Origin of the sequence: Achromobacter sp. ACRQX (genome assembly GCF_022346505.1) — a bacterium.
In the GTDB taxonomy this organism is placed as follows: domain Bacteria; phylum Pseudomonadota; class Gammaproteobacteria; order Burkholderiales; family Burkholderiaceae_B; genus Achromobacter; species Achromobacter animicus.
Window position 1 is genome coordinate 1 of the sequence record NZ_JAKRML010000017.1, and the last position, 57,671, is coordinate 57,671.

Here is a 57,671-nt window from a genome sequence, read left to right on the forward strand (position 1 = left end):
ATGGCACTTTCAGCGTCACCGTGCCTGCTGGCACGACGGGCGGCATCGTCGTCACGGTCCCGACCACCGATGACTCGGTCTTCGAAGGCCGTGAACAACTGACGCTGGACGCCACGCTGACGGGCAACTCCGCCAGCGGCGTCGCCTTGCCTGGCAACATTACCGACTTCGGCAGCGCCACGATCGTCGATACCGAAAGCACCGATCCGTCCAACCCGAACCCGGGCGCCGATGTGCCTGCGCTCACCGTCTCGGATGCCGGCGACGTCAACGAAGGCAGCAATGCCGTCTTCAATGTCGCGCTGACCAAGGCCGTCGACGCTGACACCACGCTCACCTTCAAGCTGGGTGGCGAAATCGAAACCGGCGATGTGGGTGCGCCCACCGTCATGATCGGCGGCAAGCCCGCCACGGTCACGGCCAACGCCGATGGCACTTTCAGCGTCACCGTGCCTGCTGGCACGACGGGCGGCATCGTCGTCACGGTCCCGACCACCGATGACTCGGTCTTCGAAGGCCGTGAACAACTGACGCTGGACGCCACGCTGACCGGCAATACCGCCAGCGGTGTCGCCCTGCCGGGGAACATCACCGATTCCGGCAGCGCGACGATTGTCGATACCGAAAGCACCGATCCGTCCAACCCGAACCCGGGCGCCGATGTCCCGGCCCTGACTGTCTCGGACGCAGGCGACGTCAATGAAGGCAGCAACGCCGTCTTCAACGTGGCCCTGACCAAGGCCGTCGATGCCGACACTACGCTCACCTTCAAGCTCGGTGGTCAGATCGAAGCCGGCGACGTGGGTGTTCCCACCGTCATGATCGGCGGCAAACCTGCCACCGTCACGGCCAATACCGATGGCTCCTTCAGCATCACGGTGCCTGCTGGCACGACCGGCGGCATCGTTGTCACCGTCCCGACCACCGACGACTCGGTGTTCGAAGGCCGTGAACAGCTGACGCTGGACGCCACGCTCTCGGGCAATTCCGCCAGCGGTGTCGCCCTGCCTGGCAACATCACTGACTCCGGCAGCGCCGTCATTGTGGATGACCGCGGTCCGGGCGCCGACGTGCCCGCCCTCACCGTTTCTGATGCGGGCGATGTCAACGAAGGCAGCAGCGCCGTCTTCAATGTCGCGCTGACCAAGCCGGTCGATGCCAATACCACCCTGACGTTCACGCTGGGCGGTCAGATCGAAGCCGGCGACGTGGGCATTCCCACGGTCATGATCGGCGGCAAGGCCGTCACCGTCACGGCCAACGCCGATGGCTCCTTCAGCGTCACCGTGCCGGCTGGCACGACCGGTGGCATCGTAGTTACCGTTCCGACCACCGACGACGCCGTCTTCGAAGGCCGTGAACAACTGACGCTGGACGCCACGCTCTCGGGCAACTCCGCCAGCGGCGTCGCGCTGCCGGGCAATATCACCGATTCGGGCAGCGCCACGATTGTCGATACCAACAGCACCGATCCGTCCAACCCGAACCCGGGCGCCGATGTGCCGGCCCTGACCGTCTCGGATGCGGGCGAGGTGAATGAGGGCGGCAACGCCGTCTTCAATGTCGCGCTGTCCAAGGCGGTTGACGCCGACACCAAGCTGACCTTCAAGCTGGGTGGCGAGATCGAAACCGGTGACATCGGCACGCCCACCGTCACGATCGGCGGCAAGACTGCCACCGTCACGGCCAACGCCGATGGCACCTTCAGCATCACCGTGCCGGCTGGCACCACGGGCGGCATCGTCGTCACGGTTCCGACCACCGACGACTCGGTGTTCGAAGGCCGTGAACAGCTGACGCTGGACGCCACGCTCTCGGGCAACACCGCCAGCGGCGTCGCGCTGCCGGGCAACATCACCGACTCCGGCAGCGCCGTCATCGTTGACGACCGCGGTCCGGGTGCCGATATCCCGGCCCTGACCGTCTCGGATCCCGGCAACGTCAACGAAGGCAGCAACGCCGTCTTCAACGTGGCCCTGACCAAGGCCGTCGATGCCGACACCAAGCTCACCTTCAAGCTCGGTGGCGAGATCGAAAGCGGCGACATCGGCACGCCCACCGTCACCATCAGTGGCAAGACCGTCGCGGTCACGACCAACGCTGATGGCTCCTACAGCATCACCGTGCCGGCTGGCACGACCGGCGGCATCGTCGTCACGGTTCCGACCACCGACGACTCGGTCTTCGAAGGCCGCGAACAGCTAACGCTGGACGCCACGCTCTCGGGCAACACCGCCAGCGGTGTCGCCCTGCCGGGCAACATCACCGACTCGGGCAGCGCCGTCATCGTTGACGACCGCGGTCCGGGCGCCGACGTGCCGTCGCTCAATGTCTCCGACGCGGGCAATGTGACGGAAGGCAATACGGCGAGCTTCAACGTCGCCCTGAGCAAGCCGGTCGATGCCGAAACCACCCTAACCTTCACGTTGGGAGGCCAGGTCACCGCAGCCGACTACGGCAAGCCCGTCGTGACGATCGGCGGCGTGTCCGTGGCGGTAACGGCCAACGCGGACGGTTCGTACAGCGTCAAGGTTCCGTCCGGCACCACTGGTGGCATTGTGGTCAAAGTGCCCACGACCGCCGACGGCGTCTACGAAGGCACCGAGAGCATGGTTCTGAACGCCACGCTCTCCGGTCAGACCGCAAGCGGCACGGCCCTGCCGGCCGGCATCTCGGACAGCGGCAACGCTGCCATCGTGGATATCAACAAGCCGCCTGTCGTTGGCAACGCATCCGTCGCGGTGTCCGAGGAAGGCTTGACCGGTGGCATCAAGGACGGCAATGGCACGTCCGACACGACCGACTCGGCGAAGGCCAATGGCCAGTTGAGCATCTCCGACGACAACAGCGGAGCTGCCTACACAATCACGCTGGTGGCGCCGGCCAATGGCAGCCTCGTCTCCGACGGCGTACCCATTGTTTGGACCCTGTCCGACAATGGTCATACCCTGACCGGCCGCGCCGGCTCCACCGACGCGATCATCATCAAGATCGACAACGCTGGCGCCTACACGGTGCAGATGTTGGCACCGGTGGACCATCCTGACACGACGCGGGAAGACACGGTCAGCCTGTCCGTGACCGTCAAGGTTGCTGACGGCGTCAATGCACCGGTCACTACCAACCTGAACGTGACGATCGAAGACGATTCGCCTGTCGTGCAGCAGAACGCGCCCGTCAACGTCGAATCCGCCGGCATTCCGGACGTCTACACCGGCAAGGTGTCGTTTGCGGGCAGCTCCAGCAGCGACAGCCAATGGAAGTTCACGTTCGGCAACGGCGCGGTGGAAGTCTCGGCCAAGGGATTCACCTCGAGCAACGACCTGACGCTCATCGACGCCAAGGTCAACCAGAGCACCGCTGGGCTGGGTGTGGCGAGCACGGGTTCCCCGTATCACAACATTGCGAACGAGGTGGACTACCGCGAACTGAACGGCAAAGGCGCGTCGGAAGAACTGACGATCCGCCTCACCGGCGGAAAGATCGCCTACGGCGCAACCATCGACTTTGCCGCCATGTACGGTGGCGAAGTGGAAAGCGGCGTTGCACGTTTCTATCGCGATGGCGTGTTGATCGCCGAACGCACTTTCACCTCCGACAAGAGCGGCGGCGACTACGCGGCGAACTTCCGGGTCGAGGAAGGCGGTTTCGACACGATTGTGGTGTCCGCCACGGACAACCACAAGAATTCGTCCAGCGACAACAGCGACTTCACGGTCACGGGCGTGACGTTCCTGGGCAGCCAGGACGTCCATGCCATTGCCTACGCCGACGGCAACCTGCAGTTTGCGTACGGCGCTGACGGCCCCGGCACGCTGAAGCTGACGGGCGTGGAAAGCGGCCTGACGACGCGTGATGGCGGCGCAATCAAGACCAATGTGGCTTCGAACGGCAACTTGATCCAGGGTCTGGATGCATCGGGCAATCTGGTGTTCGAGATCCGTCTGACACCGGCCACCGGCAAGTGGGAGTTCTATCAGTACCAGCCCATGAACGGCACGGCCAACAAGCTGATCGACTTCACGTACCAGGTGACGGACGCGGACGGCGACTATGCCAACGGCCAATTCCAGGTCGGTGGTGTCGAGCCGACGGGACCGACCCTGACGATCGAAGACACCAACGCCGGCGCCCCTGGCGTCCTGAGCGTGTCCGAAGCGCAGGCCACCGGTAGCGGGTCCTTCGTGATCACGGCGGCAGCCGGACTGAAGTCGATCTCGATCGACGGCACGGGCAACGCCGATGCCACGCTGACGTTGGACCGCCTGGCGGGCCTGTCGAGCAACCCGCTCACGCTGACCACCAGCAAGGGCACGCTGACGCTCACCGGCTACGACGCGGCCACCGGCAAGGTGACCTACACGTACCAGACCAGCGGCGCGCAGCAACACACCGGCGACGACACCAACGTCCAGGACCACTTCACCGTCACGGTCGAAGACAAGTTCGGCGGCAAGGCCACGGGCGACCTGGGCGTGTTGGTCACCGACACGGCGCCGACGCTGGTTCCGATCGCCGACGGCGCCGCGCTGTCGTCACGCGGCACCAACATCATGCTGACGCTGGATACGTCCGGCAGCATGAACTTCGGCAGCGGCGTCTACAGCGGCAAACGCGAGCTCTCGCGTCTGGAGGTGCTGAAGTCCTCGGTCGGCAAGCTGCTCGACCAATATGGCGAATCCGGCGACGTGCGCGTCCTGATTGTGGAGTTCAGCTCCAGCGCAAGCCAGAAGGGAGGCGGCTGGATGTCGCTGGCCGAGGCCAAGGCGCTCGTCAACGGCTTGGGCTACGACGGTGGCACCAACTACCAGGCAGCACTGAACACCGCGATGGCCGCGTGGAACAATTCGGGCACGGGCAAGCTGGAAGGCGCCAATGTTCAGAACATTTCCTACTTCTTCACCGATGGAGATCCGGTGAACGGTGCCGTGGGCAGTTCGCAGCAAGCGACTTGGGAAAAGTTCCTCACGGACAACCAGATCAATTCGTACGGCATCGGCCTGGGCACCAGCGCCACCGGCACGTACATCGATCCGGTGTCCTACAACCCCAGCAAGCCGCAGGACAGCAACACGATCATCGTGAAGGACCTGAACGGTCTGGATACGGCGATTTCGGACACCATCGCGCCGCCGATCGTCGGCGACATCGCGGCGGGCGGCACGCTGGGCGCCGACCTGGCCGGTGCGCGCATCACGCAACTGGTGATCGACGGCAAGACGTACAACTACGACGTTGCGACCAACAAGGTTACGGCCAGCGCCGGCGCGACCTTCACCTTCGATTCGGCCAAGTCCGAACTGACGGTGACGACGTCGCACGGCAAGTTCACGATCGATCTGGCAGGTGAAAACCTGGGCGATTACCGCTACCAGCCGCAAACCGCCGGCACCGACACCGTCCAGTACACGGTCAGGGATGGCGACGGCGATACGGCAAGCGCCAGCCTCACGCTGACGGTCACGGCGCCGGTCCATCAAAACCCGGATGCCGTGAACGACACGGTGATCACCAACATCCTGAGCTCGCAATTGACGGTTCAGGCCGGATCGCTGCTTGCCAACGACGTGCGCGGCACGGGCGCATTGACGGTGGGACCGCTGACGGTGAATACGGGCTGGAAGGAAAAGGGAGCTGACTTTGCTGCCTCGTCGGTCAAGACGCTTGGGTTTGACGGCACCAGCAGCACCAACAACGCGAACAAGTTCCTGACGGTCAACCGCGCCGAACTGGCCCAGGTTGGTCAGAATCGTGCTCAGATCAAGGTGGACGGTTATCTCGCTAGCGTCGGCGCCGCCCGCAGCAATGACCAGGATTTGATCACCTTTGCCCTTTTGGCCGGAGAGGTTCTGACGCTGAATCACAACCTGCAACCCAATTGGGTCCGGATGGGATATCGCTTGGCAGGGAGCTCGGATGACTACACCGAGCTCAGTAGCGGCGATTCCATCGCTCCCACGACGGGCGGCACCTACGAAATCCGTATGCTCAACATCGACGACAACGGATGGTTGCCGGGCGGCACGGGAGAAGAACACTACATGCTCACGATGACGGTCGACTACACCCGCGCGTCTGCCGTTACGGATAATGTGGCCAACTCTTCCTACACCATCCACACGGCCGACGGCCTTAGCGATAGCGCCAATGTATCGGTGGCGTATCAATCGGGCAGCAGTCTGCTGGGCACCGACAAGAGCGAGATCCTGCTTGCGGGCGATGGCAACGATACGCTCAACGGCGGCAAAGGCAACGACGTGCTGGTCGGCGGCAAGGGCAACGACACCCTGATCGGTGGCGACGGTTCGGATACGTTCCGCTGGGAGTTCAACGATCAGGGCACGACGTCCAACCCTGCCGTGGACCGGATCAAGGACTTCTCCCTGGCCAAACCCGCGGACGGCGGCGATGTGCTGGACCTGAAGGACCTGCTCGTGGGCGAGAAGGACGGCAACCTGTCCAACTATCTCAACTTCAAGCAGGATCCGGCCAACGCCAACAATACGATTCTCGAGATCAACACCAAGGGCCAGATCGGCCAGGGTGCCGATCAGAAGATCGTGCTGGAGGGTGTCGATCTCACCCATGACGCCCACGGTCAGGCCGTCAGCAACCAGGCCATCATCAACGACCTGCTGCAGAAGGGGAAGCTGAACGTCGATCATCATTGATCATCGACCTGACGGGAGGGCCGGCTCCGGCCCTCCGTTCCCGAACGACGCATTTTTTCAAGGGCCCGTCTAAGAGGCCCGAAAAAATGTGAAAATCCGTTTCATGCCCTTAACCCGCCGTTACCGTAGCGCGCTGACTCTGTGCCGTGTGGCGCTGCTATGCCTGGCTTGCGGGTGGAGCGGCAGCTCGGCGCTGGAGATCAACACCGACAGGCTGCAAAGCCTGTCGGCTAGCCGCTATGGCGCCAAGGGCGCAAAGTCCGTATCGAACTGGCTGCAACTGCTGCGTAGCCCTGCCCCCGCAATCGACCGCGACCGTCTCACCGTCGCCAACGACTTCTGGAACCGCGCCCTGCTCTCCGGCGAGGATTCCATCATCTGGAAGCAAGCCGATTACTGGGCCACGCCGCTGGAGTCGCTAGGCAAAGGCGCCGGCGATTGCGAAGACTACGTCATCGGCAAGTATTTCACCCTGCTCTCGATGGGCGTGCCGGCCAACAAGCTGCGCTTCATCTATGTACGCGCCCGCATCGGCGGCGCGGCCAGCAGCAGCCAGGTGGCCCACATGGTGCTGGGCTATTACGAAACCCCGAATGCCGTCCCGCTGGTGCTGGACAGCCTGATCTCAACCATCCTGCCGGCCACGCAGCGGCGCGACCTGACGCCGGTTTTCAGTTTCAACGCCGACGGCGTCTACGTGGACGGCAAGGCGGCCGCGCCCGTCGACCGCCTTAGCCGCTGGCGCGACCTACTTCAACGCATGGAACGGGAAGGCATCCGCCCCTGATGTCCGGAAACAAGACTATGTCCATACTTCGTCAGCTACTGCTCAGTGTGACCCTCGCCATCAGCGTGATTTTGCTGGGAACGCTGGCGCTCAGCGTCAATTCGGCGCGTGAATATCTGTCGGGCCAGCTTCAGGTGCAAAGCACCGACGCGGCCGTCTCCCTGGCCCTGTCCCTGTCGCAACCGGCGAACAATGATCCGGTCGTGCAGGAACTGCTGGTCTCGGCGCTTTACGACGGCGGGCACTTCTCGCTGGTGCGCCTGACGGATCCCGACGGCAAGGTCCTGATCGAACGCAAGTCGACCGCCACCGCCGCGTCCGTGCCGGCATGGTTTCAGGCGCTGGCGCCGCTGGACAGCCAGGCGGCCAGCCACGCGGTCAGCGACGGCTGGCGGCAGATCGGCGAAGTCACCCTGATCGCCAACGACGCCTACGCCTGGGAAGCCTTGTGGCGCAGCAGCCTGAAGATGATCGCGCTGGTCGTGGGCGCGGGCATCCTGTGGGCCATGTTCGCCTTCGTGCTGGTCGGGTGGATCAAGAACCGTCTGCTGCGCGAGATCAGCGACCACGTCCGCGGCATCGGCCGCGACGCGCCGGGCGAACAGGTCGAGGCGCGCGTGCCGGAGTTGTCCGGGGTGGTGCAGGCGCTGAACCAGACGCGCGAACGCATCCATGCCAGCGTCGAGGAACAGAACGCAAAGATCGAGTCGCTGGAACTGGAGCTGAACCAGGACCCGGTCACCGGCCTGCCCAACCGCAAATACTTCGTCAACGAGTTCCGCCGTGCGCTGGAAACCCGGCCCGCGGCGGGAACGTCGCGGATCGACGGCGGGCACGTGCTGGTGTTCCGCCAGCGCGATCTGGCCGACCTGAACCGCCACATGCCGCGCGAATTCATCGACCAGTGGCTGCGCACCGCGTGCGAACGCATCCAGGGCACGCTCAAACGCATGCACGTCGCCGCCCCCATGCTGGCGCGGCTGAATGGGTCGGACTTTGCGCTGCTGCTGCCCGGCTGCGCGGCGCCGCAGGCCATGATGGTGGCCGAGCAGGTGCGCGCGGATCTGCATGCCTCGCGCATTCCGGTTGGTGAGGGCCATCTTTGCCGGTGGGCGCAGGCCATGACCGATTACGGCCACGGCAGCCAGGCCGGCGCCGTGCTGGCCCGCCTGGACTTTGGCCTGATGCGCGCCGAAAGCGCGGGCAACGACCAGGTCGTGATCGCGGGCGCCACCGACATGCAGTCGCCGTCGGAAGCAGGCGAACGCGCCTGGAAGGACGCCATTCAGACGGCGTTGGAGAACCGGCAGTTCGAACTGTCCACCGAACCCTTGCTGGCGCTGGATGGGCGCACCGTGCGCACCGAAGCCATGCTGATGCTGCGCACCGCGCCCGACCAGGAACCGATCCCCGCCACGCTCTTCATCCCGCCGGCCGTGCGGCTGGACTTGGTGGCGGAATGCGATCTGGAATCCGTGCGGCTTGGCCTGGAATGGCTGGCCAGCCATTCGGGCGAACTTGCCGTGCGCGTGGCGCTGCCCTCTTTGCGCGGCCAGAAGTTCCTGCGCCAGCTTGCACTGCTGCTGACCGAAAACCGTCCGCTGGCGCGCCGTCTGTACGTGGAAATCGACGCGCACGGGCTGGTGGAATGCCACGAGCAGATCACCGCCTTTGCGCGGGTCGCAGCGGAATTTGGCGCACACATCGGCGTGCGACGCCTGGCGCAGCAATTTGGCGCGGTGGCGCAACTGCACACGCTGCCGTTGTCCTACGTGAAATTGGGCGGGGGGTTCGTGGGCGGAATGTCGCAAAGCCCGGGTAGCCAGCAGTTGACGGCATCGGTGCTGGAAACGGCCCGTTCGCTGGGAATTGCGGTTTACGCGGAAGACGTGCCGGACGCGGAGACGCAGCGCATTCTGCACGGCCTGGGCATCGAGATCATGCGCGGCCAGGGCGTCAAGACGGCGAGCGCCTTGTAAGTCGAAGGAATACCGCAAGGACCTGCGGTTGGGGGATCAGACAGGCCCCACCGCCAGGCAAGGACCATGCAAAACGGCCCGCGCAGGCATTGCCGCGCGGGCCGCGTCGTCAGCGTAACGCCTTGCCGTCTTAACGCGCGGCCTGACCCTTGGACTGTTCGTAAAGCGGCATCACTTTCTGCGAAGCCGATTGCAGATCACTGATGCGCGAGGCGGCCGACGGGTGGGTCGACAAGATCTCGGGCGGGGCACTGCCTTGGCTGGCCGCGCCCATCTTCTGCCACAGCGTCACGGCAGCACGCGGGTCGTAGCCCGCCCTGGCCGCCAGTTCCACGCCCATCCGGTCCGCCTCGGTCTCGTGCGTGCGGCTGTTGGGCAAAGTGAACATCACGCTGGTCAACTCACCGCCCAGGTCCGACGCCGCCTTGGATCCCGTGGCAATGGACAACACCTGCAAGCCCAGATTGGTCGCCATCTGCTGGGACACGCGCTCGCGCGCATGTTCGCGCAGCGCGTGGGCGATTTCGTGGCCCAGCACCGCGGCCAGCTCATCGTCGGTCGGTTTGATCTGCGAAATCAGGCCGGTGTAGACGGCGATCTTGCCGCCGGGCATGCACCAGGCGTTGACCTCGTCACTGGACAGCACGTGGACTTCCCATTTCCAGTTGGCTGCATCGGGACGGAAAACGCCGGCCTGCGCGATCAGGCGCTGCGAGATCTCGCGCACGCGCGCCACTTGCTTGGCGTCGCGATCCAGCAGGCCCTTGGACTTGGCCTCCTGCAGGATGTCGGCGTACTGCTGGTTTGCTTCCTGTTCCAGCGCCTGCGCCGGCACCATCGTGGACATGTATTGCTTGCGGTCAACGCCCACGGCGCCTGACTGCGTGGTGTTCATGCTGGTGCAACCGGCCAGCACGGCCAGCGACAGCACGGCCCCGGCATTGCGCAGAAAATGACGCTTCTGTTTCATGTCGGCCTCCAAGCCAATTCAACTACGGGAAAACGTATCAGACCGGCGCCGCGCCGCACTGACCGCGATGGCGCAATGCGTGATCGATCAGCACGAGCGCCAGCATGGCCTCGGCGATGGGCGTGGCGCGGATGCCCACGCACGGGTCGTGGCGGCCCAATGTTTGCACCATCACCGGCTCGTTGGCGCGGTTGACCGAGCGGCGCTCGACGCGGATGCTCGACGTGGGTTTGATCGCGAGCGACACGGTAATGGGCTGGCCGGTCGAAATGCCGCCCAGCACGCCGCCGGCGTGGTTGCTCAGGAAGCCGTCCGGCGTGATCTCGTCGCCATGTTCCGAGCCGCGCTGTGTGATGCAGTCGAAGCCCGCACCAATGGAAACGCCCTTGACCGCATTCAGGCCCATCATGACGTGGGCGATGTCGGCGTCCAGGCGGTCGTAGATGGGTTCGCCCCAGCCTGCCGGCAGGTTCTCTGCCACGACTTCGATGCGCGCGCCGATGGAATCGCCGTCCCGGCGCAACTGGTCCATATAGGCTTCCAGTTCGGGGACGACGTCGGCGTTGGGGGCATAGAAGGGATTGTTGGGCACTTCGTCCCACGAAACGAACGGGATGGCGACAGGCCCCAGCTGGCTCATGTAGCCGCGCACCTTGACGCCGTATTGCTCGGCCAGCCACTTCTTGGCGATGGCGCCGGCCGCCACGGTGGGCGCCGTCAGCCGGGCCGAGGAACGTCCGCCGCCGCGCGGGTCGCGCACGCCAAATTTGCGCCAGTAGGCGAAGTCGGCGTGGCCCGGACGGAAGGTGTCCTCGATGTTGGAGTAGTCCTTGCTGCGCGCGTCAGTATTGCGGATCAGCAGTCCGATGGGCGTGCCGGTGGTGACCCCGTTATAGACGCCGGACAGGATCTCGACCTGGTCGGCTTCCTGGCGCTGCGTCACGTGGCGCGAGGTGCCCGGGCGGCGGCGATCCAGTTCGTACTGGATATCGGATGCGTCCAGGGCCAGTCCCGGAGGACAGCCGTCCACGACGCAACCGATGGCCGGCCCGTGGGATTCGCCGAAATTCGTGACGGTAAAAAGAGTACCTAGGGTATTGCCGGGCATAAGGAGTCAACAGGTCGGGTTTGCAAGCAACCCCGATTATGACACCGCCGCGGCCAAAGCCTGGATTTCAGCGGCGGGAGCCGGCCGCCCCAGCAGAAAGCCCTGCATCACGCGGCATCCCAACGACTTCAGGATTTCGCGCTGCCCTTCGGTTTCGACGCCTTCGGCCACGACCGGCAGGTGCATGGCCTGGCACAAGCCGAACAGCGCAGAGACCACCTCGCGGCTGCCGGCGTCCGATTCCAGGGCTGAAATGAAGCTGCGGTCAATCTTGACCCAGTCGATGGGCAGATGGCGCAGATGGTTCAGGCTGGAATAGCCGCAACCAAAGTCATCCAGCGCTACCCCGATGCCCATGTCGCGCAGCGTGTTCAGGATCTTCACGTGCCGCTCGTAGTGCAGGATGAAGATGGATTCGGTGATCTCCAGCACCAGCTTGCGCGGCGACAGCCGGGCGGCCGCCAGCACGTCCGATACAAGCTGGACCAACCCGTCTTCGTTCATCTGCTTGACCGACAGGTTCACGTGGACGCGCCACGCCGACGGCCAGAGCGCCGCCTGCGTGCAGGCGCGCTCCAGGATCCAGGCGCCCAGCGGCACGATCAGTCCGCTGCGCTCGGCCAATTCGATTGTCACGGCGGGCGACACGCTGCCCAGCACGGGGTGATGCCAGCGCAGCAGCGCCTCGCACCCCTGCACCACGCCGGTCGCGCTGTCGCAGACCGGCTGGTAATAGAGTTCAAACTGCTCCATGGCCGGTGTCGTCAGCGCCAGCCTCAGGTCATTTTCCAGGCCCTGCTGATCCCGCTGCCGCGCCAGCAGCCGGAAATCGAAGAGATTCCAGCCCTCGCCGCCGCGGTCCTTGAGGGGCACCATCGCCACCTGCACGCAGCGTTGCAACTCCTCGACACTGCGGCCGTGGGCGGGATACAGCGCCGCGCCAATCCGGAAGACGGCAATCAGGGGACGGGCGCCCAGTTCATAAGGCGCGCTCAGGTCGGCCAGCAGCTTGGCGGACACCTGGGCAGCCCCCTCCTCGTCCACGCCGGGGACACAGACCGTGAACGAATCGGCCCCGGAGCGCGCGGCCATCCCACCGAGCGCGCGTGCGACCAGGCTGATGCGATCGGCCACCTGCACCAGCAATGCCTGGTCTTCGCCGGCGCGCAGCATGGCGCTGATCTGCGCGTAGTGTTCGAAACTGACGAGAAAAAAGGCGCCGCGGCGCGTCGTACCCTGGGGTTGGCCCAGCCAGGTACGCACGCGACGATGCAACTCCTGTTGGCTGAGGAGGCCGGTCAGTTCATCCCGCGTCAGGCGGCGGCGCAGCGCGCGGTCCCGGCGGAAGAACAGCAGACTGATCGCTGCAAGTGCGCCCGCGAGCGTCAGGCACAGTGCGAGCAGGTAACTCTCACGCACGGAGCCCCCCTATCCAAACGCCCCCGGCGTTGCGGCCCGATCACGGGCCCGGGGGCTGTAACATATTTTAAATTATGCATTGTTTTCGCAAAAAAACGCCACATTTCGGAGGCAACGCGCCTCCTTCTCCTGACTTTCTTCGGATCCTATGTTGCTCGCAGCGGTCATGGCGGGGTCCCGGATTGGCGATCTTTGGCCGGTCCTTTCGCCACGCCTCGACTCATCTACGACACCGCAACCCCAAAAATTAATACGCAGTGTCTCAATAGTTCTCAAAGGGCCAATTCTCACGAGCGAAATAATTGCACACCTTGTCGGATACGACCGAGCATTTCGTAATATTCTGTGCGTTCTGTGACAGGTCCCAGTACCGTGACACCGCTGCTGGCTGTTGTTTCGTAACGTGTGTCACGTTTGATATCCAGGTTTTTATCCCGCACAGGCCCAGGAAGGGATTCGCCAATACATGCCCACACTACGCCGGCTGCTTTTATGCTCCGCCCTTCTGGTCGGCTTTATCCTGCTGGGCGCCCAGGCCCTCGGGATGCTGGCGGCGCACCGCTATCTGAATACGCAGCTCGCCCAGCAAAGCGAATCGGGCGCCAATGCACTCGCGTGGGCCTTGTCGCACAGTTCCGGCAGCCATAGCGAGCAGGTCGCCCTTGCCGATGAATTGTTCGGGCAGGGCCTGTATTCGCTGGTCAATATCACGAACGAAGGGAACGCGCTGCGTGTGGAGCGCCGGTCGGGACCGGCTGCCGCAGGCCGGGAGCGCGATTGGCGCGCCGGCTGGCTGAACATGGAAGCACCGGCCATTTCCCGGCCGTTCGTCATCCCTGGCGGACAAGGCAAAGGCACCCTCACCGTGCAGGCCGATGCTCGCCTGGCTCGCGACACGCTGTGGCAAGGCGGCATCCGCGTTCTGGGTCTGGTGCTGGCCGCGGCCGCGTTCTGGGCGCTGTTCGCCACCAATCTCGTGCGCTGGATCGAAGCCCGCACGTCGCGCGACATCTGCGAACGCGTGCGCGCGCTGGCGCCCGGCGCCGATGCGCGACTGAGCGGTTCGTGCGAAGTGCCCGGTGTGGACCAGGCGCTGGTCGATGCGCAGCGCCGTGTCGCCGCCACGGTCGAGGAGCAGAATGCGCGCATCGAATCGCTGCAAAGCGAAATCTACCGGGACCCCATCTCGCGCCTGTCGAACCGCAAGCATTTTGTCGACCAGTTCCGGCTTGCGCTGGCAGATAAATCCGACGAGGCCGGCGGCCATCTGCTGATGTTCCGCCAACGCGACCTCGCACAGATCAACCGGCACCTGTCGCGCGCCTTCACTGACCAGTGGCTGCGCTCATCGTCGGACCGCCTGCGCAAGCTGGTGCAGGAATTCGGCGGTCCGGGCACGCTGATCGCCCGGATCAGCGGATCGGATTTTGCCCTGCTGCTGCCGCGCACCTCGGCGCCGCAGGCCAGCGTGCTGGCCGAACGCGTGCGGCGCGAGCTGCGGTCGCTGCGCGTGCCGATGGACAAATACGGATGGTGCCGGTGGGCGCTGGCCATGGCAGCCTTCGCGCCGGGCGACAACATGAGCGACATCCTCGCGCGTCTGGATCATGCGCTGATGTGCGCCGAAAGCGCGGACGACGACCAGATCACGCCGGCAAGCCAGGCCGCCGACAGCACCCGCATCGGTGAATACAGTTGGCACGACGCGCTGGTGACGGCGCTGGAGCAGCATCGGTTCTCACTGACGGCACAGCCGTTGCATGACCTGTCGGGCGCCCTGCTGCACCACGAGGCCTGCCTGACGCTGCACGATGCTTCCGGCACCGATCCCGTGCCGGCTTCGATCTTCATGCCGCCAGCCGTGCGCCTGGGCCTGTCCGCCGAATGCGATATCCAGGCGATCCGTCTGGGTCTCGATTGGCTGTTCACTCATGACGGCGCACTTACGGTGCCGGTATCGCTTGCCACCCTTGCCCAAGGATCCTTTTTCGCGCGTCTTGAACGCATGCTCGACGACCGGCCCACGCTGTCAGCGCGGCTGATCCTGGAAGTCGACGCCGCGGGACTCGTCGAACAAGGCGCCGATGTGCGCCAGCTCTGCGATATCGTCATGGGCGCCGGCGGACGGGTCGGGGTAGCGCGGCTGTCGCAGCAATTCGGCGCCATGGAGCACCTGCATGAATTTCCCGTCTCGTACGTGACGCTGAGCGGCAGTTTCATCGGCGGTCTCCTGCAAAGTCCCGGCAGCCAGCACCTGGCCGCCACCGTGGTCGCGACCGCGATGACGCTCGGCATGTCGGTCTATGCGGCTGACGTGCCGGACACGGCGACGCAGCTCGTGCTGGAAGGAATCGGCGTCCGCGCGATAAGCGGAGCTGTCGTAAACTCCGCCCACGCGCAAGACCTCGCGCATGATCACCAATGGGTTCCTAGTTGACGGAAGGATTGTTTCTTCGCACCCGCTGGCGTTTTCGCCACCTTCGCGCAAGCCAGCCCGGCTTCTTCCGGACAACCATCTGGTCGGGAGTTGGTCTGCTGCTGTGCGCCTGCTTCTGGCCGGCCTACGCGCTCGCTTATGGGTTGAATGCCGACGGGGGACATGCCGGCTACGAGAACCTGCACTCAGGCTTGACCGCCGGCGTCGCCATCGCCTGCGCGATAGTGTGCGGCGTGGCCTGGGCGCACACGCGCAACGCGCTGTATGCAGCAGGCATGGCCTTCGCGCTGGTCGAAGGGTTGTTCCGTTCGCTGCCCGATCTGATGCCGCCGGGCGCGCTGCAAGCTGCCTCTTATGCCGCCCTGCTCGCCCTGACCGCGCCCCTGCTGCAGGGATCGCGCATTGCAACCGGACTGGGCGTTGCGTGCCGGTGGATCAGCATTGCGCTGTCCGGCGTGGCGGCGCTGGCGCTGATCTTCGTGTATGAAACGGAATCGGGAGTGCTTCCTGCGGCCATTGCCTGCGTGTGCGCTGCGCTGAGCGTGCCGCTGGCGCTGTGGTTCCTGGCCAGCGCGGTGCGGCAGCGGTCTGGCCGCCCGGCCAACCTTGCGCTGATGCTCGCGTTTGGCGCATCAGCCTGGATTCTCGGACACGACGCGTGGCACGCAAGCGGCGCAGACGCCGCGGATGCGAGCTTCGAAATGCTGAGGCTGATGCTGGTGTCAGGCACGCTGGTCTGGCTGGCGCTGGATGCCTCCAACAGTGCCGCGCCCGCGCGCAACAATGGCGCCGGCTCGGACGCCGAACACCTGGCGCAAGGCGAACTGCGGCTGGCCGAACTGGCCGGTGCGCTGGACACGCAGCGGCAGATGAACGCGCTGATCTCGCACGAGCTGCGCGCGCCCTTGGCCACCATCAGCGCCGCGGCGCAATCGCTGGACATGATCCTGTCGGACAGTGGCGAAACCGTGGACACGCGGCTCGCGCGTATTCATCGGTCGGTTGCGCGGATGACCGAGCTGATGGATCAGTTGCTGAATCAGGATCGCCTCGAGGAACATGCCTGGAGCCCGCGCGGCGAACAGACAGACATGGCCGACCTGGTGCGCGACGTGGTGAATGCCATGCGCCCGGATACTGCGCATGCCCTGGTGCTCGAAGCGCAAGCGCCGCAGCCGGTGTTCTGCGATCGCCCGCTCACCAGCGTCGTCGTGCGCAACCTGATCCACAACGCCATCAAGTATTCGCCGGCCAACGAACCGGTGCGAATCGAGACGGGTCATACACGGGTCGGCGACACGGCCATGACCTGGGCAGCCGTCGTGGACCGCGGCCCGGGGATTGGAGAAGAGGAACAAGCCCGGATCTTCGAGCCGCGCTTTCGGCGGTCCGCGCATCGCGAAACCCAGGGCATGGGGATCGGGCTGTATCTGGCCCGGCGCATCTGCCAGAGCCAGGGCGGTTCGCTGACGATGCAAAGCAAGGTGGGCGTGGGCACGCGTTTTGTCATCACCCTGCCCGCCAACGGGCAGTCGGCTTAAGCGCTGCACGGGCCTTGGCGTCAGCCGCAGCCGCGGCCGGGTCAGGCCGCGAACACGTAGCCCTGACCGCGCACCGACAACACCGGCAGTTTGAGTCCGGCGCTCTGCGCCTTGGCGCGCAGACGGCTCACCAGCACGTCGATACGCCGCAACTCAAACCCGCCCGGGCTGTCGGGCAGGAAGAGTTCAGCCAGCGCCTGCCGGCTGACGGCACTGCCCGCGGCGTCCATCAGGGCTACCAGGAACGTCCGTTCCTGCGCGCTCAGGTGCAGCGAGGCGCCGTCGGGCGCCACCAGGATCCAGCCGCCGTCCTGCAGCGACCAGTTCGTATCCGCCGACGCGCGCGTCTCTGCGTCAGCCGGGCGTGGCGCCTTGGCCAACCGCATGCGGCGCGCCAGGCTGCGAATGACGGAGCTGAGTTCCAGCAAATCCACCGGCTTGGTCATGTAGACGTCGGCGCCGCCCTCCAGGCCGCGGACGCGGTCTTCCAGGGCGCTGCGGCCCGTCAGCATGACGATGCCCACCGGGCTCAAGGCACGCAGGCGCGTCGCAACGGAAAAGCCGTCTTCGCCTGGAAGATGGGCGTCGAGAATGACGATGTCGCACGGCTGCTCTTGCAGGCGGCGGTAGAACGCCACTGCATTGTCACAAGCGAACGCCACGCGAAAACCGTAGCCGCCCAAGCCCAACGCCAGTTCCTCGCGGAAATCGGCGTCGTCCTCGAGCAGTCCTATACATAGCAAACCATCTGCACCAGGCATATTCAGAGTGCTTTACATTGAAATTGTCGACAAATAACCCTGGAGCGCCCACGCGATCAAAAATGCCCCGGAGCCGGCAATCTTACGACTTTTACAATGGAAACGAATGATTGCAGCGAAAAAAATGGCGATATTTCACATTTTTACCGGAATTTTTTTGTTAATCCCGGGAATGTCGCAGGATTAATGCCGTGGACGTTATCGCAAAATTATCTTCATGACGAGCAACTCACTTCGATTCCACCAGCCCAATCCGGGGGCAGGCCGGCATAGCGTTCAAAACCCTCCTGGGCGACGAAGGGGCTTCGCAGCAGTTTCATGAGCGTTTCAATTTCGCTGGCGTCGCCGGCCTTGGCCGCGCGAATCGCCTGTTCTGCCAGGTGATTGCGCAGCACGTACAACGGATTCACGCCGTTCATGGCGGCCGCCGTATCCGCCGCAGGCCGCCCGTCCTGCGCATGCCGGGCCAGCAGCTTGTCGAGCCAGGCGCCGGCGGCGGGACGGTCGATAAACAAATCCTCAAAGGCGCTGCGCTGTCCCTGCGTGGCGTCGGCCAGCCGGCGCCAGGACAACGTGAAGTCCGCCTGATTGGCGTCCATCAGTTTAAGCAGATCGTCCAGCAACGCCTCATCGTCAGGACGCCACGCCGCCAAACCCATCTTGGCGGCCATCTTGTCATGGAACGCGCGCGTGAAAATGGCTTCGTATTCATCCAGCACGGCGCGCAATGCGTCGGCGTCCTGCACCAGCAGGTGCAGACTGCCACCTAGCCGATACAGATTCCAAAGCCCCACCGACGGCTGCCGATTCCAGGAGTACCGACCTTCGGCATCCGAATGGTTGCAGATATGACCCAGCCGGAATCCGTCCATGAAACCATAAGGGCCGTAATCCAGCGTCAGCCCCAGGATCGACATATTGTCGGTATTCATCACGCCGTGGCAAAACCCGACAGCCTGCCAGTCCGCCATCAGCAACGCCGTGCGCCGCGTGACTTCACGCAGCAGATTCACGTACGGGGCCGTCTCGGACGCCGAATCGCCAGTCGGCACGTCGCGGCACTCGGGGTAATAGCGGTCGATCACATAATCGGCCAGCGTTTTCAGCATGTCGGGCTGACGCCGTGACGACCAATGTTCAAACGAGCCGAACCTGACGAAACTGGGCGACATCCGCGTCACGATCGCGGCGGTCTCGACGGTCTCGCGCATGACCGGATCATCGGAAACGACCAGCGCCAGGGCGCGCGTGGTGGGCACGCCCAACCCGAACATCGCCTCGCTGGCCAGGTACTCCCGCACGGAAGACCGCAGCACGGCCCGCCCGTCGCCCATCCGCGAGTACGGCGTCATGCCCGAGCCCTTGAGCTGCAGTTCCCAGGCGCCCTCGGGCCCTTGAACTTCGCCCAGCAGATGCGCCCGTCCGTCGCCAAGCTGCCCTGCCCACACGCCAAACTGGTGGCCGCTATAGACGGCTGCCAGCGTATCGCCGCCCGGCAAAGGCTGCCCGCCGGAAAACACCTGCAGGAATTCGGGGGTGGTCAGGACCGACGGATCCAGGCCGATCAGGGCGGCCGCCTGTTCGTTGGCGTGCAGCAGACGAGGATTGTTCAGCCCGCGCGGCGCCAGCCGGGTGTAGAAAGCCTCGGGCAGGGCCGCAAAGGAGTTGACGGCTTGCAGTTCGGACAGGGACTGGGCATTCATGCGCGTTGACTCCGGGCAGCGCGCTTGGCGGGCCGCACATAAAAGATGGCGCTGAGGAAAAAAGTGGTGGACAAGATGATCTCGCCCCACGCCATCAAGACGGACAGCGGCGCCGGATCCGACATGGCGCGCACCACGCCTTCCATCAGATACAGCAGCGACAGCATGGCCGCCCACTGGTAGGTGTAGAGATTGCCTCGCACGATGCCCCTCAGCGGAAACGCCAGCGGCAAGGCTTTCAGCAGCATCCAGGAACCGCCCGGCCGCACCGGCGCCACCACGGTTTCCCAGGCGACGCACAGCACGATCAGGGCAAACAATGAAACCGAGGCGACGAGGCGCAAGCGGGGGTTGAGTTCGGGATTCATGCTGCTATTATCGCCTGATGAATCGCCCCGCCGAGCCCGCCGCCGCTACGCCGGCGGTCAAAGAACGACCAACCTCGCGCATTTCCCGGGTCGCGAGGACCGGACGCGTATTTCGTTTCGTCCTCCAACGCGCCAACGAAGAAAAGCTGCTGCAGGTTGCCTCCAGCCTCACCTTCACCACCGTTCTGGCAATCGTCCCCATGCTCGCGGTGGTGCTGTCGCTGTTCACGGCCTTTCCCGTGTTCCAGGAATTCCGGGTCGCCCTCGAGGACTTCCTCACCACCAGCCTGATGCCGCCGTCCGTGTCGGACAACATCATGGACTACCTGAACCAGTTCGCGCACCAGGCGTCGCGCCTGACCGCCATTGGCGGCGCGTTCCTGCTGGTCACATCGCTGCTGCTGATCATGACGATCGATCAGGCCTTCAACGACATCTGGCGCGTCTCTCGCCAGCGTCCCCTGCCGCAGCGGGCACTGGTGTATTGGGCGATCATCACGCTCGGACCCGTCCTGGCGGGCGCCAGCTTGTGGGCGACCTCGTTCGTGGCCCGCGAATCGCTGGGTCTCATCAAGGACGTCCCTGAAGTCATCAGTGTCGTCGTCTCGTTCATCCCGCTGGTGCTGACCGGCCTGGGCTTTGCCGCGCTCTTTGTCGTCGTACCCAACCGCGATGTGCTGTGGCGCGACGCGCTGATCGGGGGCTGTGTCACGGCCATCGTGCTGGAAATCATGAAGTCGGCGTTCGCCTTCTACCTGACCCGGTTTCCCACCTACACGGTCATCTACGGCGCCTTCGCCACGCTGCCAATCTTCCTGCTGTGGATCTACCTGTCCTGGCTGGCCGTGCTGCTGGGCGCAACGCTTGCTTCCAGCGCGCCGCTGATCCGGCTGGGACGCTGGCACATCAACCGCTACCCGGGCGCCTCGTTCGTCGACGCGCTGGATGCGCTGCGCGCACTGCGCCGCGCGCAGCTCTCGACGCCCGGCGGCGTGGCCGCCAACACGCTGGCCTCGGAGCTGCGGCTGCATCAGGATGAACTCAATGAAGTCCTGGAAACGCTGAGCAAGATGGGACTGGCCACCCGCAGTCCCGAAGACAACTGGATGCTGACGTGCGACGCGCGCGAGACCTCGCTGGCGCCCGTCGTGGATCGCTTCCTGCTGGACCGAAGCCAATCCCGCGTCCGCAATGACCCCGACATCCTGCGCATCGCATCGTCCGTAAATTCGCCGCAAACCACGCCAACGCTGGAAGAACTCTGCGGAGAAGCGCAAAATACCGGAAATGGAGTCGCCCCAGTGTTGCAACTGGAAGCGAACAAGAAATAGCAAAGCATAGGGCGCAGTCCGCCCCAGGAGATACCGATGTTGAAGGTCAGTGAGATTTTGCGCGTCAAGGGCGATACGCTCTATACGGCGTCGCCCGACATGCCCGTGGCCCAGGCCGTGCAAACCATGAGCGAACAAGACATAGGCTCGCTGGTCATCATGGAATTCGGCACCCTGACCGGCATGCTCACGTTCCGCGAAATCATCCGCCACATGCACGCGCACGGCGGCGCAGGCGATACGACCATCCGTTCCATCATGGACGACGCGCCGGTCAGCGTTTCGCCCAACACCAGCGCCGACGAAGTCCAGCGCCTGATGCTCGAAAAGCACGCCCGCTACATCCCCGTCATGGACGGCCCCACCCTGATGGGCGTCATTTCGTTCTACGACATGGCGCAGGCCATCGTCGCGGCGCAGCAGTTCGAAAACAACATGCTGAAAGCCTACATTCGCGACTGGCCTGCCGAAAGCGCGGAGCCCGCCCAGTCCTGAGCCCGCCGGCGCCCTTGCGGCGCCGGCTGCGGATTCACATCCCGGCGGACGCGGCCTCGCGCGTCGCGTCGCGCGCACCCGGCGCATGCCGCTGGCTGCGCCACGCGTCGTAGATCAGTTCCGGATTGTTCGCCGCCAAAAGGGCCGGATCCGACAACATCCGGCGCCACCGGCGCGCTCCTGACTGGCCATTCACCAGCCCCAGCATCGGACGCGTCATCACCCGCAACGGCACACCCTTGGCAACCTGACGCGCGGCGTACTCCGTCATCGCGTCCACGACCTGCGCATCGCTGGGCAGCCGCACCGACGGCCACAACTGCATTGACACTTCAGACAGCACGCGCGGCGTATGCCACGCAGCGCGACCCAGCATCACCCCATCAAAGGCTCCGGCCGCCTGCACGGACTGCCCGGCATCGGCCAGACCGCCATTGAGCACGAACGTGCAATCCGGAAAATCGCGCTTCAATTGCGCAACCACGTCGTAGCGCAGCGGGGGGATCTCGCGGTTGTCCTTGGGCGACAGGCCCTTGAGCACGGCATTGCGCGCATGCGCGATGAACACGCGGCAACCGGTGTCATAGACCTTGCCCACGAAATCGCGCACGAACTCATAGGATTCGTCGTAGTCCAGTCCCAGGCGGTGCTTGACCGTGACAGGAATGTCCACGGCATCCTGCATGGCCTTCATGCAGTCGGCCACCAGGGCCGGCTCGGCCATCAGGCAGGCGCCAAAGGCGCCCTTCTGGACCCGTTCGGACGGGCAGCCGCAATTCAGGTTGATTTCGTCATAGCCCCATTGTTTGCCAAGCTTGGCGGCGTGCGCCAATGCGTCGGGCTCGCTGCCGCCCAATTGCAAGGCGACGGGATGCTCGGCCTCGTCAAAGTCCAGGTGGCGGGCCACGTTGCCGTGCAGCAGCGCACCTGTGGTGATCATTTCGGTGTACAGACGGGCGCGCGGCGCCAGCAGACGGTGAAAGTACCGGCAGTGGCGGTCAGTGACGTCGATCATCGGGGCGACGCAAAGCCGCCAGTCGGGGGAGTCCAAGAATCACTCTACAAAACAAGGGGATGCGGTATTTTACGGTGCTTGGCGACATTGTGCCCGCCGGGATCGGCGCCCCACGTGGAACCGCTGCCCGAGGCCGCCCGCCATGTGGTCTAAAATTGCGGCGCCGCGACCCTGCACGCCCGTGCGCGCGTCCGTTCAACCCTCATACCGAAGATCCATGGCCGTATTCACCCCCGTATCCGATGACGACGCGCGCGCCCTGCTGGCGCATTTCGATCTGGGCGAGTTCGTCTCGCTTCGAGGCATTACGGCGGGTATCGAGAACACCAACTATTTTCTGTACACGACGCGGGGCGAATATGTCCTGACGCTGTTCGAGGTGCTGACGCAGGCGCAGCTGCCCTTCTACATTGAACTGATGTATCACCTGGCCGAACGCGGCATCCCGGTGCCGCAGCCGCAGACGCTGCGCGACGGCACCCGCTTGACCACGCTGCACGGCAAGCCGTGCGCCATCGTGTCGCGCCTGCCCGGCGGGTACGAGCCGGCCCCCGGCCCCGCCCACTGCGCGCTCGCCGGCGCCACGCTCGCCCGCGCCCACGTCGCGGCGCAGGACTTTCCGATCCACCAGCCCAACCTGCGCGGGCTGTCGTGGTGGCTCGAAACCGCGCCCAAGGTCCTGCCCTTTCTCAGCCCCGCCCAGGCCGAACTGCTGACGTCCGAACTGGCCGCCCAGCAGGCCGCCATCCAGACGCCCGCATGGCAGGCCTTGCAGTCCGGCCCCGCCCACTGCGACCTGTTCCGGGACAACGTCCTTTTTGCCGGCACCTTCGAAGATCCGCTCATGGGCGGCATCATCGACTTCTATTTCGCGGGCTGCGACACCTGGCTGTTCGACGTGGCCGTCAGCGTCAACGACTGGTGCATCGAGCGCGACACCGGCGAATTCATCCCCGAGCTGGTGCAATCCTGGCTGGCTGCCTACGCGGCGGTGCGCCCCTTCACGGACGCCGAGCGCGAAGTCTGGCCCCAGATGCTGCGAGCGGCAGCCCTACGTTTCTGGCTGTCCCGGTTGTACGACTTCTTCCTGCCCCGCCCGGCGCAGACGCTCAAGCCGCACGACCCACGCCACTTCGAAAGAGTGTTGCAAGCGCGCCACCGCTCGGAACTGCCCGTCTTGCCGTAACCGCTACGCCCCCCATAATGGGAACAGCATCCCCTATTTGAGAGAACTCCCCTCTAGAGAGCCATGCAAGCAGCATTTCTACCCGCGACGTCCGGCTGGTTTTGGGTCCGCGACGGATTCCGTCTGTTCCGCAAACAACCCCTGGCCATGTTCACCTGGGCCATGGCGATCAGCCTGCTCGTCGTCTTTGCATCGGCAACGCCGCCGGTCGGCCCGATGCTGGTCGTGGCCCTGATGCCCATCATCACCCTGATGACGCTGTCCGCGTGCAAGCACGTCGAGGCCGACCGCGTCATGCTGCCGTCCATGTGGGGCAAGCCGCTCAAACAGCCCGGCGTATTCCGCAAGCTGTTCCTGATGGGTCTGCTGTATGCCGGCCTTTGCCTGGTGACAGGCCTGGCCATCTTCCTGCCCTTTTCCGATTCGATGATGGAAGGCATGCGCATCGCCTCGGTCGAAAAGAGCATGGAGCCGATCCTGTCGGCCATGGCCATGCCGCTGATGCTGTTCGCAATTTGCTACGTGGTGATCGCGGCCCTGTTCTGGCACGCGCCCGTGCTGGTGGCCTGGCACGGTCTGCGCCTGACGCAAGCCCTGTTCTTCTCCGGCATCGCGTGCTGGCGCAACAAGCTGCCGTTCATGGTGTATGGCGTTTGCTGGATCATGGTGTTTCTGTTCATCGACCTGTGCGCCGGATTGCTGGTTGCCGTCGGTTTATCGCCCCAATTTGCCGGCACGCTGCAGATTCCGTTCAACATCGCGGCGGGCGGCGTCCTGTACTGCAGCTTCTATCCGGCCTATACCTCCGTGTTCGGCATCAATAACCCCGGCACGCATCTCGACAACGGCAACGGCGCGCAGGCATAACGTCACCCGCCACGGCGCAAGCGCCCGGCGCAATCCCACCACCCGGCCGTCCCGGCCGATAAACGCCACGTCGATGGCGTAGCGCATACCAAAGGTATGCACCGCGGCGCAGGGAGTCAGCAGCACGCCTGCCCGCGGCCCCGGCGGGGCCCGCCCCAGCAACCCACGCATACGCCCCCACCACCGCTTCACGGTCAGCAACCGCAGGCGCCCTTCGCATAATGGCATGGGGCGGCTCATTGCACGCTCTGCAATAACTGAACCGCAATCGGAAACGCCAGCACGATAAACGTGCACGGAAAGATGCAGCCGATCAACGGCAGCAGCATCTTCACCGGCGCCTGCATCGCCAGTTGCTCGGCCCTCGTGTGGCGATCGCTGCGGCATTGCGCCGCCTGCGCGCGCAAGACCGGCCCCAGGCTGGCCCCAAGCGCCTCCGCCTGCGCCAGAGCCGCCGCCCAGTTTCGCGCCAGCGCGCTGTTGCTGCGCTCGGCCAATGTCTTGATCGCCACGGTTCTGGACACGCCCGCCCGCATTTCTGCCAGGGCATCCGTGAGCGCGTCGCGCAGCACACCCGGCGGACCGCTTTGTGCCGCCAATTGCAGCGCGCCCTGCACGCTCAAGCCCGCTTCGACGCACAGCGTCATCATGTCGAACACGAAGGGCAGATCCCGTTCGATGGCGCGGCATCGCTGCGCACCCAGCCCCTTCAACCACAACGCCGGCGCCATGCCGGCGGCCAGCGCACACGCCAGCGCCCAGGGCAGCAGCGCTGCAGCGCCCGGCGGCGCCAGCGCAAGCGCTCCGGCGGTGGCCATGCCGCCGGCAGCGATAGCCGCGCTAGCGCACAACGCCGCGATGTGCGCATACCCGACTTCCCGCGGCAACGCCGCCCGTTCTATTGCCTGGTCCAGCCGTAGCCGCCACCGCCACGAGCACAGCGGACCCGCCAACGGCGCCACCGCAGCGATCCAGGGCCATGCGACGCGCCACCACCACGGCATGGCGCGCGCCGCATTCTGTTCCGCCTTCAACAACGGTCTCAACAGCACCCACGCAAGCCAGGCCGTCCCGGCCGCCGTCACGGACATGCTCAGGTATAGCCACATCCCGCCCCCGCTCAGATATCAATCCGCATGATTCGCCGGATCAGCAGCACGCCGGCCGTCTCCAGCACCGCCACGATGGCCAGCACGCCCCACCCCATCGGCGTATGCCACAACAATCCCATGATTTCCGGCTCCAACCGGTCGAGCACCGCCAGCAGCAGCAAAGGCAATGCGCCCACGATCCATGCCTGCAGCCGCCCCTGGGACGTCAACGCCAGCAGCTTTGCCTGCAATTGAAGGCGGACACGCAATGTCTGCGCGATGCTTTCCAGGGCTTCCGCCAGATTGCCGCCGGTCTTTGCCGCGATGCGCATTGCCGCCACCACCAGCGAGGTCGAGTCAGCCGGCATCCTGACCTGCAGGTTGTCTAGCGCAACGTCCCACGGCACGCCCAGACGCTGTTCCCGCAGCATCAGACCGAACTCCTGGGCGAGCGGTGCGCTGCTTTGTTCCACGACATGGCGCAAACCGGTCGTCATGGCCACGCCGGCCCGCAACGCGGATGCCAGCATCAACAGCGCCATGGGCAATTGCGCTTCAAAGCGTCGCGCACGCCGTCGCCGCAAACCTTCTACAACCATTCGTGGCAGCCGCGCCGACGGCAGAGCGAACAAAACCGCCACCAACGCGCTGCCGGTGGCCGTGAACGCGGCGACCGCAGCCGCTACACCGCAGCCAACTGCGCCCACCCACAATTGGCGCGGGTCGATGAACAAAAACACTTCGCTCAAGCGCACTCTCGCGTCCTGGGTGTAGACCTCGCGGTAGCGCCGAAGCGCCGGCGCAAACCAGTTCTGCGCACGCCACGCCAGCAACCCGGCGCACACCATGGCGGCCGCTGCCGCAAGCCAGATCATGGCAAGCCCTGCGCAAAAGCGCCGAAGTCAGGCACCCGGCCCGCCGAGTCCGAAAACCATGCGGTATCCAGGCTTACGCCCTTGTCCCCCCATTCCTGCGCGAATCCAGGTAGCGCGCCGCATCCGCGAAACCCATGGGCTCGATCAAAGCCGAACAGGTCCTGCAACTGAATGCGGCCGCTTTCCATGCCTGCCACTTCAACGATCGCGGTGATGACCCGGCGTCCATCCGACAACCGCGCCTGCTGCACGACCACGTCCACACTGGCGGCAATGTGTTCGCGGACCGCCGACAGCGGCAGGTCCAGCCCCGCCATCAAAATCATGGATTCCAACCGGGCCAAGGCGTCCCGTGGAGAATTGGCGTGCAGTGTGGTCAGGGAGCCTTCATGGCCCGTATTCATGGCCGTCAGCATGTCGAACGCCTCAGCGCCCCGGCACTCGCCCACCACGATGCGGTCCGGCCGCATACGCAACGCGTTGCGCACGAGTTCCCGGATGTCGACTCGGCCCCTGCCTTCCTGGTTTGCCGGCCGCGCCTCCAGCGCGACCAGATGCGCATGGTGCAGCCGCAACTCCGCCGCGTCTTCAATCGTGACCACGCGCTCGCCGTCAGGAATCTCGTTCGACAGGATGTTCAGCAGCGTCGTCTTGCCGGAACCCGTACCGCCCGACACGACCAGGTTCTTGCGCATCCTGACGCATAGCGACAGAAATCGTGCCATCGGGTCGCTCAGCGCGCCCAGCGCAATCAGGTCTGGCATCTGCGGCCGCCGCTGCGGAAACTTCCGGATGGTCAGGCTGGCGCCCTTCATCGCCACGGGCGGAATGATGGCGTGCACCCGTGACCCATCGGGCAGCCGCGCATCCACCATCGGAGAACTTTCATCGATGCGGCGTCCCAATGGGGTCACGATGCGTTCGATCACCCAGCGCACCGATTGCTCGCTGGTGAACGCAGCCGGTTCGCGCCACAGGCGGCCCGCACGCTCGACGTAAATTTCGTCGTAGCGGTTGACCATGATTTCCGTGATATCCGGCGCAGCGAGCAACGGTTCCAGCGGCCCGAGCCCCACCGCTTCATCCAGCACCTCGCGGCAGAGCGCCGCCTTGTCGGCCTGCGACGGAAGTTCGGCGTCCGTGGCCACGATCTGCATCAAAAGACGCTCGGCCTCGGCGCGGAGCATGCCATCGCTCATCCCGGCCACATCGCGCCTGCGCAGGTCCAACGCGTTCAGCAGGGCCGCATGGAGGCGGCGGCGGTCGTGCAGCCGATGAGCGGGGGCCGGCGAAGCCACCGCCGCCGGGACGCAAACAGCATCGTACGTTGGAGGTTGTCCGGATTGCGCGGCGCCCTGAGGCGCGGCATCCGGAGTGTCGACGCGGTCGGCTGCCTCGGGCGCAAGCCTCGACACGCGTAGCCTGCAAGGCCCGATAAGGATCTCGTCGTGAGGCAGCACCGGCGCGTGCCGCACCACCCTCACGCCGTTGACCATCGTACCCGCCAGCGTACCCAGGTCTTCCAGGACGATGACGTCTGCTTCGCAAACCAGCCGGGCATGTTGCCGGCCGATCCTCCAGGTTGGAATCCGCAACGCGCAATCAGTGCCTCTTCCAATCAGCACCGGCGCGGGCAGCTTGAGCTGCTGCTGCGCGGCGTCCTCAAAGGTCAGTTCAATATTGAGCATCACGGCCCTTTCGCCAATGTCGAACCTGCACCCGCCGAACGCGTGACCCATTGCGAGCCGGCACCCGCGTAGGGATCCCACCCAGCCGCATCGGAAGGCACCGCCGTTCCCAGTTGGGGAGGATTCGGAAACGTCGACTCAAGCATCTCGCGTCCGCGCCGAACGCGATCCGCCATGGAGGGCTCGCCCTGCGACACGATCTTTGGCGTCACGAAGATAGCCAGTTCGGTCTCGCGGCGCTGATAGCGGGTAGAGGAAAACAACGCGCCCAGGATCGGAATGTTCCGCAGGCCCGGCAAGCCGCTGACGTCGGAGCCCTGCTCGCGCGAGAGAAAGCCGCCGATGACAAGCGTGTTGCCGGAACGCACATTGAACTCGGTAGACGCGCGGCGTGTCCGCAGCGCCGGGCCGCCGGGAAGGCTTAGCGAGGTGTCGACTGAACTGGCCTCCACTTCGATGAGCGACCGGATGACGCCGTTGCGGTCGATCCGAGGCGTGATGTTCAGCGACACGCCATAGGGTTTGAATAGCGTGGTGGGATTGCCTTGCGCATCGGTGGAAGCGTAAGGCACTTCCCCGCCTGCAAGAAAGGTCGCGCTCGCGCCGCTTCGGGCAAGAAGCTGCGGTTGCGCGAGCATGACCGCTTCTCCGGTTTGCGCCAGCGCGGCAATACGTGCCGACAGCAAGGCGTTGACGCCGAAGTAACCCGCGGCCGACGAGACCGGTGCCGCCGTCTCGATGATCTGCTCGCCCGGCCGGGTCATGCGGCCACGAGATCCGCCATCCCACGCCAATCCTGCATTGACGCCCCCCTGCGTCAGGCCATCCCAGCGCACGCCAAACTCCTGCAGCCGCGACGTGGGAATTTCGACCACCTGCACGTCCAGCAGCACCATGCGATCCCACCCGACCTGTCCCGTGAAATCCACGACCTCCGGATACCGGTCCGCCAGCGCCGCGATGCGCGAGCGGTCATCGTCGGACAGATCGTCGCCTTCGATCAAAATGCGTCCGCCCACGCTCGAGCTTCGCGCACCCGGAATGCGGGAGAGCAGGCTATGAACCTCTTCGCGCAAGCGCGGCGTACCGGCGGCCACCACGCGCAGCTCGTAGGCCGCGATGCGATCGCGGTCTGCCCAGACATGCACGGACGACACGCCTTCCGCCCGTGCGAACACCACGATCTCGCGCCCTTCGGCAGCCAGGGCGCTGACCACCTGGCTATTGCCGATGGCCACCCGCCTCACGCCAGGGTGCGGCAACACGCGGGTCTCGCCGACCTGCAGTTCCAGTGTCTGGGTGTCAGACCATGCGGGGTGGCAAACCAGGCACAGCACGAAGACCAAGAAAGCTCTTATTGGCGTCATGGCCCCTCCGAGTCGACGCTTGCCCACGCGTCCAGGCGATCGCCATAAAGAATGGCAACGCCCGGCGCAGGCTTGGGTTCAGCGTCCAGTCCGATGAGCGAAGCCAGATCGCTTTGCGCGGCGGGGTTGACGGATACTGCGTCATCGCGATGACGCAGCATTGCAGTCAACACCCCAGCCTGCCGCGCGGCGATGAACCGCATGGCTTCATCGGGCGTCGCCGCCAAGGTGATGTTGCCCGCGCCGTCCTCGCCCCCGCCGGTCAGGACGCGCATGCTCTGCAGCACCGGCACGGTGAGCTCGCGTTGGCGGTGATTGAAGGTCACATAGATGTCGATCGCGTCGCCGCCCTTCAGCATGTCCGCCAGCCCGCCCAGATCTGTGGCGGCAACCGTGAGGGCGCGCTGCCCCGCCTGGAGCCGCGCGGCCAGCGAGGGCTGCGGCGCTTCGAAGGTCATGAAACTTCTGAGCAGGGGTTCGCCATGCGCGACATCAGCAAGAAGCGTGGCGCCGATCACGCTGCCGACCTCAAGGGGATCCACACTGGCCCCCGGCGCCCAAGGCTGCGGAATCTGGCGCACAGCAAGGTGCACCTCTTCGAGTAGCGTGCCGGCCGGCAGGTCATAAGCAGCCACCAGGCGACTGACCGACGGCGTGTGCGCCTCGGCCTCCAGCGCCTGGACGCGCTGCTGGACGTGTTCCCGCACGGCCCAGGCGGCGACCAGCCCTGCCATCACGGCCAATCCGTATACGCCGGTACGGCGCAGCCGCGCGGCGCCGCGAATGATCCAGGGATTCATGGCGCCCACCCCAGTGCACGCAGCCCGCTGCCGCCGTCCAAAGGCACCAACCACAGCTTCATCCGCTCGCGTTCACGCGCCCACCATTGATCGGCGCCATCGCCCTGCTGAACCCATCCCGCCCGCCGCATTCCGGCATCGAGGAGTTCGGCCAGTTTTTGCGGTGGCACCGCGTACTGCCAGATGCGGTCGGAAACCTTGACGCCGGACTCCATCACGGCGACATCCGATTTGACGCGCGCGCCCTTCGGCAGCCACCCGGGCAACTGCGCGGTGGGAGCCGCACGAACACTGATCGCCGAAAGGCTGCCGACAGTACGGTCCATTCCAGCACTTTCCAATTGCGCCACCCAGCGGTCACTGCCGATGCGGCCGGACAAGATGAGTTGTCCTGGCAGCACGTGCAGATCTGCCAATGCAGGCTGCTGGGCAGCCAGCGTTTTGGCTACGGCCGACGGGCTTTGGGGCACATCGAACACCCATACCTGCGCGGGCATCCCGTGCAGCCACATCCGGTCTGCCAGGCGCTCGCGCACAGCCCCCGCGGGCAATTGCAGGCCCTCAAGGCTGAGGACGCCCGCTGACGCACTGGCGCGCTGAGGCAGCAACAACCCACCACATAGGCCAACGCCGACTGCGAGGAAACCAAGGCGGCGCCACCTGCCCCACCGCTTGGGAAACGTTCGGGCCCGATTCATCTTCCGTCCTCCACACGCTTGCCAAGCCGATCATTCGGCACCACGTCATGCCACGCCGAAAGCCAATCCAGCGACAACGCAGGCCGCCTCCATGGGACCTCGACCTTGCTGACCTGAGGCTGCATGCGCTCGGCCTCGGCCAGCGACGTGCGGCCGGCCTGCAACCACCCTGCCGACGACGCGCCTATGCGTCGTTGCGCGTCGGCGTCGCCATGCGCATAGCCCGCTCCGCTTGCGACACTGATGTGACGCGAGATCGGCAATCCAAACATGGCGTTCCCCGGAAGCGGCAGCGAACGGGTCTGCACGGACAACAACTGCATTGCCCCGCCGAACCACTCGTTCTGCAACGCCGCGGCGCCGGCCACGGCGGTCCCGGGCCGACTCTGGGCCGCGTCGGTCAGGACCATTCCTGACGGCGCACGCAGCGTTGCCGCCGGCTGGCCCAACGCCACCGCCATGACAGCCTGCCGGCTGGCTTGCGTGTTGCGCTGCGCTGAAAACTGCATGGCGCCGATATCGGAGACCGCCCAGAGCAGCACTGCCATCAGCGGCAACATCAGCAACGCCTCGACCACCGCCTGCCCGCGTTCGGTTGACCCGCGCCTCTTCATCGAAGCCTCCCGGCCTGCACGGCTTCCTGCTGCGTAAGCGCGGACAGGCGAGCCTGCCAATAGGGCCGAAAGAGCGTGGCCAGTTCCGACCTGCCGTCGGCGCGCCGTTCCGGCCGCGCAAAGTGCGTCTCGGCCGCCGTGCTGACCGTGACGGCGCCGGTCCGCCCCAATGCGGTGTAGCGAAACTGACCACTTGGCGCGGCGACGGCACTGTCGGCATCCGTGGTTTTGACGAAGGTGGAATCCAGGCTGACCGCGATGGCAAACCGTAAGGGCTCAGCCAGACGCTTCGACGCGACTTCCCGATACGCCGGCAATCCGCGCCCCGGCCAGCGCCGGGCCGACGCCATGGCGTAGGAGTTCGCCATCGGATTGGTGGCCCCGTCAAAGATGTTCCACGAGGTGGCGTGCTCGACCCACCGCCAGAAGTCCTCCTGCGAAAAGTCCGCGGGTGGATCTTCGACATATTCCACGTCGTCTGGGGCACGGCTTTTTTCGCCCTGCACGGTTCCCCATCCCATCGCGTACTCGCGAAAATAGCAGCCGATCCAGCGGTTCGAGCGCAGCGCGTGGTAGGACTGCGTGTCCAACGCGCCCCAATGGCCGTCCGGTCCCAGCCAGGTCGAACCGCGCCGCCTGAGCTCGTGCCGATGCAAGGGACAACGTGAGCTGACGGCCCAAGGATTGCGACGTGTGTCGTTGCGGCGATCCAGGAACCCATAGCGAGCCACCGCGTCTTCCGTTGCAGGGCGCAAGCCGGCCTTGCGCGTCGCGGCGTGGCGCTCCGTGTAGCCAGGCCACCCGTCGGTCAGCAGTCTCAGATCAATTGGCGATGCAGCAGCGGACGCCCCGCCAGCGTTGATCTCACCGAACGCCGGATAGTTGGCAGCCAGCACCTCACGCATTGCACGATCCCGTGATGCCGTAAGGTCACCCACAATCTCTCGCGCCGCCATTTCCAGCACCTGATGCACGACGCGATCGTGTTGCGCGAAAGCAGAGGCGAGCCGGCCTCCGGCATTCGAAGGCCCCCGCGCGCCCTGATAGGCCGCCCCGGCGTCGGGTCCGAAAAGCATGGCGATCAGGCTGGCCGGCGGATTGCCTCGCTGGCGCTGCGATTGCATCGCATCGAGATAGTGCGCGGACGCCCCCAACGTCACCAGATGCGCCATGGCAACCTGATGCGCGATCTGGCTGCGATTCACGTAGGCAATGGCATTGAGTGCGCGCGCCTGAACCAGCGCGCCGCTATAGGCGGCCGCGTCGGCCGCATGGGTGAGGCGGCCTCGAGCTTCGATGGTCTGGCCAAAGTTGTACAGGACCACCAGCGACGCTGCACCGACTGCCGCAATGACGATACCCAAGACCAGGGCTTGGCCGCGCTGTTGATCGGCGAACATGATGGGATGCGCCCTCAATTCGCGATCTCGGCATTGCCGGTAAATGACTTGAGCGACCGCGCCTTGGTCTGCGCGGCAGCCTTCTGGGCCGCCTGCTGCGCGGCTTTGGACTGCGTGCTGCCATCTTCGCCAGCCAGCTCGCGGGCCATCGCCGCCGTCTGCGAACGCACCACTTGTCCGAAATACTGATAGACCGCGATTGCCGCGACGGCGACCAGCGCCACCACGACAATGTACTCGGTCATACCTTGGCCCAACTGGCGTTTTCGATGCCCCCACATGTCTGCTCTCCCGTGCAATGAACGTGGAGGCCAGTGTCGCCAGCCGGCGGCCGGCGAACAATTCGTGGATGCCGAGACGGACAAATTCGCCCCCGCACCTTGACGCGCGCGACAGTCAAGAAACCTGGCGAAGAAGATGATTCAACCCCGTTTATCGCAAGGGTTTCCCCTATTGCCGGGCCGGATTGCCAGCAGTAGATTTGAGTTGCCGGGCTGTCTGACACCCATCGCGTGCGAAGCCGGGCAGGAGCGCCTCAGACTCATCTTGAGCTGGGGCGCTCTTCCATTTGGGGGGTCTGCTGGCGGGGCTTTACTATTCGCGGGAGCTATTGCCCTTTCGCGTACGAGCCTTGGACGGTCCCTACCATTGCACGCGAAACCCGATCATGCCGCCCACTGAATGGTTGTCGCTCATGTTGTTGGTGGCGCCGGCTACGCTCAGGTTGCCATACACGCCGTAGCGCCCCTTGTTCCACAGATAGGTTCCACCGACGCCAAGCTCGGCCCACAGACGCTCATCCCGGCTTCTAAAAGACACGCCAGCCACGTTGACGTTTGTGCCATTCATGAACTCGTTATAGAGATTCGCGATGGCGTACACATGCGTTCGCCCCGCCGCGTCCTTCGTAGCAGAAGACTCAGGGTCATAGTCGAGCGACACGCCCAAACGTCCGGTCAGACTGTCGCCATCGTCAAGTCGCACCTTCGCGCCGAACGGGTCCGTGAAACTGTCGAAGTCCACGCGAGACCGAATCAACTGCGCCTGCGGAGTCAGCGAGAACCCCTTGCCGATGTCATAGCGATAGCCCGTCTCCACCGAGATGGCGACGCCGTTTCCGTTGTTGCCCTTCACCTCATCACGCCCGATCGTGCGTGACGAGATATCGCTGTCGAACCACATGGCCTGCAATTGTCCATCCACGTAGAACCCGCTGGCGCCGTACCACGTCAGGCTGGCGCCCACGCCCGTGCCGGTCGTGTCGATCTTGCCACGGCCATACGGAGACGCAATATCGGCGGACGCGTTGCCATGAGAAAGATTCACGCCGGCCACCAGCATCGACCCATCCGGCCGGCGGTTCGCCACGACGTCAATGCCGGTTTGCAGCTTCCACAGATCGATATCCCGGCTCGACTTCGTCGCCGACTGTGCCGGGTTCATTGAACTGGTGGACCCTTGGATGCGAGCCCACCCCCCGTATTTTTCCCCGCCTGCGGGCAGTTGACCGTCAGTTCGCCAGAACCGGTTTCCGATGCGTTGCTGCAACGTCGGCACCGTATTGAGGGAAGCGAGCACCTGGGGATACTGCTCGAAAAGTGGTATGCCAGGCTGATAGCGCGGCCCCTCTTCGGGCATGCCGGGAATTTCCTCCACCGGTGCGCCAGGCCCGGGTTCGGGTTCCGGAATGGGTCCGGGCCCTGGTTCCGGTTCGGGAGCCGTCCCGGGCTCCCTGAACTCGGATACGAGGTACCAGTGACCGTCCGCGGGCGTCTCGCTGCCGCCGTGTTCAAGCGTGTACGCATACGCGCCGGCGATCACGGCTTGCTGACCGTTTTCGGCCCGGTAATCGCCCTGAAGTATGAAGGCATTTGCGGGCGACGCGCCGCCGACCTCAATAACTCGAATGCCGTTTACCGTCTGCGCCCCGCTGCCACGCAGGTTGGTGACTTTGACAGCGGTATTGCCTGCAACATTGCCTGTCACAACCAGTTTGTCAGCGGGCGACGCATCATTGCCAAGCACCGTCTCCAGTTGCAGCAACGAACCGCTGCTACCCGTGTAGTTTCCGCTGATGGTCAGCGTGCCCAACGATGCCCCGGGCGATACGGTGCCTGCGTTGACGACACTGCCCACCCGTCCGCGCCCTTCCAACGTACCGCCCGTAAGAATCTGCATCGACGCGCCCGACAGATCGCGATTGACCTGAAGAATGCCCGCGCTGCCTATTCGCGCGACACCCGTAAAGCCCCCGTGTTCCGCATTCAGGATCGTGCGCCCCGCCATCGCTTCCAGCCGCCCGCCGCCAACCAATCCAGTATTGGACCCCGCGGCATTGTTGGCGCCATTGTTGATCGTCGCATCGAACTCATAACTGGAAAACGTGTGATTGAAAATCACCCGGCTGTCGCCCGGGCCAAATGAAACGCGCGTGGTTTCCAGCGTGCCAGGCGCGACCGGCGCAGTGCCCGCATCGCTGCCGATGACAAGCTTGCCGATCCCGGAAGCTGTCGAGCCTATCAACGCGCCGGGAGCGATCACCTTCCCGCCTTCGGAGATCGTCAGGCTGCCACTTCCGAACGAGCCAATCTGAATGGGCGAGCCGGAAAGCCACTGAGAATTGGCCCCGCTAACCGTCACCGCTCCTTTGCCGCCAAAGACGCCAATGGAGCCTGAACCCGTCGAAACATAGCCGCCGTCCGCGATGTTCAAACTCCCCACACCCGACATCCCGATGAAGAGCAACTGATTGTTTATCCATTGCGAGCCCGCGCCAGTGACGGTCACAACGCCTACGCCATCGTCGAATTCCCCGAGGGTGGCGCGCTGACTCTGGACCACGCCGCCACCGGCAACCGTCAGCGTCCCTGCCGCACTCCACCCTACATTCAGCATGCTTAAACCGTTGAAGGACACCTCCCATCGCGCGTTCGGTCCGGTCACCGAGACCAACCCGGCGCCGCCGGAAATACCCCCCAGGTAAGCGTCGGGGCTGCTCACCAGGCCGCCACTCAACACATTCAGCGTGCCGGTTCCCGCGTTACCGACAAGGAGAGAAGTATTTATGGTCCAGGGGGAGGCCTGTGTGCCCGGGACGGATACCGTCTGCCCGCTCTCGATGGTGATCTGAGCGGCCGATAGCCAAGGAAATGCCAGGAGAGGGAGCAGCGACGAGCGAGAAAGCACACCGGCGTGCACAGCGTTGTTTTTCATGAAACTTCCTCCGATCGGGCTTCGGTATCAGCACATGCCAAACATCGGACGGGGCGGATGGGCCCTCCCCTCATCGCCCACAGCCGTGGGCGGTTTCGAGGATTATTGAGGAATAGTCCTTTTGGACGATGGAGTGTTACGCGGGGTTACCAATACGGAACGGTCAACGATGCGCGGTCATTGAGCCTTCTCGTACGCCTGGACGCCAAAAACAAAACAGCCGCCATTGCTGGCGGCTGCGGTACCTGATTGCTCAGGATTTCTTTGGTAGGCCCCCCGAGAGTCGAACTCGGCACCAACGGATTATGAGTCCGCTGCTCTAACCAGGCATGAGCTAGAGGCCCAGGAAATTTACTGCCCTTCCAGGAAGCTCTTCAGCTTGTCGGCCCGGCTGGGATGACGCAGTTTGCGCAGCGCTTTAGCCTCTATTTGGCGGATGCGCTCGCGCGTGACGTCGAACTGCTTGCCCACTTCTTCCAGGGTCTGGTCGGTGCTCATTTCGATACCGAAACGCATGCGCAGGACCTTGGCTTCTCGCGGGGTCAGAGAGTCTAGCACTTCCTTGACCACGTCGCGCATCGAACCATGCAGCGCTGCATCCGAAGGCGCCAGCGTGGACGTGTCTTCGATGAAATCACCCAGGTGCGAATCGTCGTCGTCACCGATGGGCGTTTCCATGGAGATCGGTTCCTTGGCGATCTTCAGGATCTTGCGGATTTTGTCCTCGGGCATGTCCATCTTCTGCGCCAGCGTCGCGGGATCCGGCTCAGCGCCGGTTTCCTGCAGAATCTGACGGCTGATGCGGTTCATCTTGTTGATCGTTTCGATCATGTGAACCGGAATACGGATGGTGCGTGCCTGGTCGGCGATGGAGCGCGTGATGGCCTGACGGATCCACCACGTTGCGTAGGTCGAGAACTTGTAGCCGCGACGGTATTCGAACTTGTCCACGGCCTTCATCAGGCCAATGTTGCCTTCCTGGATCAGATCCAGGAACTGCAGACCACGGTTCGTGTACTTCTTGGCGATCGAGATCACCAGACGCAGGTTGGCTTCGGTCATTTCGCGCTTGGCCTTGCGAGCCTTGGCTTCGCCGGTGGCCATGCGCTTGTTGACGTCCTTCAGGTCCTTCAACGGCAGCACGACGCGCGTTTGCAGGTCGATCAGCTTTTGCTGCAGTTCCTGCACGGCGGGAATCTGGCGCTCCAGTGTTTCGGCGTACGGATGGCCAGCGGCCACTTCGTCGACGACCCACTGCAGGTTCGTTTCGTTGCCGGGGAACACCTTGATGAAGTGCAGGCGCGGCATGCCGGCCCGGTCCACACACGTATGCAGGACAGCGCGCTCGAGCTGACGGACTTCTTCAACCTGGTTGCGCAGCGTGTCGGCCAGCTTTTCCACCATCTTGGCGGTGAAGCGGATGCCCATCAGTTCGTTCTGGATGGATTCCTGGGCGCGCACGTAGATGTCCGACTTGTAGCCGTCCTTCTCGTACGACAGGCGCATCTTGTCGAACTGCTTGTTGACCTCGTCGAACTTGGCCAGAGCCTTGACGCGCAGGTCTTCCAGCTGCTTGCTGGACATGCCGCCGGCGGGGCCGTCGTCGCTTTCGTCTTCGTCCGCGGTGACACCGGCGCCGGCGTATTCTTCGCCGTCTTCCGGATCGACCAGGCCGTCGACGACTTCGTCGATCTGCGCCTGACCTTCACGCACGCGGGTGATGTGGGCCAGAATTTCGTTGATGGTGGTCGGGCAGGCCGAGATGGCCATGACCATGTGCTTCAGGCCGTCTTCGATGCGCTTGGCGATTTCGATTTCGCCTTCGCGGGTCAGCAGCTCGACCGAGCCCATTTCGCGCATGTACATGCGGACCGGGTCGGTGGTGCGGCCGAAATCGGAGTCCACGGTCGTGAGCGCGGCTTCGGCTTCGTCTTCGACGTCGTCGTCGTTGGACGCCACCGGCGCGTTTTCGCTCATCAGCAGGGTTTCGGCATCGGGCGCCTGGTCATAGACCGCGATACCCATGTCGCTGAAGGTGCTGATGATGCCGTCGATGGCTTCCGCGTCGACCAGATCGTCGGGCAGATGGTCGTTGATTTCGCCGTACGTCAGGTAGCCGCGGTCCTTGCCCAGCTTGATCAGCTGCTTCAGGCGATTGCGGCGCGCTTCGTATTCTTCCGGCGTGACGGGACCGCGGGCGATCAGATCCTTGGGATCGGCCTTGCCACGTTTGCCGCCGCGCTTCGGCGGCTTCAGGTCGGGCAGGACTTCGCCTTCGCCGTCCATCGGATCGTCGAAACCATCGGAGTCGTTGTTGGCGTTCTTGGCGGGGCGGCCCGGACGGCGACCGCTCGGTGCGGGGCGTGCGCTGCCGACCAGGTCGGCAAGCTTGTCTTCGGCCTTCTTGGCGCGGGCCTTCGTCACCTTTTCAGGCTTGTCCGCGGCAACGGCCGTCTTGGCTGCCTTTTTGGCGGCCGTCTTGACAGCGGGCTTGGCGACCTTCACCGCCGTCTTGGCGGGCGCTTTTTCCGCGGCCATGCTGACGGCGCGCTTGGGCGCCACAGCCTGGGTTTCGGCCGCATCAATTGCAGAGGAGGATTTGCCGGTGGATTTGGTCATAGTCGCTTCCGTGGTCGTCGCAACCCGTTTGGGCATGTTGCACCGCATAACGCCGCGCCGGATACGGACCCGGGGCGGCTTGGAATACGGGTAAATCTGGTGGATCGGCGGAGTTCACGCGGCTGCGTTGTTCGCAGCACCGGCTCTTTCGAGCCCTTCTGGCGCCGTACCGGGTGCTTTACCGTTCTGGCGCAAGACGTGCATGACCTCATTCACCGGCGGATTCCGGACGTTGGGGGGGCTGCCTGCCTATAAATAGGCTTTGCTTGCTTATCGGGCCATTGCCCCAAGCAGCTAGGTATACACAGCACCCGAACCACTAACGCCACGCGGAATGACCGCCGCTGAACTGCTATTGATCCACCGCTCAGCTATATTAATTAACCATGTAACAATTCAGACACACGCATCCGGATTTTTTGAAGCGTTCAACTACCGGGTGCCCGAGCGGCTTGCCGCTCTCGTCCAATTGGCACAATAAGTATTGGATTCCGGCATCCGGAATAGATTCCGATGCCAAACTACATTTCACGTTCCTGCTACTGCTGTATCGGTATGGCGAACAATCAACTTCCATACCGACCTTCAATTTTGTCGATCATGCAACAGTCGGGCCGCAACTGGCAATGGCGGTAGGCCTTGACCAGCGCACTTGGGCACCCCGCATGAGCGGAAAACCTTTGATTTTAGCGTATTTAGCGCAACCCAGCACCTTTCAAGACCGTCATACGGCTAGACAGCTCCAGATAGCGTTTGCGCGCCTCTTCCGAAGCAAGTCCTGAAGCGGCCAGCTTGGCCATTTCCGTTTTCGCCGAATCGAATTCGATTCGCCGCAAGGCGTCGTCCCATTCGGTCTGGGGATCAGGCAGGTCTTCCTGAGCGAGGATGTCCGCCCGCAACCCTTTCAAGACAGTGGCCAGGTCCGAGTCCGGCTCAGCGGCCTCCAGTAACGCACCGACATGGCGCGCGCCGCTGGTTTGCGCCAGCATGATCAGGTCCCGTACCAATCCTAGATGGGGGCCATGGTCGATGACTTCAAGCTGCTGGTCGCCCATGGAGTCCACCAGTTCGGGATGGGCGAGCAGCAGACTCAACAGCCGCTTGGCCAGGGACGGCATGGTGCGGCGCCCCTCGAAGCCGCCAACGTCGTTGTCGCGCCGGCCTTTCCAGTTGCCCTTGCCACCTTTCCAATCGCCCTTGCCCTTCCAGTCGCCCTTACCTTTCCAGTCGCTTTTGCCCTTCCATTCCTGCTTGCCGCCTTGTTGCCAGCCGCCCGCGCCGCCGCTCGGCTCGTCGCCGTGCGAGGCGTACTGGCCGTAATCGGTGAAGTCCGACTCGTCTGCCGGAATGTCGCTGAAGTCGTGGTTGCCGAAGTCGTAGCCCATGTCGGGAGGACCGCCGTCATGACCGGGCTCGCTACCCGAAGGCATTCCGGCTTCACCCGCGCCGGGCGCTGGCCGCGGGCCGGGTGCGAACGGTTTGGCGGGTTGCTGCGCCAAGACCTGCGCCATTTCCTCGGGCGTCAGCTGAACCAGCTTGGCCATTTCCCGTTCGATCTGCACGCGCAGCGCACATTCAGGAATCGCTGACAACAGCGGCTTGGCCTCGTGAAGGCAACTGGCGCGGCCCTCGGCTTCGTTCATGTTGTGATGCGATGCAAGCTCGTCCAGGAGGAACCGGGACAGCGCCACGGCATCGCCCAGACACGCGCGGAACGCTTCGGCCCCCAACTCGCGCACGTACGAATCGGGATCATGCTCGGCCGGAAGGAACAGAAAGCGGATCGCGATATCGTCCCTGAGCACCGGCAGACAGGCCTGCAGCGCGCGCCAGGCTGCACGCCGTCCGGCCTTGTCGCCGTCGAAGCTGAAGATGACCTTGTCGCTGGACCGCAGCAGCTTCTTGACGTGATCCGGGGTGGTGGCGGTGCCCAGCGTAGCGACGGCATTGGCGATGCCCTGCTGCGCCAGCCCGACCACGTCCATGTAGCCTTCGACGACGATGACCTGACCTTCCTGCCGGATGGCTTGGCGCGCCTCCCACAGGCCGTAGAGCTCCTGCCCTTTTGAAAACAGGGGCGTCTCGGGTGAGTTCAGGTACTTGGGCTCGCCTTTGCCGATGATCCGGCCGCCAAATCCGATAAGACTGCCGCGCGCGTTGCGGATCGGGAACATCACCCGCTCGCGGAAGCGGTCGTAGCGGCGCCCGTCTTCGGACTCGATGACAAGTCCGGACTCCACGAGCGTGGGGTCCTCGTAGTTGGGAAAGACCTGGGACAAGCCGTGGCGGTCCGTACCGGACCAACCCAATCCGAAATGCGCAGCAATTTCGCCGGTCAGACCGCGCTGCTTCAAATAGCGGACGGCCGCGGGTGAAGCACGCAACTGTTTCAGGTAATGGGCTTGGGCCGCATCGAGCACCTGCGTATGGCGGGACTCTTCGGCCTTGCGGCGCGCCGATTCCTGCTGCTGGCGGGGACTGCGGTTTTCTTCGGGGACCGTCATTCCCGCCGACGCCGCGAGCGTGCGCACGGCGTCGGGGAAACTGGCGCCCGTATGTTCCATCAAGAAGGTGATGGCGCTGCCGTGTGCACCACATCCGAAGCAGTGATAGAACTGCTTGGTGGGGCTGACAGTGAACGAGGGGCTTTTTTCGTTATGAAAGGGGCACAGGCCAAGCAAGTTGGCCCCACCCTTTCGCAACTGCACATATCGCCCGACAACGTCGACGACGTCGACTCGGGCGAGCAAATCCTGGATGAATGATTCTGGAATCAATAGATTCGGGAATCAGAAATCAATACAGGCGCGGGGGCAGTTGTTGGCTACGGATGCGCTTGTAGTGGCGCTTCACGGCGGCGGCATGCTTGCGCTTGCGCTCGGCGGTGGGCTTCTCATAGAACTCGCGCGAGCGCAGTTCGGTGAGCAAACCGGTCTTTTCGATGGTGCGCTTGAAGCGGCGCAGAGCGGCTTCAAACGGTTCGTTTTCCTTCAGTCGAACGATAGGCATAAAGTAATTGGCCTGCTTGTAGGGTAACAAAGTTGATGACAAACCTGGCTTGCTTTTCCAGCAACGCCTTGAAAGCGCAACCCGGGCACGCTTCGCCCGGGTTTGAGCTGGCTGTTTCCGTTACCCAAAGACTACCCAGAGAGTAACAAGCCAAGTTCGGTTTAGCGATAACCAGCGATTCTAGCATGGGTAAGGACGGTTTGCCTACTGCCAGCGCTCGACCGCGGCCAGCACCCCGTCCCTGCCCCGCCAGCAATCAGCTCTGGGAACCCTTGCGGATCCAGGCTTCCAGCTGATGGGGACGCAAGCTGTCGTAATCTTCAAACGGCTGGTGAATCCAGGGATTCGTGGGAAGCTTCTCGACGTAATAGTCGGGCGTTGCCAGGGAATGCCCCTTCCACCACAGCACGGCGCTGCGCAATTCGGTGATGTCGGCGAACTGGCTCTTCAGGTGATCGAACACCTTGTTGAACGTCTTGCCGGTATCCACCATGTCGTCCACCAGCAACACCCGGCCGGAAAGCGTGCCGCGGGTGATGGTGATGAACTGGGCGATATCCATGTCGCCTTGCTTGGTGCCGGCTGCCTCGCGATAGCTGCTGGTGGCAAGAATGCCCAGCGGCACGTCAAAAATGCGCGACATGACGTCGCCTACACGCATACCGCCGCGCGCCAGGCAAAGAATCTTGTCAAACTTCCAGCCCGACTGATGCACCTGCAAAGTAAGGCGCTCGATCAAGCGGTTGTAATCGTCCCACGTTACCCACAGATGGCTATCGTCACTGGTCGGCGTGCTCATAGGCAAGCATCTCCTGCACAAAAATACGAAAAGGCCGCCGCCGGTATGACCGGCGGCGGCCTTGGGAATAATAACCCGATGTCAGCCCTTCAGGGGATGACGCAAAACAATGGTCTCGTTGCGGTCCGGACCGGTGGACACCAGGTCGATCGGCACTCCGCAGACTTCCGCCACGCGCTCGAGGTAGCGGCGCGCCGCGGCGGGCAGCTTGGCGTATTCGGTGATGCCGACGGTGGACTCGCTCCAGCCGGGCAGCTCTTCGAGCACCGGTTGCGCCTGCGCCACGGCGTGCGCGCCGTAGGGCAGCACGTCGCGGAATTCACCATTGACGCGATAACCGACGCCCAACTGGATGGTTTCCAGGCCGTCCAGCACGTCCAGCTTGGTGATGCACAGACCGGAAATGCCGTTCAGGCGGACCGAACGCTTCAACGCCGCGCCGTCGAACCAGCCGCAGCGGCGCGGACGGCCCGTGACCGAACCGAATTCCTTGCCGATGGTGGCCAGGCGGGTGCCGATCTCGTCGACCAGTTCCGTGGGGAACGGGCCGGAGCCGACGCGCGTGGTGTACGCCTTGGTGATGCCCAGAACGTAATCCAGTTGCTGGGGACCCACGCCGGCGCCGGCCGAGGCCGCACCTGCCACGCAGTTGCTGCTGGTGACGAAGGGGTACGTGCCGTGATCGACGTCCAGCAACGCGCCTTGCGCACCTTCGAACAGGAGGCGCTTGCCTTCCTGCTGCATGGCGTACAGGTTGCTGGAGACATCCTTGACCATCGGGGCGATGGCCGGCGCGAGCGCCATGGCTTGATCGCGGACTTCGTTGGCCGAAACGGCTTCCGCGCCCAGGTACTTGGTCAGCACGAAGTTGTGGTAATCCAGCACTTCGGCGAGCTTTTCGTCGAACAGCGAAGGATTGAAGAGATCTTGCACGCGCAGGGCACGGCGGGCGACCTTGTCTTCGTAGGCCGGGCCGATGCCGCGACCGGTGGTGCCGATCTTGCCCTCGCCCTTGCGTGCTTCACGCGCCTTGTCGATGGCGACGTGGTACGGCAGGATCAGCGGGCAGATTTCGGAGATCTGCAGGCGCGAACGCACATCCAGGCCGGCGGCCTCCAGCTCTTCGATTTCCTTGAGCAGGGCTTCCGGGGACAGCACGACGCCATTGCCGATGAAGCAGGTGACGCCGGGGTGCATGATGCCCGACGGGATCAGGCGAAGAATCGTCTTCTTGCCATTGATCCACAGCGTATGGCCGGCATTGTGACCGCCCTGGAAGCGGACCACGCCCTGGACGGATTCCGCCAGCCAGTCGACGATCTTGCCCTTGCCCTCGTCACCCCATTGGGTGCCGATTACGACTACGTTCTTGCTCATGATACGAATCAATTTCGAGTTTCTCGGGAAATCCGGAAATCTCCCCGCGGCCCCCTCGTTTCCGAGAGGGAGTTAGTCACAGCGTTTTGACCGTCCAGACGCCATCCTGCAGCGCCAGCTCGCGATCGCAAACGAATTCGTCCTGATCCTGCTCGTGACCGGGCAATACCTGAACGACGATTTCCCCTGACCGGCGCAAGCGGCGAACCGCCTCGGTCAGAGCGGGGGCTTGCCCCCAGGGCGCACGAACCGCTCGCGCCCTTTCCGCCGGCGGCAGACCCGCCGCCAGCTTGCGTAAATCAAGACTGAAGCCCGTGGCCGGACGCGCGCGGCCGAACGCGCGGCTGACGTCGTCGTAGCGGCCACCACTGACCAACGCGTCGTGCCAGCCTTCGGCGTACAGGGCGAACTTGACGCCCGTGTGGTAAGCGTAACCGCCCACGTCGGCCAGATCCACACTGAACGACACGTTCGGCATCGCATCCACCACCGCCTGAAGCGCGTCGAGCGCCTCGGCGACACCCGGCAGTGCCGGCAGGTCGCGACGGGCAACCTTGAGCACTTCGGGACCACCGTACAACGTGGGCAGCAACTGCAGCGCCTTCAACGTTTCCGGACGGATGCCGGGCGCGCGTGCCACGAGCTCACCCAATCCGGGCACATCCTTGTCGCGCATCAGCCGGATGGCGTCCTGCGCCAGTTCGGCCGCTGCCGGGTCCGATTTCAGGATGGCGCGCAGCACGCCGGAATGACACAGGTCCAGTCGCGGATTGCGCACGCCAGCGATGGCAACCGTTTCCAGCACGAGCTGGATGATTTCGAGGTCGGCTTCGAATCCGGCATGGCCGTAGATTTCAGCGCCGATCTGCAGCAGTTCGCGGCTGGACAGCAAGTCCGAGGGGCGCGCATGCAGCACGTTGCCGCAGTAACACAGGCGGGTGACGCCCGCGCGGTTCAGCAAGTGCGCGTCGATGCGCGTAACCTGGGGAGTCATGTCCGCGCGCACGCCCAGCGTGCGGCCCGAAAGCTGGTCGACCAGCTTGCAGGTGCGCAGATCCAGATCGCTGCCGGTGCCCGACAGCAATGAATCGATGTACTCGACCAGGGGCGGCGCGACCAGCTCGAACCCGTAAGTACGGTAAAGATCGAGAAGTTCGCGGCGCAGTTCCTCGATGCGCCGAGCCTCTGCCGGAAGTACGTCGGCAAGGCTTTCGGGCAGCAGCCAGTTACCCATGAATGTGTTTACCTGAATAACGCCAAGTGATGCGTGGGCGTCGCCCAAACGAAAAGCGGCTGAGGGGCGTAAGCCCGCTCAGCCGCTGCGGAATGTTTTCTAGCTTACGCGGTATTGTACATGGTTCAGCCGCGAGCGCCAGCCGTGGGTCGGGCGTGGCCGGACTGCCCGGCCGCGCCCTGGATACCGGGCGGAAATCGTCCCGCCTGAAGCAGAAAAGCCCCTCGGGGACCCGAGGGGCTTTTCGTTCGTGCTAGCTGGGCAAGATCACTTGGCCGGCACGGTGACCGGCGCCAAGGCAGCGCCCGCCGGATCCTTCATGAACTGGAAGAAGCTGGAGCTGGGGTCCACGACCAGCACATCGCCCGGCTTGGAGAACGATGCGCGATAGGCTTCCAGGCTCTTGTAGTACGTGTAGAAGTCCGGGTTCTTGCCATAGGCTTGGGCGTAGATGGCCGCCGCTGCGGCGTCCCCCTCACCCATGATGCCCTGGGCCTTGGCGTACGCCTGGGCCACGATGACCTCGCGCTGGCGATCTGCTTCCGCGCGAATCTTCTCGCCTTCGGCGGCGCCGATGGAACGCAGCTCGTTGGCGACGCGGGTACGCTCGGCTTCCATGCGGCGGTAGACCGACTCGGAGATTTCCGGTGCGAACTCGATGCGGCGCAGGCGCACGTCGACGATCTGCACGCCCAGGGGCTCGGCACGCTTGGCGACGTTTTCCAGGATCTCCGTCATGATCTTGTCGCGTTCGGTCGAGACCACGTCCCGCACGGTACGCACGTTGACCGACGCGTTCAGGGCGTCGCGGATCTGAGCCTGCAGACGCTCTTGGGCCGCGCGCTCGTTACCGCCGAACGTCACGTAGAACACGCGGGGATCCGCAATGCGCCACTTGACGTAGGAGTCGATCAGCAGGTTCTTCTTTTCGGAAGTCTGGATGCGCTCGGCTTCGTTGGTTTCGATGGTCAGAATGCGCTTGTCGAGCGTGACGACATTCTGGAAAGGCGGCGGAACCTTGAAGTAAAGGCCAGGTTCGCTGATGACGCGGCGGACCTCGCCCAGCGAGAACACCAAGGCATAGTCGCGCTCGCGCACCACGAAAACGCTGGAGGAAAGGAGGGCCAGCACGATGAGCAGGCCGACCAGGATGGGCATAAGACGATTCATGTTCAGGACTCCTCCGGATTAGCGCGACATACGGTCGCGGGGCAGCGTGTTGCTATTGCTGCTGCCGGAAGGCTGCGGCACCGGCGCGGCCGTACCGCGCGGAGGCTGCTGGACAGGCGCATTGGACACGGGCGAGCCAGAGCTGCCGATGTTCGACTTGCCTGCGTCCTGAGCGGCCAGATGCATGATCTTGTCCAGGGGCAAATACAACATGTTGTTGTTGCTCTTGGTGTCGACCATGACCTTGCTGGCGCGGGTGAAGATGTCCTGCATGCTTTCCAGGTACATGCGCTGGCGCATGACTTGAGGCGACTTTTCGTATTCGCCCAGGATGCTGGTGAAGCGCGACGTATTACCTTGCGCATCGCCGACGACCTTGGCCTTGTAACCTTCAGCCTGTTCCGTCATGCGCGATGCCTGACCGCTGGCCAGCGGCACGACCTGATTGGCGTAGGCCTGGCCTTCGTTGATCTGGCGCTCGCGATCCTGACCGGCCTTGACGGCGTCGTCGAACGCGGCCTGCACCTGCTCGGGCGGTTGCACGTTCTGGATGGCGACGGTGCTGATCTGCACGCCCGTCTGGTAGCGATCAAGGATCTGCTGCATCAGCGCCTGGACTTGGGAAGCCACCGTCGTACGGCCTTCGTACAGCACGAAGTCCATCGACTGCTTGCCCACGACTTCGCGCATGGCGGTTTCGGATGCCTGGCGCACGGACTCGTCCGGGTCGCGCGTCTTGAAGAGATAGTCGGGCGCGCCGTCTGCCTTCAGGCGGTACTGGACGACGAACTGCATATCGACGATGTTCTCGTCCGTCGTGAGCATCAGCGCTTCGGGCAGGACCTTGTTGCGCGCGCCGCCACGGAATCCGACTTCGAACGTGCGCAGTTGCGACACGTTGACGATTTCATGGCTTTGAATGGGGTACGGCAGACGCCACTGGAAACCGGCTTGCGACGTGCTCTTGTATTTGCCGAATTGGGTCACGACCGCGACCTGGCCTTCTTGCACGATGTAAAAGCCGCTGGCCAGCCAGATGCCCGCCGCGACCAGAGCAATGACGCCCAGGCCGATGCGTGTGCCGCGCGGGGATGGCGGCGTCATGCCGCCACGGTTGCCGGGGCGGTTATTGCCGCCACCGCCCTTGCGCCCGAACAGGTTCCCGATGCGATTGTTGAAATCGCGCCAGACCTCGTCCAGGTCAGGAGGGCCGTCTCCGTTGCCTTGGGGCCGCTTGGGCGGCGGCTCGGAGCCATTGTTGTTTCCACGACCCCAACCGGGGTCATTCAGATTGAAGAGTTTGATAATTCGCGGCATTGTTTCCCACAATCTGTCCGGTCTCCGCAATTGCCCCGCGCAACGCATCCAAACCGGCGCGCTCGGTGGCGCTTACAAATACTCGCGCAATCGTACCATGTGCATCGCGCTCCACCCGCGGTTCCAATCCCGCCCGGTCGATCTTGTTGTATACCAGAATGGTTGGAATCGCGGCAGCGCCTATTTCGGCGAGGACCTTGTTCACTTCGAAAATCTGCTCATCCCGCTGCGGGCTGGCCGAGTCCACCACATGCAGCAGCAGGTCGGCGTGCACGGTTTCTTCGAGGGTGGCCCGGAAGGCAGCAATAAGGTTGTGAGGCAGGTCGCGGATGAAGCCCACGGTGTCTGACACCACCACCGATCCGGCGCCTTCGATCCAGATGCGGCGCGTCGTCGTGTCCAGCGTGGCAAAGAGCTGGTCGGCGGCGTAGGCGTCGGCCCGGGTCAGCGCGTTGAACAGCGTCGACTTGCCGGCGTTGGTATAGCCGACCAGGGACACCGACAGCGCCCCACCCCGCGCGCGGGCGCGCCGTTGGGTGATGCGCTGGCGCTCGACTTTGTCGAGCCGTTCGCGCAGCGTCTTGACCTTGGCGCCGATCATGCGGCGGTCCATTTCGAGCTGGGATTCGCCGGGGCCGCGCATCCCGATGCCGCCACGCTGCCGCTCCAGGTGGCTCCACATGCGCGTGAGGCGCGTGGCCAGATGCTGGAGCTGCGCCAGTTCGACCTGCAGCTTGCCTTCGTGGCTCTTTGCGCGCAGCGCGAAGATATCCAGGATGAGGGCGACGCGATCCACCACGCGCAAGTTGAAGGCGCGTTCAAGGTTGCGTTGTTGGGCGGGCGACAAAGGCTGATCGAAAAGGACGATATCGGCGAGCAGCGCCTGCGCCATCGCGACGCCCTCGTCGGCCTTGCCGGAGCCGATGAAGAACTTGGCGTCGGGACGATCGCGGCGGGCCGTCAGGGTGCCGACGATTTCGGCGCCCGCGCCCTTGGCCAGCATGGCGAATTCCTCGGCGTGCGCCGTGAAGTCCGGATCACCGAGATCCACACTGATGATCAGAGCGCGCATACATGCACCATATTCGAGCCAAAGCGAAAATGCCCGCCGACGGGAACCGTCTGGCGGGCAATAAAAGGTAAAGCTGGAGCGAGATTACTCAGCAGGGACTTCCACTTGAAAATTGACGGCACGCGCGGGGACGACGGTCGAGATGGCGTGCTTGTAGACCATTTGGGTGACCGTATTGCGCAGCAGCACGACGTATTGGTCGAAGGATTCGATTTGCCCTTGAAGCTTGATGCCGTTCACGAGGTAGATCGACACGGGCACATGATCCTTGCGCAGCGTGTTGAGGAACGGATCTTGCAGAGTTTGCCCTTTATTGCTCATTGGCCAGGCTCCATTTGATTGTTATTGAGTGATGACGCGCTTTTTGTACTGGTGGAGCACGCCGAAACACGTACTCTACAGGGTTTTCCCGGCCCGTGCTACTTGGCCGGGAAGCAAAAATGAGACCAGAGTTTTCCAGCTGAAAAGCCCTTGAAATCACGCCTGCAGGATCTTGTCGAGCGCTTGCAGAAGCATGTCGCATTGGCCTTCCGTACCCACCGTGATGCGCAGGAATTGGTCGATCCGAGCATGACGGAAATGACGCACGATGATGCTGCGTTCACGCAGGGCGGCGGCGAGCGTCGCGGCGTCTTTTCCCGGGTGGCGTGCAAACACGAAGTTCGCCGCCGACGGGAGCACCTCGAAGCCCAGCGACTCCAGCCCTGCGGTCATGCGCGACCGGGTTTCGATCACGGCGTTGCGGGTCTGCTCAAAATACTCCGTATCCTCCAGCGCCGCCACTGCGCCGGCGGATGCCAGCCGATCGATGGGGTAGGAGTTGAAACTGTTCTTTACCCGCTCCAGGCCGTCGATGAGCGCGGCGCTGCCCACGGCAAAGCCCACGCGCAAACCGGCCAGCGAGCGCGACTTGGAAAGCGTCTGCACCACCAGCAGGTTGTCGTAGCGCGAGACCAGCGGGATCACCGATTCGGCGCCGAAATCCACATACGCCTCGTCCACGACGACGACCGTGTCAGGGTTGCCGGCGACGATGCGTTCGACTTCGGCGGCGCTGAGTGCGCGGCCGGTGGGGGCATTGGGGTTCGGGAAGATGATGGCGCCGGCATGACCATGGCGCGCCGGCAGGTAGTCTTCGACGTCGATGCGGAAGTCCGCGGTGAGCGGCATCGTTTCGAACTCGATGCCGTACAGGCCGCAATACACCGGGTAGAAGCTGTAGGTGATGTCCGGGAACCGCAGCGGGCGATCATGCTTGAGCAGCGCAAGAAATGCGTGCGCCAGCACCTCGTCGGATCCGTTGCCCACGAACACCTGCTGCGGCTGCGCGCCGACGGCCGTTGCGATGGCCTCGCGCAGGCGGTCCGAGGAGGGATCCGGATAGAGCTTGAGCGTATCGTCGCAGGCCGCGCGGATCGCATCGAGCACCTTGGGCGAGGGCCCGTAAGGATGCTCGTTGGTGTTCAGCTTGACCAGATTCTGAAGCTTGGGCTGCTCGCCCGGCACATACGGACTGAGCGTCCCGACAACGGGACTCCAGAAACGGCTCATGGATCAGCTTTCCTGCGTGTAGGGGTTGTGCGAAGACTTGAATTCAATGCGCAGCGGCGTACCGGCCAGGTCGAACGCATTGCGGAAACGCGTTTCGAGGTAACGGCGGTACGAGTCGGGAATCGCGTCCAGCGCATTGCCGTGGATGACGACCAGCGGCGGGTTCTGTCCGCCCTGGTGCGCGTAGCGCAACTTGGGACGGAAGATGCCCTTGCGCGGCGGCTGCTGCTGTTCGACTGCGGCTTGCAGCTCGCGCGTGAGCTTGGGCGTGGACAGCTTGGCAAACGCGGCGGCGTGTGCGGCATTGATGGACTTGAGCAAGGGCTTGATGCCCTGCCCGCGCAGCGCCGAGATCGTGTGGACGCGCGCGAACGACAGGAAGCGCAGCTTGCGGTTGAACTCGCGCTCGATGCGTTCCTTTTCTTCGCCGTCCAGGCCATCCCACTTGTTGACGGCCACGACCACGGCACGCCCGGTTTCCAGCACGAACCCGGCGATGTGCGCGTCCTGCTCGGAGATTTCGGTTTGCGCGTCGAGCATCAGCAGCACGACGTTGCTGGCCTCGATGGCCTGCAAGGTCTTGATGACGGAAAACTTTTCGACGGCCTCGAACACCTTGCCGCGCTTGCGCAGACCGGCGGTGTCGATAAGCGTGTAGCGGCGGCCGTCGCGATCGAAATCGATTTCGATCGCGTCGCGCGTGGTGCCCGGCATGTCGAACGCGATGACGCGTTCTTCGCCCATGAACGTGTTGATGAGCGTGGACTTGCCCACGTTGGGACGGCCCACGATCGCCAGCTTGATGCGATGATCGTGTTCGCCTTCTTCGGCCGGTTCTTCTTCGGCAGGCGGTTCGGCCAGATCCTTGAGCGCGAGCTCGATCAGGTCGACGATGCCATCGCCATGCGCCGCCGAAATCGGATAGGGCTGGCCCAGGCCGAGTTCATGGAATTCGGCGATGGCGGGCCCCAGGCCCATGCCTTCGGCCTTGTTCACCGCCAGCAGCACGCGCTGCTGGCCGGATTTGCGCAGCAGTTGCGCAATTTCGTGGTCGTGCGCGTTGATGCCCGCGCGCGCATCCACCAGGAACACGACGACGTCCGCCTCGGCGATGGCCTGCCGGGTCTGGCGGGCCATTTCGAGCAGGATGCCGTCCTTGGCCACGGGCTCGAAGCCGCCGGTATCGATGGCGATGAACGGAATATCGCCCACCCTGCCCTCGCCGTAATGGCGATCGCGGGTCAGGCCGGAATAGTCGGCCACCAGCGCGGCGCGCGATCGCGTCAGGCGGTTGAAAAGGGTCGATTTCCCCACATTGGGGCGGCCGACCAGGGCAACGACAGGCTTGAAAGACACGGTAAAAGGCTTTGTTTTATAAGGTTCAGTTGGTGCCGATCAGGACGAGATTGCCATTGCCCGTCTGGACCAGCACGCCTTGGGACGTCGTCTGCGGCGGCGACACGACCGCGCCGCCACCCACCGACAGACGCGCCATCAGGCTGCCATCGCTGCGCGACAGGAAATGCACATATCCGTCCAGATCGCCGACAGCCAGCGCACCCCCCAGCATAGCCGGAGCGGTGACCTGGCGGTTCTTCAGGGCGGCCTGCTTCCAGAGATTACCGCCATTATCCAGTGCAAACGCGTTGACCACGCTGTTCTGGTCGGCGGAAAAGGCGAAGCGGTCGTCCAGGGTGAGACCGCTGACGCTGGAGAAGTCTTTCGTCCAGAGCGGACGGCCGCCGGCGGTGACATCAAAGCAAACGATACGTCCCTGATAAGCGACGGCGCACAGCAGGTTGCCGGCGATGCGAGGCGCGCCGACCACGTCGGTCAGGCGCTCCAGGTCGCCAGCGCCGCGCGGCGTGGCGACGGTGCCTTCCCATTGCACGTTGCCGCTGTTGGACGCGATGGCAAGGAGCTTGCCGCCAGGCAGACCCGTGATGACCAGGCCTTCGGCCAGGACCATCTGCGCAACGCTGCGCAAGGCGAGCGAGGGGCCGGGACGCTGCACGCTCCAGACGCGCTCGCCGCTGTTGGCGTCGAAGGCCTGGATGCGATAGTCGCCGCTGCGAACAACGACGATGCCGTAGCCGACAACCGGCGGGATGGCGACGTCGCTGGTGGCGCGGACCTTCCATTTCACCTTGCCGGTGTCGTCGAAGGCGATGACGTCGCCGTTGGGGGACGCCACGGCGGTGGTGGTGCCATCGCTGCCGGCGCCGGCAGACAATTTGGTGTCGGCCTTGGCCTTCCAGATGACACGGCCGCTTTGCAGATCGAACTTGCCGACGGAGCCGTCAGGCGTCGCGGCATAGATGGCGTCGCCGAGCACGGTGGGCGCGAAGCCCAGGCCGGAGCCGCTGCCGATGGACGTGGACCAGACCTGGCGCACGGACATGCCGGCCTTGTATTCGGTCAAGGGCGCGGGATCGTAACGGCCGTCGTCATGGGAAAACATGCCGCAACCACCCAGGGCAAGCAGGCTTGCCAGCAGAACGGCGCCGCGCCACGTACGGCCAGGTGCAAATTTACGCATTACAGTCACGCTCCGCTCAAGGCATCCAGTTTCAGTTGCACAACCTGGGTCAGGGGGTTGGCCAGGCCCAGGCCATCAATGGCGCTCTGCCAGGCCGCGCGCGCTTCCTCGCGCTTGCCTTGCGCAGCCAGCACGTCGCCGCGGCGGTCAGCGAACAAGGCGGCAAAGGCGGCCGGCGGATTGTTCAACTGCGCCAGCGCGGCGTCGTATTGCTTCTGGTCCAGCATCATGCCTGCCAGACGCAGGCGCGCCACGGCTTGCATGGCGGGGTTCTTGCCTTGGCCAGCCAGCCATTCGAGCTGTTCGCGGGCGCCGGCGTCGTCCTTTTGCGCCTGCAGGGCCTGCGCTGCCACAAGGGCGCCGCGCGCGGCATAGCCGGTGTTGGGATATTTTTCGCGCAGCGTCGAGGCGGCGGTCTTGATGCGCACCGAGGAATCGGCGCCGCCCAGGCGAGCGGCGTCTTCCAGCGCTTCGAAGTAACCCATGGCCTGGTTGGCCTGATGCGATTCGTACGCCTTCCAGCCCCACCAGCCGCCCCAAGCCAGGAGCACCACCGTCGTCAGGGCCAGCAGCAGCGTCCCGTAGCGGGCCCACCACGCCTTGATCGCGTCGAGTTTTTCCTGTTCTTCAAGATCGTATGCCATGCCTTAACCCTTGTTGTTCAATGCGTCGGCCAGCTTTGCCAGCGGAACCTGTTGCTGCGCCGCCTCGCCCTGCTCTTCTGCGCGCAGGAACTTGACGCTGGCCGTCTGCGACGCCACTTCGTCGGCGCCAAGGATAACCGCAACGCGGGCGCCGCTGGCGTCCGCGCGCTTGAATTGCGACTTGAAGCCTGCCGATCCGGCATGCACGATGACCGAGAGGCCCGCGTCGCGCAGGTCTTCGCCGACCCGGGCGGCCAGGCGCTGCGCGTCTTCGCCCTGATGCACGATGTAGACATCGCACTCGGCCGGTGCGGCGATTTCAACGCTTTGTTCCCAGAGGTCGAGCAGACGCTCCATGCCGATGGCAAAGCCCACGGCCGGCGCGGTCTTGCCGCCCAAGAGTTCGACCAGGCCGTCGTAGCGGCCGCCGCCGCAAACCGTGCCTTGGGAACCGAGACGGTCGGTGACCCATTCGAAGACGGTGAGGTTGTAGTAGTCCAGGCCGCGGACCAGACGCGGGTTCAAGCGGTATTCGATGCCGGCGTCGGTGAGGCGCTGGCACACGCCGTCGAAGTGCGCGCGGGACTCTTCGCCCAGGAAGTCGAACAGGCGCGGCGCGCTGTCGGCCATTTCCTGCATGGCGGGGTTCTTGGTGTCCAGGACGCGCAGCGGATTGCTGTACATGCGGCGCTGGCCGTCCTCGTCGAGGATGTCGCGGTGCTTTTCCAGATGCTGGATCAGGGCAGCGCGGTGCGCGGCGCGCTCAGCGGGTTGGCCCAGCGAATTGAGTTCAAGGCGCACGTCCTTCAGGCCCAGCAGCTTCCAGAGGCGGGCCAGCATGACGATGAGTTCCGCGTCCACATCGGGACCGGCAAAGCCAAGGGCCTCCACGTCGATCTGGTGGAACTGACGGTAGCGGCCGCGCTGCGGGCGCTCGTGGCGGAAGACGGGACCGATGGAGTAGACGCGTTGCGGACGGTCGTAGAGCAGGTTGTGCTCGATGGAGGCGCGCACGATGCCGGCGGTCATCTCGGGGCGCATGGTTAGCGATTCGCCGTTGAGCGCGTCGGTGAACGTGTACATCTCTTTTTCGACGATGTCGGTGACTTCGCCGATACCGCGCGCAAACAGGCGCGTATGCTCAAGCACCGGCGTGCGCACATTGCGATAGCCGTAGCCGCGCAGCCAGCCGCGCACGATTTCCTCGAATTGCTCCCAGCGGGCGCTAGCCCCCGGCAGCAGATCATTCATGCCGCGTATGGCGGCGACTTTCTGGAAAGCTTGAGTCATCTTGATCATGCCACGGGCGCGCCCGAGACGCGCGCCAGTGGCTACACCCTTACTTTAGTGAGAGGCGAGCGCGCCATAACGGCGCGCAACGTATTCTTCAACGATGGCCTGGAACTCTTCGGCGATATGGTCGCCCTTGAGCGTCACCGTACGCTCGCCGTCGACGAACACCGGCGCGGCCGGCACTTCGCCGGTACCCGGCAGGCTGATGCCGATGTCGGCATGACGGCTTTCGCCCGGCCCATTGACCACACAGCCCATCACCGCGACGTTCATGGATTCGACGCCGGGGTATTGCGCGCGCCACACCGGCATCTGCCGGCGCAGGAACGACTGGATGCTGTCGGCAAGTTCCTGGAAGAACGTGCTGCTGGTGCGGCCGCAGCCCGGGCAGGCGACGACCATGGGCGTGAAGGCGCGCAGTCCCATGGTCTGCAGGATTTCCTGCGCGACGATGGCTTCGCGGCTGCGCTCGCCGCCGGGTTCAGGCGTGAGCGAAATGCGGATGGTGTCGCCGATGCCTTGCTGCATCAGCACGGCAAGCGCGGCGGTCGAAGCCACGATGCCCTTGCTGCCCATGCCCGCCTCGGTCAGGCCAAGATGCAGGGGATAGTCGCAACGGGCGGACAGATCACGGTAGACCGCGATGAGATCCTGGACATGGCTGACCTTGCACGACAGGATGATCGCGTCGCGCCGCAGGCCGAGTTCTTCGGCGCGCTGGGCATTGCTGATGGCCGAAACAACGAGCGCATCGCGCATGACGGCCTGCGCTTCCCAAGGCTGGGCGCGCCGGCTGTTTTCGTCCATCTTGCGCGCCATGAGTTCGTGGTCGAGGCTGCCCCAGTTGACGCCGATGCGCACCGGCTTGTCGTAGCGGCAGGCGACTTCGATCATTTGCGCGAAGTTGTCGTCGCGGCGCTTGCCGCCCCCCATGTTGCCGGGGTTGATGCGGTATTTGGACAGCGCCTGGGCGCATTCCGGAAACTGCGTCAGCAGCTTGTGGCCGTTGTAGTGGAAGTCGCCCACCAGCGGCACGTTCACGCCCATGCGGTCGAGCTGTTCGCGGATGGCGACGACCTCGCGGGCGGCTTCCGGCGTGTTCACGGTGATGCGCACGAGCTCGGAGCCGGCCAGCGCCAGCTCCTTGACCTGGATCGCGGTGGCAATGGCGTCCGCGGTGTCGGTGTTGGTCATGGACTGGACCACGACCGGGGCGTCTCCGCCCACCGTCACGACGCGATCACCCCACTTGATCGCCACGGAACGCGTGGCGCGGCGCGCTGCGGCTCCCACCGGGGGAGGCGGCGCGTCCTGGCAAGGCAGAGAAGAATCTTGCATCGGGTGGAACCGTGTTACTTGGTCGACTTCGGCAGCCAGTCGGCCGGCAGCCACTGCTGCGGCAGCCAACCTTGCCAGAAGGCATATGCCACGCCGGCGGCCAGCACCAGCACGATGGCGATCAGCCAGCCCCAGGACGTCGTGGACGAGCGGTCGTCGTCGGCGCTGGATTGGGGAATGGAATGCGCCGAATGCAGCGAACTGGGGCTGAGCTTGGCCGGGCCGGTGACGCGGGCCTTGGGGTCGAGCGAATCGACGATGGCCTCGGCGTCGGCGCCCAGCAGGCGTGCATAGTTGCGGACGAGGCCGCGCAAGGAAACGCCGGTGGGCAGGTGATCCCACTGTTCGTTTTCAAGGGCTTCGATCTGCTTGGTAGAAAACTTGATGCGGCTGGAGACCTCGTCGAGCGACCAGCCCTTGGATAGGCGCAGGCCGCGCAAGGCGGCGCCCACGCTGCCCACCGCGGCGGCGGACGAGTCGGAAACTGCAGAAGCGAAATCCTGCGTCATGCGTGCACCTGTTTAATTGGTATGGTCTGGCGCTGTGCGGCATTGCGCTCGGTGATCCGAGTGCGGTCCCGCACCTCTCCGGCCAGCTGGCCGCAAGCCGCATCGATGTCGTCGCCCCGGGTCTTGCGGACCGTGGTGATGATGCCGGCGTCCATGAGACGTTGGGCAAACACCTTCACCCGCGCCGAGGCCGATCGCTTCAGGCCGGAGGCGGGAAATGGGTTGAACGGGATGAGGTTCAGCTTGCAGCGCACCTGGCGTGCAATGTGGATCAGTTCCTTGGCGTGCTGGTCGGTGTCGTTGATGCCGTCCAGCATGCAGTATTCAAACGTGATGAAGTCGCGCGGCGCAAACGCAAGATAGCGTTCGCAGGCAGCCAGCAACTCTTTCAGCGGGTATTTCTTGTTCAGCGGCACGAGCTCGTCGCGCAGCGCGTCGTTGGGCGCGTGCAGCGAAACGGCCAGTGCCACGGGACAGTCTTGCGACAGGCGGTCCATCATGGGGACGACGCCGGAGGTGGACACGGTGACGCGGCGGCGCGACAGGCCGTACGCGTTGTCGTCGAGCATCAGGCGCAGCGCGGGCAGGACCTGGTCGTAGTTGAGCAGGGGTTCGCCCATGCCCATCATGACGACGTTGCTGATGACGCGCGTGTCTTCGGTGGCGCGGGCGCTTTCAAGCCGGGCCGTGCCGATGTCGGCTTCGAGCACGCGCTTGGCCCACCACAACTGGCCGATGATTTCGCTGGTCTTCAGGTTGCGGTTGAAGCCCTGGTGCCCGGTCGAGCAGAAGCGGCAGTTCACCACGCAGCCGGCC

General features: G+C 64.3%; 44 protein-coding genes, 1 tRNA gene and 1 pseudogene (1 of these 46 running past the window's edge). 9 read left to right on the forward strand and 37 right to left on the reverse strand.

The window, feature by feature from the left end; genetic code table 11:
• Positions 1-20 precede the first annotated feature (20 nt).
• From MHZ91_RS28385 to MHZ91_RS16280, 3 genes are all read left to right on the forward strand, one after another.
• A complete protein-coding gene (locus tag MHZ91_RS28385) occupies positions 21-6,671 on the forward strand; it encodes a type I secretion C-terminal target domain-containing protein (protein WP_370647828.1) in 6,651 nt (2,216 codons plus the stop codon).
• A 103-nt stretch (positions 6,672-6,774) separates the two neighbouring features.
• Positions 6,775-7,458 carry a transglutaminase-like cysteine peptidase gene (locus MHZ91_RS16275; protein ID WP_239214586.1) on the forward strand — a complete coding sequence of 228 codons (684 nt, stop codon included), beginning with the start codon at positions 6,775-6,777 and terminating at the stop codon, positions 7,456-7,458.
• Positions 7,459-7,475: 17 nt separating this feature from the next.
• The gene (locus tag MHZ91_RS16280; protein WP_239214588.1) at positions 7,476-9,437 is read left to right on the forward strand and encodes a LapD/MoxY N-terminal periplasmic domain-containing protein; all 1,962 of its coding nucleotides are present in this window, start codon (positions 7,476-7,478) and stop codon (positions 9,435-9,437) included.
• Between the two features lie 130 nt (positions 9,438-9,567).
• Here the strand turns inward: MHZ91_RS16280 and MHZ91_RS16285 are convergent, their stop codons facing one another.
• From MHZ91_RS16285 to MHZ91_RS16295, 3 genes are read right to left on the reverse strand one after another with little or no spacing between them, the layout of a single operon-like run.
• Positions 9,568-10,407 (reverse strand): M48 family metallopeptidase, encoded by an 840-nt coding sequence (locus tag MHZ91_RS16285; protein ID WP_175125005.1) that lies wholly within the window; start codon positions 10,405-10,407, stop codon positions 9,568-9,570.
• A 37-nt stretch (positions 10,408-10,444) separates the two neighbouring features.
• Positions 10,445-11,515 (reverse strand): chorismate synthase, encoded by a 1,071-nt coding sequence (aroC, locus tag MHZ91_RS16290; RefSeq protein ID WP_239214589.1) that lies wholly within the window; start codon positions 11,513-11,515, stop codon positions 10,445-10,447.
• Positions 11,516-11,551: 36 nt separating this feature from the next.
• Entirely contained in the window at positions 11,552-12,934 is a 1,383-nt protein-coding gene (locus MHZ91_RS16295) for a bifunctional diguanylate cyclase/phosphodiesterase (protein ID WP_175125007.1), read from the reverse strand.
• Between the two features lie 466 nt (positions 12,935-13,400).
• Here MHZ91_RS16295 and MHZ91_RS16300 point away from each other — a divergent pair, with 466 nt between their 5' ends.
• Positions 13,401-15,371 carry an EAL domain-containing protein gene (locus MHZ91_RS16300; protein ID WP_239214590.1) on the forward strand — a complete coding sequence of 657 codons (1,971 nt, stop codon included), beginning with the start codon at positions 13,401-13,403 and terminating at the stop codon, positions 15,369-15,371.
• 8 nt (positions 15,372-15,379) lie between these two features.
• Positions 15,380-16,912, forward strand: a complete 1,533-nt coding sequence (locus MHZ91_RS16305; protein WP_175125009.1) for a HAMP domain-containing sensor histidine kinase — start codon at positions 15,380-15,382, stop codon at positions 16,910-16,912.
• A gap of 41 nt (positions 16,913-16,953) precedes the next feature.
• Here the strand turns inward: MHZ91_RS16305 and MHZ91_RS16310 are convergent, their stop codons facing one another.
• From MHZ91_RS16310 to MHZ91_RS16320, 3 genes are all read right to left on the reverse strand, one after another.
• A complete protein-coding gene (locus tag MHZ91_RS16310) occupies positions 16,954-17,673 on the reverse strand; it encodes a response regulator transcription factor (protein ID WP_043518814.1) in 720 nt (239 codons plus the stop codon).
• 215 nt (positions 17,674-17,888) lie between these two features.
• Entirely contained in the window at positions 17,889-19,376 is a 1,488-nt protein-coding gene (locus MHZ91_RS16315) for a YdiU family protein (protein ID WP_239214591.1), read from the reverse strand.
• Positions 19,373-19,744, reverse strand: a complete 372-nt coding sequence (locus MHZ91_RS16320; protein WP_056571311.1) for a DUF2069 domain-containing protein — start codon at positions 19,742-19,744, stop codon at positions 19,373-19,375. The genes MHZ91_RS16315 and MHZ91_RS16320 overlap by 4 nt, the downstream gene beginning before the upstream one ends.
• 17 nt (positions 19,745-19,761) lie before the next feature.
• On the opposite strand from MHZ91_RS16320, the gene MHZ91_RS16325 reads away from it, so the two are divergent.
• Together MHZ91_RS16325 and MHZ91_RS16330 are read left to right on the forward strand one after the other, a co-directional pair.
• Complete coding sequence (locus MHZ91_RS16325) at positions 19,762-21,075, forward strand: YihY family inner membrane protein (RefSeq protein ID WP_175125011.1); 1,314 nt, start codon at positions 19,762-19,764, stop codon at positions 21,073-21,075.
• 36 nt (positions 21,076-21,111) lie between these two features.
• Positions 21,112-21,570: a CBS domain-containing protein gene (locus tag MHZ91_RS16330; RefSeq protein ID WP_056315762.1), complete on the forward strand. Its 459-nt coding sequence runs from the start codon at positions 21,112-21,114 to the stop codon at positions 21,568-21,570.
• Between the two features lie 34 nt (positions 21,571-21,604).
• Here MHZ91_RS16330 and dusA read toward each other — a convergent pair whose 3' ends face one another.
• Positions 21,605-22,585: a tRNA dihydrouridine(20/20a) synthase DusA gene (gene dusA / locus MHZ91_RS16335; RefSeq protein ID WP_239214670.1), complete on the reverse strand. Its 981-nt coding sequence runs from the start codon at positions 22,583-22,585 to the stop codon at positions 21,605-21,607.
• Positions 22,586-22,802: 217 nt separating this feature from the next.
• Here dusA and MHZ91_RS16340 point away from each other — a divergent pair, with 217 nt between their 5' ends.
• On the forward strand, positions 22,803-23,771 hold the full coding sequence (locus tag MHZ91_RS16340) for a homoserine kinase (RefSeq protein ID WP_175125013.1): 969 nt from the start codon (positions 22,803-22,805) through the stop codon (positions 23,769-23,771).
• A 63-nt stretch (positions 23,772-23,834) separates the two neighbouring features.
• Positions 23,835-24,638, forward strand: coding sequence for a BPSS1780 family membrane protein (locus MHZ91_RS16345; RefSeq protein WP_239214592.1), 804 nt, complete (start codon positions 23,835-23,837; stop codon positions 24,636-24,638).
• Positions 24,639-24,644: 6 nt separating this feature from the next.
• Here the strand turns inward: MHZ91_RS16345 and MHZ91_RS28390 are convergent.
• The 30 genes and pseudogenes from MHZ91_RS28390 to rlmN form a co-directional block, all read right to left on the reverse strand.
• Positions 24,645-24,878 (reverse strand): annotated as a pseudogene (locus MHZ91_RS28390) (DUF192 domain-containing protein); the annotation flags it as partial.
• Positions 24,875-25,747, reverse strand: a complete 873-nt coding sequence (locus MHZ91_RS16350; protein ID WP_370647829.1) for a type II secretion system F family protein — start codon at positions 25,745-25,747, stop codon at positions 24,875-24,877. The gene MHZ91_RS16350 and the pseudogene MHZ91_RS28390, both read right to left, overlap by 4 nt.
• Positions 25,748-25,758: 11 nt before the next feature.
• Complete coding sequence (locus tag MHZ91_RS16355) at positions 25,759-26,604, reverse strand: type II secretion system F family protein (protein ID WP_239214596.1); 846 nt, start codon at positions 26,602-26,604, stop codon at positions 25,759-25,761.
• Positions 26,601-28,292: an ATPase, T2SS/T4P/T4SS family gene (locus tag MHZ91_RS16360; protein ID WP_239214672.1), complete on the reverse strand. Its 1,692-nt coding sequence runs from the start codon at positions 28,290-28,292 to the stop codon at positions 26,601-26,603. Before MHZ91_RS16360 ends, MHZ91_RS16355 begins: the two co-directional genes overlap by 4 nt.
• A complete protein-coding gene (locus MHZ91_RS16365) occupies positions 28,292-29,659 on the reverse strand; it encodes a type II and III secretion system protein family protein (protein WP_239214598.1) in 1,368 nt (455 codons plus the stop codon). The genes MHZ91_RS16360 and MHZ91_RS16365 overlap by 1 nt, the downstream gene beginning before the upstream one ends.
• Positions 29,656-30,459, reverse strand: a complete 804-nt coding sequence (gene cpaB, locus MHZ91_RS16370) for a Flp pilus assembly protein CpaB (RefSeq protein ID WP_175184971.1) — start codon at positions 30,457-30,459, stop codon at positions 29,656-29,658. The genes MHZ91_RS16365 and cpaB overlap by 4 nt, the downstream gene beginning before the upstream one ends.
• Positions 30,456-31,070, reverse strand: a complete 615-nt coding sequence (locus MHZ91_RS16375) for a hypothetical protein (protein ID WP_239214600.1) — start codon at positions 31,068-31,070, stop codon at positions 30,456-30,458. The genes cpaB and MHZ91_RS16375 overlap by 4 nt, the downstream gene beginning before the upstream one ends.
• Before the next feature lie 83 nt (positions 31,071-31,153).
• Complete coding sequence (locus MHZ91_RS16380; RefSeq protein WP_175125020.1) at positions 31,154-31,771, reverse strand: TadE/TadG family type IV pilus assembly protein; 618 nt, start codon at positions 31,769-31,771, stop codon at positions 31,154-31,156.
• On the reverse strand, positions 31,768-33,171 hold the full coding sequence (locus MHZ91_RS16385) for a hypothetical protein (RefSeq protein ID WP_239214603.1): 1,404 nt from the start codon (positions 33,169-33,171) through the stop codon (positions 31,768-31,770). The genes MHZ91_RS16380 and MHZ91_RS16385 overlap by 4 nt, the downstream gene beginning before the upstream one ends.
• 14 nt (positions 33,172-33,185) lie before the next feature.
• The gene (locus MHZ91_RS16390; RefSeq protein ID WP_056315734.1) at positions 33,186-33,452 is read right to left on the reverse strand and encodes a hypothetical protein; all 267 of its coding nucleotides are present in this window, start codon (positions 33,450-33,452) and stop codon (positions 33,186-33,188) included.
• A gap of 361 nt (positions 33,453-33,813) precedes the next feature.
• The gene (locus tag MHZ91_RS16395) at positions 33,814-36,384 is read right to left on the reverse strand and encodes an autotransporter outer membrane beta-barrel domain-containing protein (RefSeq protein ID WP_239214606.1); all 2,571 of its coding nucleotides are present in this window, start codon (positions 36,382-36,384) and stop codon (positions 33,814-33,816) included.
• Positions 36,385-36,649: 265 nt separating this feature from the next.
• Positions 36,650-36,728 (reverse strand) — tRNA-Ile (locus tag MHZ91_RS16400).
• Positions 36,729-36,735: 7 nt separating this feature from the next.
• Positions 36,736-39,003, reverse strand: a complete 2,268-nt coding sequence (gene rpoD / locus MHZ91_RS16405; protein ID WP_175139236.1) for an RNA polymerase sigma factor RpoD — start codon at positions 39,001-39,003, stop codon at positions 36,736-36,738.
• Between the two features lie 695 nt (positions 39,004-39,698).
• Entirely contained in the window at positions 39,699-41,780 is a 2,082-nt protein-coding gene (gene dnaG / locus MHZ91_RS16410) for a DNA primase (protein ID WP_239214609.1), read from the reverse strand.
• A gap of 19 nt (positions 41,781-41,799) precedes the next feature.
• The gene (gene rpsU / locus MHZ91_RS16415) at positions 41,800-42,012 is read right to left on the reverse strand and encodes a 30S ribosomal protein S21 (RefSeq protein ID WP_006218592.1); all 213 of its coding nucleotides are present in this window, start codon (positions 42,010-42,012) and stop codon (positions 41,800-41,802) included.
• A 256-nt stretch (positions 42,013-42,268) separates the two neighbouring features.
• Positions 42,269-42,811 (reverse strand): phosphoribosyltransferase, encoded by a 543-nt coding sequence (locus tag MHZ91_RS16420; protein ID WP_056315724.1) that lies wholly within the window; start codon positions 42,809-42,811, stop codon positions 42,269-42,271.
• Positions 42,812-42,892: 81 nt separating this feature from the next.
• Positions 42,893-44,188, reverse strand: a complete 1,296-nt coding sequence (locus MHZ91_RS16425; RefSeq protein ID WP_175125027.1) for an adenylosuccinate synthase — start codon at positions 44,186-44,188, stop codon at positions 42,893-42,895.
• 76 nt (positions 44,189-44,264) lie between these two features.
• Complete coding sequence (locus tag MHZ91_RS16430) at positions 44,265-45,422, reverse strand: ATP phosphoribosyltransferase regulatory subunit (protein ID WP_175139278.1); 1,158 nt, start codon at positions 45,420-45,422, stop codon at positions 44,265-44,267.
• A 267-nt stretch (positions 45,423-45,689) separates the two neighbouring features.
• Positions 45,690-46,592 (reverse strand): protease modulator HflC, encoded by a 903-nt coding sequence (gene hflC / locus MHZ91_RS16435; RefSeq protein WP_175125028.1) that lies wholly within the window; start codon positions 46,590-46,592, stop codon positions 45,690-45,692.
• An 18-nt stretch (positions 46,593-46,610) separates the two neighbouring features.
• The gene (gene hflK / locus MHZ91_RS16440; RefSeq protein ID WP_175125029.1) at positions 46,611-47,909 is read right to left on the reverse strand and encodes an FtsH protease activity modulator HflK; all 1,299 of its coding nucleotides are present in this window, start codon (positions 47,907-47,909) and stop codon (positions 46,611-46,613) included.
• Entirely contained in the window at positions 47,875-48,981 is a 1,107-nt protein-coding gene (gene hflX, locus MHZ91_RS16445; RefSeq protein WP_175125030.1) for a GTPase HflX, read from the reverse strand. Before hflX ends, hflK begins: the two co-directional genes overlap by 35 nt.
• 84 nt (positions 48,982-49,065) lie before the next feature.
• Positions 49,066-49,302, reverse strand: a complete 237-nt coding sequence (gene hfq / locus MHZ91_RS16450; RefSeq protein WP_006218585.1) for an RNA chaperone Hfq — start codon at positions 49,300-49,302, stop codon at positions 49,066-49,068.
• Between the two features lie 156 nt (positions 49,303-49,458).
• Positions 49,459-50,532, reverse strand: coding sequence for a histidinol-phosphate transaminase (gene hisC, locus MHZ91_RS16455; RefSeq protein WP_239214611.1), 1,074 nt, complete (start codon positions 50,530-50,532; stop codon positions 49,459-49,461).
• 3 nt (positions 50,533-50,535) lie between these two features.
• Positions 50,536-51,888, reverse strand: a complete 1,353-nt coding sequence (gene der, locus MHZ91_RS16460; protein WP_105238156.1) for a ribosome biogenesis GTPase Der — start codon at positions 51,886-51,888, stop codon at positions 50,536-50,538.
• Positions 51,889-51,913: 25 nt separating this feature from the next.
• Positions 51,914-53,071 carry an outer membrane protein assembly factor BamB gene (gene bamB, locus MHZ91_RS16465; protein ID WP_239214613.1) on the reverse strand — a complete coding sequence of 386 codons (1,158 nt, stop codon included), beginning with the start codon at positions 53,069-53,071 and terminating at the stop codon, positions 51,914-51,916.
• A 5-nt stretch (positions 53,072-53,076) separates the two neighbouring features.
• Complete coding sequence (locus MHZ91_RS16470) at positions 53,077-53,715, reverse strand: tetratricopeptide repeat protein (protein WP_175125033.1); 639 nt, start codon at positions 53,713-53,715, stop codon at positions 53,077-53,079.
• 3 nt (positions 53,716-53,718) lie between these two features.
• On the reverse strand, positions 53,719-55,005 hold the full coding sequence (hisS, locus tag MHZ91_RS16475) for a histidine--tRNA ligase (protein ID WP_175125034.1): 1,287 nt from the start codon (positions 55,003-55,005) through the stop codon (positions 53,719-53,721).
• Between the two features lie 54 nt (positions 55,006-55,059).
• Complete coding sequence (ispG, locus tag MHZ91_RS16480; RefSeq protein ID WP_175125035.1) at positions 55,060-56,346, reverse strand: flavodoxin-dependent (E)-4-hydroxy-3-methylbut-2-enyl-diphosphate synthase; 1,287 nt, start codon at positions 56,344-56,346, stop codon at positions 55,060-55,062.
• Between the two features lie 14 nt (positions 56,347-56,360).
• Positions 56,361-56,855: a helix-turn-helix transcriptional regulator gene (locus MHZ91_RS16485; RefSeq protein ID WP_175184960.1), complete on the reverse strand. Its 495-nt coding sequence runs from the start codon at positions 56,853-56,855 to the stop codon at positions 56,361-56,363.
• Positions 56,852-57,671, reverse strand: the 3' portion of a protein-coding gene (gene rlmN / locus MHZ91_RS16490; RefSeq protein ID WP_105238151.1) for a 23S rRNA (adenine(2503)-C(2))-methyltransferase RlmN. 335 nt of this gene lie beyond the right edge of the window; the window shows 820 of its 1,155 coding nt (coding positions 336-1,155); the start codon falls outside the window, past its right edge; it ends in the stop codon at positions 56,852-56,854. The genes MHZ91_RS16485 and rlmN overlap by 4 nt, the downstream gene beginning before the upstream one ends.

Coding starts and splice junctions, on each gene's coding strand:
- MHZ91_RS16275 (WP_239214586.1), top strand. CDS start 6,775: ATGCCCTTAACCCGCCGTTACCGTAGCGCGCTGACTCTGTGCCGTGTG.
- MHZ91_RS16280 (WP_239214588.1), top strand. CDS start 7,476: ATGTCCATACTTCGTCAGCTACTGCTCAGTGTGACCCTCGCCATCAGC.
- MHZ91_RS16285 (WP_175125005.1), bottom strand. CDS start 10,407: ATGAAACAGAAGCGTCATTTTCTGCGCAATGCCGGGGCCGTGCTGTCG.
- aroC (WP_239214589.1), bottom strand. CDS start 11,515: ATGCCCGGCAATACCCTAGGTACTCTTTTTACCGTCACGAATTTCGGC.
- MHZ91_RS16300 (WP_239214590.1), top strand. CDS start 13,401: ATGCCCACACTACGCCGGCTGCTTTTATGCTCCGCCCTTCTGGTCGGC.
- MHZ91_RS16310 (WP_043518814.1), bottom strand. CDS start 17,673: ATGCCTGGTGCAGATGGTTTGCTATGTATAGGACTGCTCGAGGACGAC.
- MHZ91_RS16315 (WP_239214591.1), bottom strand. CDS start 19,376: ATGAATGCCCAGTCCCTGTCCGAACTGCAAGCCGTCAACTCCTTTGCG.
- MHZ91_RS16320 (WP_056571311.1), bottom strand. CDS start 19,744: ATGAATCCCGAACTCAACCCCCGCTTGCGCCTCGTCGCCTCGGTTTCA.
- MHZ91_RS16325 (WP_175125011.1), top strand. CDS start 19,762: ATGAATCGCCCCGCCGAGCCCGCCGCCGCTACGCCGGCGGTCAAAGAA.
- MHZ91_RS16330 (WP_056315762.1), top strand. CDS start 21,112: ATGTTGAAGGTCAGTGAGATTTTGCGCGTCAAGGGCGATACGCTCTAT.
- dusA (WP_239214670.1), bottom strand. CDS start 22,585: ATGATCGACGTCACTGACCGCCACTGCCGGTACTTTCACCGTCTGCTG.
- MHZ91_RS16340 (WP_175125013.1), top strand. CDS start 22,803: ATGGCCGTATTCACCCCCGTATCCGATGACGACGCGCGCGCCCTGCTG.
- MHZ91_RS16345 (WP_239214592.1), top strand. CDS start 23,835: ATGCAAGCAGCATTTCTACCCGCGACGTCCGGCTGGTTTTGGGTCCGC.
- MHZ91_RS16350 (WP_370647829.1), bottom strand. CDS start 25,747: ATGTGGCTATACCTGAGCATGTCCGTGACGGCGGCCGGGACGGCCTGG.
- MHZ91_RS16355 (WP_239214596.1), bottom strand. CDS start 26,604: ATGATCTGGCTTGCGGCAGCGGCCGCCATGGTGTGCGCCGGGTTGCTG.
- MHZ91_RS16360 (WP_239214672.1), bottom strand. CDS start 28,292: ATGCTCAATATTGAACTGACCTTTGAGGACGCCGCGCAGCAGCAGCTC.
- MHZ91_RS16365 (WP_239214598.1), bottom strand. CDS start 29,659: ATGACGCCAATAAGAGCTTTCTTGGTCTTCGTGCTGTGCCTGGTTTGC.
- cpaB (WP_175184971.1), bottom strand. CDS start 30,459: ATGAATCCCTGGATCATTCGCGGCGCCGCGCGGCTGCGCCGTACCGGC.
- MHZ91_RS16380 (WP_175125020.1), bottom strand. CDS start 31,771: ATGAAGAGGCGCGGGTCAACCGAACGCGGGCAGGCGGTGGTCGAGGCG.
- MHZ91_RS16385 (WP_239214603.1), bottom strand. CDS start 33,171: ATGTTCGCCGATCAACAGCGCGGCCAAGCCCTGGTCTTGGGTATCGTC.
- MHZ91_RS16390 (WP_056315734.1), bottom strand. CDS start 33,452: ATGTGGGGGCATCGAAAACGCCAGTTGGGCCAAGGTATGACCGAGTAC.
- MHZ91_RS16395 (WP_239214606.1), bottom strand. CDS start 36,384: ATGAAAAACAACGCTGTGCACGCCGGTGTGCTTTCTCGCTCGTCGCTG.
- rpoD (WP_175139236.1), bottom strand. CDS start 39,003: ATGACCAAATCCACCGGCAAATCCTCCTCTGCAATTGATGCGGCCGAA.
- rpsU (WP_006218592.1), bottom strand. CDS start 42,012: ATGCCTATCGTTCGACTGAAGGAAAACGAACCGTTTGAAGCCGCTCTG.
- MHZ91_RS16420 (WP_056315724.1), bottom strand. CDS start 42,811: ATGAGCACGCCGACCAGTGACGATAGCCATCTGTGGGTAACGTGGGAC.
- MHZ91_RS16425 (WP_175125027.1), bottom strand. CDS start 44,188: ATGAGCAAGAACGTAGTCGTAATCGGCACCCAATGGGGTGACGAGGGC.
- MHZ91_RS16430 (WP_175139278.1), bottom strand. CDS start 45,422: ATGGGTAACTGGCTGCTGCCCGAAAGCCTTGCCGACGTACTTCCGGCA.
- hflC (WP_175125028.1), bottom strand. CDS start 46,592: ATGAATCGTCTTATGCCCATCCTGGTCGGCCTGCTCATCGTGCTGGCC.
- hflK (WP_175125029.1), bottom strand. CDS start 47,909: ATGCCGCGAATTATCAAACTCTTCAATCTGAATGACCCCGGTTGGGGT.
- hflX (WP_175125030.1), bottom strand. CDS start 48,981: ATGCGCGCTCTGATCATCAGTGTGGATCTCGGTGATCCGGACTTCACG.
- hfq (WP_006218585.1), bottom strand. CDS start 49,302: ATGAGCAATAAAGGGCAAACTCTGCAAGATCCGTTCCTCAACACGCTG.
- hisC (WP_239214611.1), bottom strand. CDS start 50,532: ATGAGCCGTTTCTGGAGTCCCGTTGTCGGGACGCTCAGTCCGTATGTG.
- bamB (WP_239214613.1), bottom strand. CDS start 53,071: ATGCGTAAATTTGCACCTGGCCGTACGTGGCGCGGCGCCGTTCTGCTG.
- MHZ91_RS16470 (WP_175125033.1), bottom strand. CDS start 53,715: ATGGCATACGATCTTGAAGAACAGGAAAAACTCGACGCGATCAAGGCG.
- hisS (WP_175125034.1), bottom strand. CDS start 55,005: ATGACTCAAGCTTTCCAGAAAGTCGCCGCCATACGCGGCATGAATGAT.
- ispG (WP_175125035.1), bottom strand. CDS start 56,346: ATGCAAGATTCTTCTCTGCCTTGCCAGGACGCGCCGCCTCCCCCGGTG.
- MHZ91_RS16485 (WP_175184960.1), bottom strand. CDS start 56,855: ATGACGCAGGATTTCGCTTCTGCAGTTTCCGACTCGTCCGCCGCCGCG.